Genomic DNA, 46,837 nt, shown 5'->3' on the forward strand with positions numbered 1-46,837 from the left:
GGTGGTTCGGATTGAAGCCGGCACCGGCGGAATTGCGGAACGCGCCGTTGAAGAGTTGCGCGCCGAACATCGTGGACGCGACTTTCACGCTCGACCGTCCCCCGGGCCGACCCAATACACCGGTATCCGGCTCGGAGGACATTGCCGGATCGATATAGGGTGCGGGCTGGGACGAAGCCCCGGGGTCACCGGATTCACCGGCGACGGGGTTAAGGAAGTTGAGCGTGTCCATCGCCGCGCTGGCGTTGCAGACGACGCACGCTGTCAGCAATGGGATCAGTAAGGTCTTCATATCAAACGTGTGCGGAACTCAGTCTTTGTGGTCGTGGACGATCTTCACCACGAGTTGCGTCGCGCCATAAAGCAGGCCCAGGCAAAGCGCCAATGACGCGAGGACGTACCAGGTTCTCGGATGGGTCGCGTCCTCGGCCAGTTGAGGCGACGCGACAACGACAAGGTTCTTGAGCTTGCGGGCGGCTTCGACACGCGTTTTTTCTGCGCTTGTGATCGCCAATTGGTAGAGCTTCGTGTGGAATTCGTAATCGCTTTTCAGCGCGAGGAATTCGGCGGCCTGCCGGTTGAGCTTGCTGCCGCCAAGCGAGGCAACCTTGTGCTTCTCAGCCACGATTTGCGCTTTCAGCGCCCGGATGGCGCTCGTGCCGGCCACGGCCTGCGGGGCTGTGGGATTGAGGAACGCCAGCAGGTTGGTCTGTTCCGCTTCGAGCACCGCGAGCTTGCCTTCGAGCTCGGCAATCAGGCGTGCAGTGGCCTCGGCGGACGCCACGGGATCGAGCATGCCGTGCGCGTTCTGATACGCCAGCAGCTTCTCCTCGCTCTCGCGCAGGCGGCGCTGCGCCTCGGTGATTTCGGTTTGTGCGTACCGCGTCTGCTCGCGCGCCACGCTGTGCGAGACCTCGTTGATGAACGATTCGGCGTTCGTCAGAATGGCCCGGCTCAGCGATAGGGCAAGCGCCGGCGTGAAACCTTCCGTGCGCACATTGAGCAGGCCGGAGCGCTCATCGAAGGCGGCATTGACGCGCGCGCGGTAGTACTCCAGAAACGTTTCACGCGATGCACCGGACGGCAGGCGATAGATGATATCGGCGCGAGGTGCTTCAAATGCGGCGCGCAGATCGAGTGCTTCGTCGAGCAAGTTCAGCATGTCGGCCGACAGGATGTATTCGCGCAGATACATGGCGTCTTCGCGCGACGAGGCATTCCCCACGCCGGTGAGAAGCGACAAGCCGAACTGCGCGCCGTCGGGTTCCGTCGAGCGCTTGATCGCGACGGAGGTGTCGCTCACGTATCGCGACGCAGCGAATACGCCGAGATACATGGCGGTGATGAGCAGCGGTAGCGTAAATAACGCCGGCAAGCGCCAATGACGCGGGAAGCGTCGTGCGTGCCGACATCCTTTAGCGAGTGTCGTGGCTGCGGTAGAGATGAATGGCTTCATCGATATCCTCAAATACTTTGGCGCCCTCGGGGGCAAGCCATAAACCAATGTCGCAGTACTTCTTGAGCGAGGTGACCTGATGCGAGACCATCAGAAAATTCGCGTTGGCGCGCTTGCGCTCGATGTGCTCGGCACACTTGTGCTGAAAGGCGGCGTCGCCCACGGCAGTCACTTCGTCGAGCAGGTAGTAGTCGAAGTCGAATGCCAGCGACAACCCGAACCCGAGGCGCGAACGCATGCCGGAGGAATAGGTGCCGATGGGCATGTCGAAATATTTGCCGATGCCCGCGAACTCCCTGACGAACTCGACTTTTTGTGCGATGTCGTCCGGGCGCGAATACAGGCGGCAAACGAACTTGACGTTGTCGCGCCCCGACAGTCGGTTCAGAAATCCGCCCGACAGTCCGACCGGCCATGAGATGCTTCCCTGTGTGCTGACGCGGCCCCGATCCGGACGATCGATCCCGCCGATGATGCGCAGAAGCGTTGATTTCCCCGCGCCATTGGGACCCAACACGCCGATGCTCTTGCCTGGCGGCAGCGTCAGAGACAGATCGCGGAAGACGTAATGACGTCCGGTGGGCGTCCGGTACGATTTGGTCAGCCCATCGAGTGCGATCACGACGTCAGCATGGCGCTCTCGCGCCCGCGATACAGCGCTAAGCCGAACGCACAGCTCGCCAGTGCCGCGAACGCGAGATACGCCAGACTGACGTCATCGGCCGGATAGTCGGGGAAGGCGGCATGCCGTGCCAGCTCGATCGCATGCAGCAGTGGATTCCACAGCAGGTATTGCCGATATTCGATGGGGACGACGTTGATTGAAAACATCACGCCGCTCGCGAAATACAGGGGCTTGAGCACCAGCGGCACAATCTTCTCCGCTTCGCCGAACGACGCACCAACGACCATGAGCATCAACCCGATTCCCGCGGAGAAGGCGGCGAGAAGCGCCCAGACCATGAGCAACGCGGGCACATGATCGATGCTGACTTGCTCTCCGAATACGGCCAGTCCGGCCAGAATCAGGCAGTAGACCGAACCGTAAATCAGGCATTCGAGTAGGGCACGCGCGAGCAGCGTGTCGATCGGCTTGACCGGACGGTAGTTGAACAGTCCTTTGTTCGCCTCCACGGCCGAGAGCGAGCGCAGCGCGATTCCGGAGAACAGGAACCACGGCAACACACCGTTCACGAGAAATGCCGGGAAGGAGATGTCAGGCATCGAGCGGTGCGAGATGACACCGAAGATCGCCATGAACAGCAGCACGTGTGCCACGGGCTCGATCGGCGCCCAGAAATAGAGCAGTCGGTACTTGCCGAATCGAGTGCGTAGTTCTCGGAGAAATAGGGCGGACACGCTGGCGCGCATCACTTCCAAACCGGTGCGCATGATCACGTGTCGAAAAGCGAGATGATGCCGACGGCGGCATTGCCGGCGTCGAGCGCGACCAGCGTCGAGATCTTGCGGGTGACCATGAGCGTTTCCGCTTCGGCGAACGGCGCGTTCGCACTGATGGTGACCGGATGTGCGGTCATCATGTCGCGGGCCGTGATTTCACGTACGTCGCTGCCATGGGAAATGGCGCGCCGAAGGTCGCCGTCGGTGACGATGCCGCAGAGTTCGCGTTCGTCGCCAAGCACCAATACGGCACCGGTGCGGCCTCGCGTAATCGCTTCGACCACGGAGAGAAATGGGGTGCTCATTTGTACGCTGACGGGCGCGCAGTGCATGAGATCGGACACGCGGCTGAGCAGGCGCCGGCCTAACGTCCCGCCGGGGTGGAAGGTGGCGAAATCGGTGGGCTTGAATCGCCGGCGTTCCATCAGGGCGACGGCCAGCGCGTCTCCCATCACGAGTGCCGCCGTCGTGGAGGTAGTTGGGGCGAGATTGTGCAGGCAGGCTTCGCGCTCGACCGTGACGGCCAGATGGACCCGGGTCTGCCCGGCGAGCGTCGATGTGGAGTCGCCGGTGATGGAGATCGTCGGCACGCCGACGTGGCGAATATACGGCAGCAGCTTCAGGACTTCGTCGGTTTCACCGCTATTGGAGATCAACAGGACGGAATCGTCGGCGCCGATCATGCCCAGATCGCCGTGAAAGGCTTCCGCCGGATGGACGAAGAAACTCGACGTGCCGGTCGACGCGAGGGTGGCGGCGATCTTGCGACCGATGATTCCCGACTTCCCCATGCCCGAGACGACGACTTTTCCGCGCGTATTCAGTAATAGCTCGACGGCGTCGCCGAAGGCGTCCGACAACATCTTGCCTTGTGCGGCGAGGGCACTCGCCTGCTGCGCAAACACCTGTGCACCGATGGCGACGGTGGCCTGAAGGCTTGCTGTATCCATAATGCCGGATCTCCAATGAAAACGGCCTCGCCACGTCGCGTGGCATCTTGCCGCCGACGATTGATGAGGCGTGAAGCTGTTTTGATCAGGCCCCCTAAGGCGGGGAGCGGGAGATGACGAGGGTCATCCCAAAAGACAGGGCGCGGCGGCACATGCGGACGCCATGGACTGTCAACGTTTCCTGCGTGACGATCTCTCGGGGGGCAACAGGTCGTCTACAAAAGATCTCGAGAGTCGAATCGCATCCGTTCCGGTATCGCCCATGGGGTGCCGATGGATGACTGAGGCGGTGCATCTGACCAGACCAGTCTGAAATCAGGCGTAATGAAGCGCCGGAAGTCTGCGGGTAACTACAGCGAACGAGCGAAATTCTGCTTTGCATTTCAGCGGAATTCACGCCATTTCACATTGACTTGGGAATTGACTTGCTGCAAATGCGAGGTTTGGGGAATTGCCCTGGCACCTATGTGTAAAGGGGCTTGGGGTCGAGTCCGCGAGTTGCGAGAGGGCTGGGTGAACCGGAGCGCATGTGAAAGAACGCCATCGTCCGATCCGACCCGGTCAGGGGGAGGTGGAGACGGCGTTTTTCGGTGGGACGTCGGTCGTTGTCCCTGGGATTTATGCTTGCGGCGAACTTGCCCGCAGCAGTTCGGCAAATCGGGCTTCGCACCAGCGCATGACATCGTTGGGCTCGCGCCCGAAGCGCCACAGCATGCGCACCGGCAACTGTGGCAAGCCAAGATCGTCGCAACGCAGTTCGTGAAGATCCTCGTACTCGGCGATATCGATGGGCAGCACTGCCCAGCCGAGTTTGTCGACGACCATGCTGGCGATCACGTACGAACTATCCGCGCGCCAGATGGACGGACTGAGTTGCAACGGCGTGAAATCGCCCATTTGCAGCAGGATCTGCCGGTATTTCGCGAGATCGCCTCGCGTGACTTGATCGCGGTACGCAAGCGGATGGTCACCCGCGACGAACACCCCTTGCACGGCCGAGCCGACGTATTTATGCCCCAGCGCCGATGAAATTGCGCCACGATCCACGTGAAAGCCGATATCCGCGCGCTGCTTCTCCACGTACTCGGCCACTTCGGTGGAGGTGCCGTTGAGCAGCGTGAGTTCCAGATAGGCGAACTGGTAGGCGAGGTCACGCACCAGTTCGCTGACGGCCTGATAGGGCAATGCCTCGTCCAGCGCCAGCGACAACTGAGGCTGCTCGCCGAACGCCAACGCGTTCGCGCGGTGGTTCAGCCCCTCCGCCTGACGCAGCAACTCCTTGGCTTCGAGCAGCATTACCTCGCCCTGATCGGTGAGACGCGCATTTCGGCGGCTACGGTCAAATAGTTCAAATCCCATGTCGGCTTCGAGCAACGAAATCGCCGTGCTCACCGCCGACTGAGCTTTCCCCAGACGACGGGCGGCAGCGGATATCGAGCCCTCTTCCGCGGCCGCCACAAAGTAGCGCAATTGTTCTATGGTCCAGTTCATTTATCCATTTTATAGATAGGTTCCAACTTTTTCTAACACGATTTTCACGGCAGAATCGCGCTTCTCCAATATGAAACGCCAGATTGAAACGCCAGCATAGGCGAGGCGGCAGACGACCGGATCCCCCGGTCCGGTGGTCTCAGGCATAGACCTCCTTCGCGCAACGCGCACCTGTCACCTGTGGCGCCCCTGGAGAGATGCGGGTCCTCCGGCCCCCCATCGCTGGTGCAGTCACTGCCAGCCCATCGCTCGACGCCGCGCACCGAACGCGGTCTCGACACCCTTGACCGGATGTCGCAAATCCAACGTTCTTACATGTCATCGAAAAACGATTACCGAACCCGCTTCGGAACGCTAACGGGCGTGTCCGCCAGCCTGATCGCCTGCGTCCTGTTACTCGCAGCCTGCTCGGACCGCAGCAAGAAAGACGAGGCGGACGCCACGCCCGAAGCGGTCGTGCGCACCGTCGAGCGTCGTGCCGAGCCCCTCGCCACCGAGCAGCCGGGACGCCTCGCGGCATTCCGCAGCGCCGACGTGCGTGCGCGTGCGGGTGGCGTCGTCATCGAGCGCAAATATCAGGAAGGCCAGAAGGTCGCCAAGGGCGACGTGCTGTTCCGCATCGATCCGCAGCCGCTGTCTGCCGCGCTGGACGCCGCGCGTGGTGCGCTCGCGAAGGCGCAGGCCGAACACGATTCCGCGCGCGATAAGATCGAGCGTTATCGTGGCCTGCTCGAAGAGCGTGCCATCAGCGCCCGTGAAGACGCCGAATCCCGTGCCGCAGAAGCCCGCGCGCGTGCCGAGGTGCTGGCCGCGCGTGCCGAAGTTCGCAAGGCGGAGCTCAATCTCGGCTACACCAGCGTCGTCTCGCCGATCGCGGGACGTGTGCGTCGTGCCGAAGTCACCGAGGGCGCGCTGGTCGGCCTTGACTCGGCCACGCTGCTCACGCGCGTGGAGCAGATCGACCCGATCTACGTGAACTTCTCGCAACCGGCCGCCGAGGTCTACGCCATGACGCGCGACTTGCGCACGGGCAAGCTGCAGCACGGCAACGAGGCGTCTGCACCGCAGGTGCATGTGACACTGCCCGACGGACGCGAGTACACGCTGCCCGGCAAGCTGCTCTTCACGGATCTTGCGGTCGATCCGGGGACGGACACCATCGCCATGCGCGCGCTGCTGCCCAACCCGGACGGCGTGCTGCTGCCCGGCGCGTTCGTGCAGGTGCGCATGCAAGGCGCCGTGAATCCGAACATCGTACGGGTGCCGCGCGAGTCGCTGACGCGTACTACCGACGGCGCCATCGTTCGCGTGGTCGACGCGCAGGGCAAGGTGCACGACACGAAAGTGCACGCCGAAGCGATCGACGGTCGCGACTGGCTGGTGACGGACGGCCTCAAGGGCGGCGAGAAGGTCATCGTGCAGAACGTCGCGCAGTTCTCCGACGGCATGCAAGTCAAGATCAAGGCCGATGCAACTGACGCTGCCGGCGCCGCCGCAAAGTCGGCCACAGTCGTCACAGCCGCTGACGCCAAGCCGCAAGACAACACCGCACCGGTAGCGCCCGCGCGCGCCGGTCCGGCCTCCAAAGCGGAGACGCAATAACCATGGCTCGTTTCTTTATCGATCGCCCGGTTTTTGCCTGGGTGATCTCCCTGATGATTACGCTCGTGGGCGTGCTCGCGATCCGGGCATTGCCCGTCGCGCAGTACCCCGACATCGCTCCGCCGATGGTCAGCGTGTGGAGCAGCTATCCGGGCGCGTCGGCGAAGGTCGTCGAAGACTCGGTGACCGCCATCATCGAGCGCCAGATGAACGGTGCGCCGGGGCTGATGTACACGTCCGCCACGAGCGGTAACGGCGAGTCGTCCGTCAACCTGACGTTCCGCCAGGGCACCAGCCTCGATCTGGCGGCCGTGGAAGTGCAGAACCGGCTCAAGACGGTCGAGTCGCGCTTGCCGGAAGTCGTGCGTCGTTACGGTGTGAAGGTCGAGCGCGCTGCCGATAACATCCAGATGGTCGTGACGCTGTCGTCGCGCAATCCCGCGATCAACCAGTTCGATCTGGGCGAGATCGCGGCGTCGCAGGTGGTGAACCAGCTCAAGCGCGTGCCCGGTGTCGGTCAAGTGCAGTTCTGGGGCACGGAGAAGGCCATTCGCATCTGGCCCGATCCGGCGAAACTCGTGGCGCTCGATCTCACGGCTTCGGACATCGTCTCGAAGGTGCGCGCCTATAACGCCCGGGTAACGATCGGCGATATCGGCTCGGGTGGGGCACCCACGTCGGCGCCGATCAATGCGAACATCGTGTCCGACAGCGCGTTGTCCACGCCTGAGGCGTTTGCGAACATTCCGCTGCGCGTGCGGGCGGACGGCTCGGCGATCAAGCTGAGCGACGTCGCGCGCGTGGAGCTGGGCGCATCGGACTACAACTACTCGGCGCGTGTCGACGGACTGCCGGCCACGGCCATGGGTATCAAGCTCGCGGCCGGATCGAATGCCGTTGAAGTCATGAAGGCCGTTCGTCAGGTGATGGACGAGGAGGCGAAGCTGTTCCCGGCGGGCGTTGAGTATCAGATGCCCTACGAGACGGCGTCGTTCGTGAAGGTGTCGATCCAGAAGGTCGTCAAGACGCTGCTCGAAGCTATCGTGCTCGTGTTCCTGGTGATGTATCTGTTCATGCAGAACTTGCGCGCCACGCTGATTCCGACGCTCGTCGTGCCGGTCGCGCTGCTGGGCACCTTCGGTGTGCTGCTGGGGCTCGGCTACTCGATCAATACGCTGACGATGTTCGGCATGGTGCTGGCCATCGGTATTCTGGTGGACGACGCCATCGTCGTGGTCGAGAACACCGAGCGGATCATGGTCGAGGAGGGGCTGTCGCCTTACGCGGCCACGGTTAAGGCGATGCAGCAGATCAGCGGCGCCATCGTGGGGATAACGGTGGTGCTCGTGACGGTGTTCGTGCCGATGGCGTTCTTCTCGGGCGCGGTAGGTAACATCTACCGGCAGTTCGCGGTCACGCTCGCCGTGTCGATCGGCTTCTCGGCGTTCCTCGCACTCTCGCTCACGCCCGCGCTGTGCGCCACGTTGTTGCGCCCGATTTCGAGCGATCACCACGACAAGCGCGGCTTCTTCGGCTGGTTCAACCGCACGTTTGCGATGGGCACGGAGCGTTACACGCGCAGTATCGACAAGTCGCTGCGCCGTCCGTGGCGCGCGATGCTCGTCTATGGTGTCGTGCTGATCGCGGTGCCGCTGGCGTTCATGCGTCTGCCTTCGGCTTTCATTCCCGACGAAGACACCGGCAGCTTCATGGTGATGGCGTCGGAGCCGCAGGGGGCAACGTTGTCCGAAGCGATGACTGCGCTCAAGCGCATCGAGAGCTATCTGATGAAGGAGGAGCCGATCAAGCACGTGTTCGTGCTGGGCGGCTGGAACGAGTTCGGCTCGGGGCCCGGCGGCGGCATGCTGTTCGTCACGCTCAAGGACTGGCACGAACGCACGTCGAAACACGACGGCGTGAATGCCATCGTCGATCGCGTCAACCAGAAGTTCGCCGGCCAGCCCGATCGCATGATGGTCGCGATGAACAGCCCGGCGTTGCCGGAACTGGGATCGTCGAACGGCTTCAATCTGCGCTTGCAGGATCGCGCCGGTGTGGGCCGTGACGTCTTCAACGCCGCGCGTGACGACCTGCTTCGCAAGGCCGCACAGGATCCGGTGCTCAAGAACGTGATCTTTGCCGGTCAGGGCGACGTGCCGCAGGTGGACGTGAGCATCGACCGTCGCAAGATGGAAGCGCTCAAGGTCAACATGGACGACGTGAGCACGACGCTCGCGACGATGTTCGGCTCGGACTACGTGGGCGACTTTATGCTGGGTGCGGAGAATCGCCGCGTGATCGTGCAGTCGGATGGACGCTGGCGTGTGTCGCCGGAAGACATCGGCAATCTGCGCGTGCGCAACGACAACGGCGAGATGGTGCCGCTCTCGGCATTCGTTACGCTCAAATGGAAGCTCGGCTCGCCGCAGCTCAAGCGCTACAACGGCTATCCGTCGTTCACGATTCAGGGCGAATCGGCGCCGGGCAAGAGCAGCGGCGAAGCGATGGCGCGCATGGAGCAGTTGATGGCCGAGATGCCCGCGGGCATTGGTCACGAGTGGAGCGGTCAGTCGCTCGAAGAGCGTGCCTCGGGCGCACAGGCGCCGATCCTGTTCGCGTTGTCGGTGCTGGTGGTGTTCCTCGCGCTCGCCGCGCTCTACGAGAGCTGGGCGATTCCGGCGGCGGTCATCATGGTGGTGCCGCTTGGGGTGATCGGTGCGCTCGGCGCGGTGAGTCTGCTGGGCATGCCCAACGACATCTACTTCAAGGTGGGGCTGATCGCGACCATCGGTCTGTCGGCGAAGAACGCCATTCTGATCGTGGAAGTTGCCAACGATCTGACGAAGCAGGGCGTGGCGTGGCTCGATGCCGCGGTGCAGGCGGCGCGTCTGCGTCTGCGTCCGATCGTGATGACGTCGCTGGCGTTCGGCTTCGGCGTGGTGCCGCTGGCGATTGCGTCGGGCCCGGCGTCGGGTGCGCAGCGCGCTATCGGGGTAGCGGTGCTCGGCGGGATCGTGACGGCCACCGTGCTGGCGATCTTCCTGGTGCCCTTGTTTTTCCTGTGGGTCGGCCGCTTCGTGCGCCGGCCGCATGCAGACGCTCAGGGCGCGCCGCGTGATGTGACACCGGCCGCGCCGTCCGTCGAGGGGAAGGTATGACGACGTTTCGACCCCGCTTGCGCGGGATATCCATGGCTGGGGTGTGCCTGTTTGCACTGCTTGGCGGATGCACGCTGGCGCCGACCTATGAGCGTCCCGCGGCACCGATGCCGACGACGTACGAGGTGGCACCGTCGAGCACCGACGCCCGCTTTGGGCTCGCCGAGCCGCTTGCGGCCGACGCCGATTGGGCTCAGGTCTTCACCGATCCGGGCTTGCAGGCGCTGATTCACAAGGCGTTGGCGCAGAATCGCGACCTGCGCCTGGCATCGCTACGCGTGCAGGAAGCGCGCGCGCTGTACGGCATCGAGGCCGCCAATCTTCTGCCGAGCGTGCGGGCGGGGGGCGAGTTCTCCCGTCAACGCTACTCGGGCTCGGCCGGACAGCCCGATGGCGGCAGCAGCATGCCCGGCGGCTATGTCGCGAACGATGTCCGGGCGACGCTCGGCGTGAGTGCGTTCGAGCTCGACTTCTTCGGACGCGTGCGCAGCCTGCGCGATGCCGCTTTGCAGGAGTACCTGTCGAGCGAGGAAGCGCAGCGCGCGGCACAGGTGAGTCTCGTCGCGGAAGTGGCCACGTCCTACATCGGACTGGTCGCCGCAAGCGAGCAGATTGCCTATGCGCGCGAGGTGCTCGCGGCGCGTGAAGAGGGCATTCGCGTGATTCGTCTGCGCGCCGAACGCGGGCTGGTCGACGACCTCGACCTGAACACGGAGACGACGCAGGTCGAAGTGGCGCGGGCGGCGCTGGCCGAGCGTGAGCGCCAGCGCAGCGAGATCGTGCACGCGTTGCAGGTGCTCACCGGCGACGTTGGCACGAAGCCGGTCGCGGGCGCCTCGCTCGACAGCGCGTTTGTCGTGCCGGTTGCGGCGGGACTGCCGTCGTCGCTGCTGATGCGTCGGCCCGACATTCGTCAGGCCGAGGCGCAACTGCGCGGCGCCAATGCGAACATCGGTGCGGCGCGTGCGGCGTTCTTCCCGTCGATCCGGCTCACGACGGACATCGGCACGGCCAGTTCGCGTTTTGCCGATCTGTTCGGCGCGGGCACCGGCGTGTGGTCGTTCATGCCGCAGATTACCGTGCCGATCTTCGATGGCGGGCGCAACATTCAGGGGTTGAATCTGGCGAACGTGCGCAAGGAGATGGCGATCGTCTCGTACGAGCGTGTCATTCAGACGGCCTTCGCGGAAGTCGACGATGCGCTCACGGCGCAGCAATGGCTGGCGCGTCAGTTTCAGGCGCAAAAGCGCGTGTCCGATGGCGAGCGCGAGCGGCTGCGGCTGGCCAAACGTCGCTATGTGAACGGCGTGGCGAGCTATCTTGAATTGCTCGACGCGCAGCGCAGCGAGTTTCAGGCCGCGCAGTTGTTGATCGACGTGAAGCAGCGCGTGCTCGTCAATCACGTGGCGCTGTATCGCGCGTTGGGCGGCGGCTGGGCACCCGATACCGGGGCTTCCTGACGCCCGGGCGCGCCCGACGCTAAACAAAACCCCGCCGGATCGCGAGACCCGGCGGGGTTTTTCTTACGTGGGCACAGTGCACGGCAACCGCGGCTTTCGCGCCCGAACGCCGCGCGTGTCAGACCACGTCAGAATGCGAAGCGGCCTTCCGAGGCGATCTTGGCCAGCGGCTCGCGCGGGCTCGGGACTTCGCGAGCGCGCAGGCCTTCCGGCAGCGAAGCGGGATCGCCGCCAGGACGTCCGATGGCGATGGCGGCTTCGATCTTGTACTTCGGCGACAGGTCGAGTTCGTTGCGGATCTTGTCGTGCTCGATCCCGGCCAGACCGTGCGTTGCCCAGCCCGCGAGCGAGGCTTGCAGCGCGAGGTAGCCCCATGCGGCACCGGCGTCGAAGGTATGTGTGGAGGCCGGCACTTCCTTGTCGCTGCCCGGGGGCGTCAGCGTCGACTTCGAGATCACGATGACGATGGCGGCAGCGTGCTTGGCCCAGCTCTGGTTGAATTCGTTGAGAAAGCCGACGAACTGATCCCAGTGCGGCGTGCCACGTCGCGCGTAGACGAAGCGCCACGGTTGCGCGTTGTACGCCGACGGCGCCCAACGGGCCGCTTCGAAGAACGACAGCAGGGTGCCTTCGGGCAGCGTTTCATCCTTGAACGCGCGCGGCGACCAGCGGGCGACGAATTGCGGGTCGATGGGATGGTCGGCTTGGCGGGAGGGGGTATCGGTCATACGGATATCTCGTCGGCAATAAAAAGCGGTCAGGAGAGTCTGATCGGGCCGCTAGGATACCGCGCGTGCCTGCCGATCCCAACCAATATCGCCGCACGTGCATATATCATCTCGTTTCATGAACACATTAAAGAGTATGCGGATTTTTGTGCGCGTGGCCGACGCGGCAAGTTTTGCCGGCGCGGCGCGTTCGCTCGACATGACCACGCCGCAAGTGTCGAAGGTCATCTCCGAGCTGGAAGCCCACCTTCGCACGCGCCTGCTGCATCGCACGACCCGCAAGCTTGCGCTCACTGACGCGGGCCTGCGCTACCTCGCTCGCTGCCGCGACATCATTGCGTTGGTCGACGTCTCGGAAGCCGAGGCGGGCGCGGCGAGCGCTGCGCCCAGCGGCACGCTGCGTCTGCACGCCCCGGCGAGCTTCGGGCAGGTGTTCGTCGTGCCGGCACTGGCGCGATTCCTTGAGCAGTACCCGGACGTCGAGGCCGATCTGCGGCTGTCCTCGCGCGTGCCCGATCTGCTGGAGGAGAACATCGACGTCTCGTTACGGCTGGCGATGTCTCAACTCCCCGATTCAGGCCTCGTGTCGACGCAGATCTGCCGCATGGCGTCGGTGTTGTGCGCGGCCCCGCAATACCTCGCCGCCCACGGCGCGCCGCGCTCGCTGGACGAACTGGCGCAGCACACCCGGGTGCGTCTTAACGCGCCGCATTACGCCGTCGAACATTGGCGCTTCGACGGCCCCGACGGCAGCGTGACGTTGCCGGTGCCCTTGGGCCGGCTGCGGGTGAACACGGCCGATTCGCTGGCGGCGGCGCTTATCAGCGGTTGCGGGGTCGGGCCGGTGCCGTTGCTCTCGGCGCTGCCTGCGTTGCGCAGCGGTTCGCTGGTGCGCGTGCTGCCCGAGTACGAGTTGCAGGGCACGAACGTCTACGCGGTCTATGCGTCGCGGCTGTACCTCGATGCGAAGGTCAGAACGTGGATCGACTTTCTTCGCACGTTTGTGGAGCAGGCGCTAGCGGCGCCAGACGCCGCAGCGATAGTGCCGCACCTGCGATCAGCAGGCCGATAACCAGCGAGACCCGGAGAATCGCGGTGTCGCCCCAGTGCTCGCGCGCCACCGAGTAGCCCCACGGGGCCACGGCCGACAGGGCGAACGCCGGTGTGAGCAAGACACCTAGCGCTCGCGCATAAGCGTCGTGTGAGAAGAGTTCGAGCGGCAGGCTGGCGCGCAGCAGGGTCGCCAGACCATTCAGCGCGCCGTAGACGAAGATGAACACGCCGGCCGCGAATACCGACGACATTCCGGCCAGCCCCAGCGCGAAGCACAGCGGCAAGCCGTAGCCGACCACGAGGTTGAGCTTGACGGCACTGGCCTGCCGCGGCTGAAGCCATTCCAGCGTTCGCGCACATACTTGCCCGAGCCCCCACAGGGCGGCGAGTCCGACCGGCAAGCCCCGAGCGCCCAACAGCGACGTGAGGTGAGCCGCCAATCCCGAGGACAGGATCGACACGAGCGCCATGATCGTGCCGTAGAGCAGGGCGGGCGGCAGTGGCAACGGCGCGCGGGCCTTGTGCGCCGCGCCGGTCGTGAGCGTGCGGACAGGCGTCGGCGGCAGGCTGCGCAGCAACGCCCATGCGATCAGGCCAAAGCCTCCGTAGACAAGCACGCCGGTGCGCCATCCCCAGGTATCCCCCAGCCAGTTCCCGAGCGGCCAGAAGACGGTCGTGGCCAGCCCGCCCATGAGCGTGATCTGCGTCATCGGACGGCGCGCGGCGCTGCCATAGAGAGCGGCGAGCGTGGCGAATGCCGCGTCGTAAAGCGAGAGGCGCATGCCGATGCCCAGCAGGCACCAGGCGGCATAGAACTGCACGAGCGTGGTGCTGGTGGCGAGCGTGAGGCAGCCGGCCGTGCAGACGAGTGTGCCGGCGCACATGACGCGGCGCCCGCCCATGTGCTCGAGCCAGCGACCGGACAGTGGGGAGACCGCCGCCATGACCAGCATCGCGAGCGACGGCCCCGCAAATACCCACGGCTGCGCCCACCCGGTGTCGCGGGCGATGCGCCACGCGAAGGCGCCCGGCAGATAGAAGCTCACGCCCCAATTGATGAGTTGCGCGAGGCCGAGCGTTAGGACGATAGGCATGTCGGGAAGCGGGACGGTAGTCGTGGACGGCGCAATAACGGCGGCGAGTGTGACAGGCCAGGGCGGACCGGGTGCCAGACACTGAGCGCATGGTGCGCTTGCCTCATCTCTTGGTAAAGTCTTGGCATCTTATCCGGTTCATAAGGAAAACTTTGAGATGCGACGCCTGAATCTGGATCAGCTTCATACGTTTTCCGAAGTGGTCGACGCCGGGAGTTTCTCGGCGGCGGCCGCTCGTCTCGAGCTGTCGCAACCCGCCGTGAGTCTCCAGGTTCGCCAGTTGGAACAGCGATTGAACGTCAGACTCATCGAACGTGTCGGCAAGCGGCTCAAGCCGACCTCCGCCGGCGCGACGCTGCTCGAACACGCGCGTCGCATCGATGCCGCCGTCGAAGATGCGATGCAGGCGCTGTCGAGCCATGCGCGAGGTGTCGCCGGAGAGGTGGCGATCGGGACCGGCGCGACAGCCTGCATTCACCTGCTGCCGCCGATGCTGCGGGCGATGCGCAAGCGTCACCCCATGCTCGATATCCGGGTGAGCACGGGCAATACCGACGATGTCCTCGCCGCGGTGACGGAGAACCGGCTCGACATCGGCCTCGTGACATTGCCTGCCGCCGGGCGCAGCCTGCATATCACCCCGGTGCTGCGCGACGCGTTCGTGGTTATCGCACCGACTGGCGATCACGAATGGGCGCAGGCGTCGACACCCCAAGCCCTGGCCGCTGCCCCGATGGTTGCCTTCGAGTCCGGGAGCAGTACCCGATTGCTGATCGACGAGTGGTTTCTGCAAGCAGGCATTCGCGTGCGCCCCGTGATGGCGCTCGGCAGTATCGAGGCCATCAAGGAAATAGTCTCGGCGGGATTGGGGTACAGCATCGTGCCGCGCATGTCGGTGAGCGCGGCGCACCACCGGCGCGGCTTGCGTGTTGCGCCACTCACGCCCGAACTCTCGAGAACGCTGGCCATTGTGGTGCGACAGGATAAACCGCTGACACCGGGCTTGCGAAAAGTGATTTCGGCGCTGGAGGCATTGGGCAGCGTGGCATAAATTTCAATGGGGAAATGATTCGCACTCCACGTCAAATAACATTCTTGTTTTAATGGTCAAAATTACTGCCCGCAAAATGCAAAGCTCGGACTACAATGCGCGAATATCGGCAATTCACTGGCCATTATTGAGAACGTGCAACTTGCAATGCATCACAATCTTTATCGATATGAGGGGCTGCTGGGTGCCCGTTCGGTCGAAGCGCTAGACGCCGAATTTCAGAAGCTGACGCAAACGCTGGAATACGATGCGTTGTTTTATGCACCGTTATTGCCGCGTCGCGAACGAGAGGCCGCGGCATTTCAGATAGACGATCAGTTCATTACCGCGCAGGGAATGCCGAGCCGCCATATCTTTACGACATTTCCGGTGGCGTGGCTCGAGCGATATCAAACGGCGGGATATGCGGAAGTCGATCCGGTACTCGTCGCCGCCAATTTGTCGCCGCTGCCGATTCTCTGGCGAACGTTTCTCGCCCACAAGCGGCCTCACCCGATCTTCGCTGACGCACGCGCCCACGGGCTGGCTTGCGGCGTGTCGATTCCGATCTACGGGGCGGCCGGCGAGCGGGCGATCTTCAGCGCAGCCACGGCGAAGTCGCCCGAAGAGTCGGCCGAGCTCGAAGCGCGCATGGTGGGCGAGATCTATCTGACGGCGGTGTACTTCCATCAGGCGATTCAGCAGCTCGACACGCAATGGGTGGCGAGCCGCAGTACCGGCAAGCTCAGCCCGCGCGAGATCGAAAGTCTGCTGTGGGCGGCGCGCGGCAAAACGGCCTGGGAAATCGGATTGATTCTGAAGATATCCGAGCACACCGTGACGTTTCATATCAATAACGCCAAGCGCAAACTCGGTGCCGTGAACCGGCATCAGGCGATTGCGGCCGCGATCAGCGCCGGTCTGATTTCTCCCTGACTTTTTCGCAATTCATCTATTTCTCGTGAGCGCCATTTCCGGTGCTCACGCTGCCGTTTCGGCGCATTTCCTTTGTCTGTATTTTTCTACAGACACTCCCCCGTTATTTTTCATTCGGCGAAATAGTGCGATTTTCGAGAGATCGCCGCGTTTTCCTCATTGGTATTCAGTCGATTTCGGGACATTTATTTGCCATTTTCGAGTCATTCGGACGTCGAATTCGACTGATTTCACACTTTTTCCGAAACAGTGTGTTGTCGCTTTGCGGCTGGCTCTATCGTAGGGGAAAACTATAATTTACTGAGGACGGAAACTAATTGGTTGACGGTTTTCGCGTCCTTGAGCGAGGTAAAACGATAAAAGGAGTTTTCCATGAAAAAGAGCCTGTTGAGCGCCGTTGCGCTGGTCAGCCTGGCCATGGCGGCCGGTTCGGCATTTGCTGCCGATCAGTCCAGCGGTGTGACCCGTGAGCATGTACGTGCCGAACTGCAAGCCGCTCGTGAGCTGGGGCTTTCGCCGGTGACGGAATTCAACTTCCCGTACACCTTCGAGCAGTCGGTGCAATTGCAAAAGCGTACGGCCGAAATTGAAGCTGCGCACGCTGCGATGCCGCAAGCGCCGGTTGCCAATTGAGATGTGACGAGACAGCCTGGACGGTTGTCGACGCAGTACTCGAGTCGTTCTTGAGCAGTACCTGAGCAGTACTTAAGCAGTTCCCGCATTCGCTGACGGCCCGCCCGATTCGCCATCGAGCTTTGCCCGTGCCGCGCGAATCGTTCCCAGGACGCCATGGCGCGTCATTTACCACAGCCCCGCCCGAGGATTCGTTCCCGACGGGGCTTGTGTGTTTTTAGCGCCATCCACCGCCCAGCGCCAGGAACAGATTGACCTGATCCATCGCGACCTGGGTCTCGGACGCCGCCAGTGCGGCTTCGGCGTTCGCGTGAGTGCGTTCGGCGTCGAGGCTCGTGAGATAGGGCGCGCGGCCCGCCTGATAAAGCCTGTGGTTCTGCTCGGCGGCGGCACGCGACTTGTCGCGGGCGTCGCGCAGCGCGTCGTCGCGTTGTAACTCGCGTGTGTAAGCGGAGAGCGACGTCTGCGTCTCCTGCAATGCCCCCAGCACCACGCCGTCGAAATGGGCGAGGGCGGCGTCGGCGCCGGCTTCCATGCCCTTGATGTGGGCTCGCACGCCATTGGTCGGCAGCGACCAGGTGATCATCGGTCCCACGGTCCATTGTTCCGTGCGGCCTTGTCCGAAGTGTTCGAGCACGCCATTCGCGCCGATCGACGCACCGAAGCGGATCGACGGATAGAGGTCAGCCGTCGCCACACCGATCTTGGCCGTTGCCGACGCCAGTTCGCGCTCGGCCTGACGCACATCGGGGCGGCGCCTGAGCAGCGCCGTGCCGTCGCCGACTGGCAGTGCCTGCGTGAGCTGCGGGATGCGACGACATTGCGTCACGCTCGCGTCCAGCGTGCCGGGCACTTTGCCGAGCATCACGGCCAGCCGATAGGTCGCCGCTTCGTTTTGCGCCTGGAAATGCGGCAGCGCGGCGCGCAACGTGTCGGCCTGCGCCTGTGCACGCAGCAGATCGGTCGGCTGATCGCGACCGGCGTCCACGAGCTTGCGGGTAATGGCGACGCTGCGCTCCTGCAAGCGCAGTTGTTCGTTGGCGATGTCGTATTCGTGGTTGGCCGCGCAGCCCTGCACGTAAGCGCGCACTGTCTCGGCCACCACACTCACGCGCGCTACGTCGAGCGCAGCCTGACTGGCTTCGGCGGCGGCGAGTGCGGCTTCGTCCGCACGGGCCAGCTTGCCGAAGAAGTCGATCTGGTACGAGACGCCAAGCGTGGCGACGGCGATATTCACTACCGGCAGCTTCTCTTCCTTGAGAAAACTCTCACCCGAGATCTGGGCGCGAGCCGCTTCGGCCTGCACACCGCCCTGCGGCAGATTCTCCGATTCGACTTCGTGATATGTCGCAACAGCACGCTGCACGTTCGCCACGGCCACACGAACGTTCGTGTTGGCGGCGAGCGCTGCCTTGACGAGCGCGTCGAGCTTGGGATCGTCGTAGAGTTGCCACCAGTCGTCGGGCACGGCCGCGATGGAGACCGCGCGTTGCGACGGGTTCGCGAGAGGGCCGTTCGCCTCGGGCGAGCGCATCACCGAATTCTCCGGCAGGCGATAGTCCGGGCCGACCGTCGTGCATCCGGCGACGAGTGCCGCGGCGGCGGCCACGGCGCTCATCAGAACGAAACGCGCATTCATTGCTGTCCCCGCTGTCCCCGCTTTCACTGGCGCGCTCCCATGCGGGCGCCGTTTTGGGGGACGGCAGCCAGCGAAGTGGCCGTGGTGCTATCGGGCTGCGCGGCCTGTTTCGGCTGACCTGACTTGTCCTGACCTTGCACGACCGTCACCGTGGCGGTGCGCCCGGCGACCAGTCGCATGTCCTTGGGCACGTCGTCGAGCGCAATGCGCACCGGAATGCGCTGGGCGAGACGCACCCAGTTGAACGTCGGGTTGATGTTCGGCAGCATCGACGCGCCACTGGTGCGGTCGCGATCCTCGATCCCGGCCACGATGCTTTGCACGTGACCGTGCAGCACATGGTGCTCGCCCATCAGACGAATCTCGACCTTGTCGCCGATATGGATGCCGCGCATCTTGGTTTCTTCGAAGTAGCCTTCCACGTGCAGCGAATTGGCGTCGACCATCGAGAGCACCGGGCGGCCCGTGCTCACGTAATCGCCCACGCGCGGCAGACGGTCGTTCAGATAGCCGTCGGCGGGCGCGAGCACGCGCGTGCGATCGAGATTGAGTTTCGCGAGCCGCACGGCGGCGTCGGCTTGCGCGACGGCCGCTTCACCGGCCTCGACCTTGGCCTGACCGGCTTCGACGACTTCTTTGGCGACGACTTCCGTCAACTGATGATTGCGCGCGTTCTCGCGGCGTGCCTGCGCGAGCGTGGCGCGTTGAGCGGCGGCGGTGGCTTCGGCCTGTTGCAAGGCGAGCGTGTAACGGTCGCGGTCGATCACGAACAGCAGATCGCCACGGTGCACCTGCTGGTTGTCTTTGACTTCGACGTCGGTGATGAGGCCCGAGACATCGGGGGCCACCTGCACGATGTCGGCGCGAATCCGGCCGTCACGCGTCCACGGGGCGACGGTGTAGTAGTCCCACAGATGCAGCAGCACGAAGATCGCGACGCAGGATACCGCGAGCGTCAGGACGACGGGGCCGAGAGAGCGAAGTTTCAGTTTCATGGTTGGCAGGCGCGCGCGATGGCGACAATGCCGCCCAGCGCGATGATGTACACAGCAAGGTTGAATAACGAACGGTGCCAGACGAGCTTGTAAAAGCCGATGCGTGCGAGCACGAAGCGCAGCGCGCCCGTCAGCACGAAGGCCACGACCATCAGGGCCAGCAGCATCGGCACGAACACGCCGTAGATATCGATCTCTGCGCTCATTGGGCACTCCCGGGTTTCGTGGCGGGGAACAGCGCGATATGGATGTCCATGAGCGAGGCGCGTGCGCTGCGCGAGGCCTGATCGCCATGGGCTACCAGCGAGCGCACGGCCCCCAGCAGTTTGTCTTGCAACGTGAGGTCGGGGCGGCTCACCAGGTCGTCGAGTCGCGCCTGATAGAAGCGCGCCACGTCGGTGAGCGCGGCCTCGACGGCATGGCGCTGCGTTGGATTCAGATGCGGCAACTCACGCTGCAAGGCGAGCGCCGAGAGCTCGATGCGCACTTCGGTGAAGCCGTCGCTCGATGTCTCGCTTTCGCTCGCCGCCAGCCGCGGCACGAGTTGCCCCAGCCGGTCGAGCAGGCGCGAGCGCAGGCGGTTGTGCTCGCTCACGGAGCGTCCGACTGCGTTTTTCGCGATATCGCGCCAGCTCGAATGAATCAGCCGGCGCATGGCCACGCGTGTGCCGAAGGGGCGCGTCTGCAAGGTCCAGAGCAAGGCGAACAGCACGCCCGCCAGACCCGCGATATTGCTATTGAAGAACGCCGGGAAGTCGGCGCTGTAGCCGCCCTGAATCCCGACGAAACTCGCCGTGTTCACGGCCACGAGCATGGCCACCATCGTGAAGCGCGGTTGCGCGATGAGCGTGCCGAGCAGCAGGTACGGAACGGCAAACATCGCCATGAGCAGCCCGAAGTCGTGCGCATTCGTCAGGATGAAGAACACGTACACGGCCGCGAACACCACGCACACGGCCGTCGCCCAGAAGAACGAGCGGATGAAGGGCGCCGGTTCGTCCATCGCCGCGAAGAAGCAACACGCGACGGCGCCGAGCGAGACACCGGCGGCGCCGTCGTTCCAGCCGGTGTAAATCCACGCCATGCCCATGAGGAACGTGCACAGCGCGGCGGAGACGGTCGAGAACAGCAGCAGGCCGTGATCGTAGTGACGTGCGCCACCCAGCTCCCAGTGCGGGAAGGCGGGGGTCCATTCGGGGGCGTCGTCATGCTGGCTGAAACGGCGCTGCAACGAGGCGCAGTCCTGCCAGAGCTGCACGAGCGAGCGCAGACGATCTTCCGTTGCCGCCACCAGAGCGCCGTACCAGTCCGACGCCTCACCAGCCGACTGTGGCGGCTTGAGCAAATGGGCGGGCGCGGGCGAGGGGGCGCCGCGTCGCAGCCAGGCCACGACTTCGGCCATCTTCGCTTCGAGTGCTTCGGGCGCACCGTTCGGATGCCGGCGCAACGCCTGCACGAGCGACGCCACCGTCGAGAGCACAGGCATCATCATCGTCATGCGGCCGCGCAATTCCTGCGCGTCGCGCACGCGCTCCGAGGTGTCGGCGTCGTAGGAAAGCTGGCTGATCAACTGGTCGAGCGCCAGAATGTCTGCCGCCATGCGGTGCCGGCTCATGTGGCGCGTCGCCCGGCCGTCAGGGTCGGCCGACAGCATGTCGGCGGTCCAGCGGGCGGCGTCGGTGAGCCAGCGCGTCGAGCGATCGTGCAGCACTTTCGCCACGCTGGTGGGCAGAATCACGGCGCCTACCACGCTCGCGCAAACGATGCCGAGAATGATCTCTTCGGAGCGCGCAATCGCGATATCGAAGATGCCGGACGGCGTATTCACGGCGGGCAGTGCAATAAGCGGCAGCGTGTACGACGCGAGCAAAAACACGTAGCTGCGCGGCGAGCGATGCAGCAGCGAGATATAGAGCAGCGTGCCGGTCCACAGCCCGATGGCCGCCATCAGTAACTCGGGGGTATCGACGAGCGCGGGGACGAAGGCGATGGACGCGGCCGCGCCCAGCAACGTGCCGAGCACGCGGTACAGCGCTTTGGAGCGCGTGGCGCCAGTGAGTGGGTGCGAGACGATATAGACCGAGGCCATCGCCCAGTACGGGCGCGGCAGACCGAGCGCGAGCGCGATGTAGAGCGCCAGCATCGAGGCGACGAACGCCTTGATCGAGAAAATCCAGTCGCGTGAGGATGGCCAGGTGAACACGGTTTACTTCTTGGGGGGCTCCATCGCGAGGATGGCACCGTTCGGGCCGGCCGCGCGGTTGAGCGTTTCGAACACACGCAACACCGCTTCGAAATCTTCTCGGGGGATGTCTGCGAACACCTTCGCGCGCAACTGGCTGAGTTCGATTTCGAGCTTTTCGGCGAGCGCTTCGCCAGCCTCCGTGAGCCGCAGCGCATTGGCGCGCCTGTCGCTGGCATCGACTTCGCGCAGCACGAGACCCGCGGCGCACAACTGATCGAGCAGTCGCACGAGAGACGCACCTTCGAGCCCGACGTATTCCGCGAGCTCGACCTGCCGCACCCCCTGTCCGAGGCGGCGGATGAACAGCAACGGGCCTGCGCTCGCCGCGGAAATACCGTATTCGACGATCGCGCCCTGCGATAACTGGCGCCACTGTTTGCCGGCCAGCAGCAGATGGCTGGTGAAGGCAAAGCGGAGCGATTCTAGGGAGGTCATGGCGATAGATTATATGTTAACTAATAATTAGGATGCTAGCTAATAGGGTGTTGCGCCAGACGAAGGAATCGTGGGAAGGCTCGCGGGAAATGACGGCGCAGCCACGCGTGGCGCGCCTCGCGGGGGCGTGCGCGGGTAAGATAGCCGCATTCGAATGAGACACGCGAAAGTGTTACGGCATATTTCAAAGGAAGGGCGATGACATCGAAAGGACTGGATAACGAATCGTTCGAGTTGCTGCTCGCGGCGGTGCAACGCTTCATCCGCGAGCGGCTGGTGCCCGCCGAGAACGAGGTGGAAGCGCACGATGAGGTGCCCGCGTCCATCGTCGACGAGATGAAGGCGATGGGCCTGTTCGGCCTGTCGATTCCCGAGGAATTCGGTGGCATCGGCTTGTCAATGGTGCAGGAAGTGCGCGTGGCCTACGAATTCGGGCAGACATCGCTGGCGTTTCGTTCAGTGTTCGGCACCAATGTGGGCATTGGCTCGCAAGGCATTCTGATGGACGGCACCGACGCGCAGAAGCGCGATCTGCTGCCGCGCGTGGCGCGCGGCGATCTGATCATGTCGTTCGCGCTTACCGAACCGGACGCGGGCTCGGACCCCGCCGCGCTCAAGACACGTGCCGTGCTCGACGGCGACACCTATGTGATCGATGGCGTGAAGCGCTTCATTACCAATGCGCCGCGCGCGGGCGCGTTCACGCTGATGGCGCGCACCGGCGGCGGCGGCGCGGGCGGCATCTCGGCGTTCATCGTGCCGGCCGATACGCCAGGGCTGTCGCTCGGCAAGCCCGACAAGAAGATGGGCCAGCGCGGCACCAAGACCTGCGACGTCGTGCTGCAAGGCGCACGTGTTCCGGCGGCGAACATCATCGGCGGCGAGGCGGGCAAGGGGTTCAAGACGGCCATGAAGGTGCTCGACCGGGGACGCCTGCACGTGGCGGCGCTCGCCTGCGGCATGGCGCAGCGCATTCTCGCCGAGTCCGTGGCCTATGCGCGCGAACGCAAGCAATTCGGTCAGCGTATCGGCGACTTCCAGCTCGTGCAGGCGATGCTCGCGGACAGTCAGGCCGAACGCTATGCGGGCTGGTCGATGGTGCAGGACTGCGCGGCGCGTTACGACGCGAAACCCGCGGGCAAGCGCGATGCCGATGTGAGCACCCTAGCGTCGTGCGCCAAGCTGTTCTGCACGGAGATGGTCGGACGCGTGGCCGATCGCGGCGTGCAGGTGCACGGCGGCGCAGGCTACATCAACGAGTACAAGGTCGAGCGCTTTTATCGCGACGTGCGACTGCTGCGTCTGTATGAAGGCACCACGCAGATTCAGCAACTGATCATCGGGCGCGCTCTGATGCAGGACGATTGAAGCTGAACGGCTGAACAGCCCGATCGCTGCGCCGCAACACAAGACTCAAGACTGGCGGCGCTCAATCTCCGGCAGCGGCGGCGCGGCGGTTGTAATACACTCGCTGGCGTTCGCTGCCCCCGAGAGCCGTCGTGTCCGAACCGTCCCCGTCGCATCAGTCGTCCCCTGCATCGCCCCAGCCCGCGCCGCCCGGTGCGACGACTGCGCTGACGGCGTCTCAGACTGCGTTGCCATTGCTCGTGGCGTCGACGTTCTTCATGGAGAACCTCGACGCGACCATCATCACCACCTCGATACCCGCGATGGCCGCAGACTTCGGCGTCGCGCCATCGCAGCTCTCGATCGGTTTATCGGCTTATCTGGTGGCGCTCGCCGCGTTCATTCCGGCGAGCGGCTGGCTGGCGGACCGGCTTGGCCCGCGCCGCGTTTTCCCCTCGGCGATTGCGCTGTTCACGCTGGCTTCGGTGCTGTGCGCGATGAGTACGAGTCTCGACATGTTCACCCTGTGCCGCGTGCTGCAAGGACTGGCGGGCGCGATGATGGTGCCCGTCGGCCGGCTGGTCGTGTTGCGCAATACGCCGAAGCCTACGCTGGTGCGCGCCATCGCCACGATCACCTGGCCGGGACTGGCCGCGCCGGTGCTCGGCCCGGCGCTCGGCGGCTTCATTTCGTCGACATGGAGCTGGCACTGGATCTTCCTCATCAACGTGCCGCTGGGCATTGCCGCGTTCGTGGCGGCGCTGTGGCTGGTCAAGCCGTCGCCGGGACAGCGCAAGCCGTTCGACCTGTCGGGGTTCATCGCCAGCGGCGTCGGAGCCAGTCTGCTGATGTTCGGCGTCGAGCTTGCCAGCCGCACACCTGCCGACTGGCCGATGGTGATCGCGTGTCTGGCCGTCGGACTGCTGGCGATGGCGTGGTCGATTCGCCACTTCGTGCGCACGCCCCATCCGCTCATCAATCTCGGTGCGCTGCGCGTGCAGACCTTTGCTGTGACGGTGTGGGGCGGTTCGCTCTTTCGCATCGCCATCGGCAGCGCACCGTTTCTGCTGCCGCTGATGTTCCAACTGGCGTTCGGCATGAGTGCGGTGACGTCCGGGTTGCTGATGCTCGCGCTCTTCGCGGGCAACCTCGGTATCAAGCCTGCGACCACGCCGATCCTGCGACGCTTCGGCTTTCGCGGCGTGCTGCTCGGCAACGGCGTGCTGGTGGCCGTGGGATTCGCCATGTGCGCGTTGCTCTCGCCAGCGACCCCGTTGTGGGTCATCGCGCTGGTGCTGCTCTTCGGCGGCATCTGCCGGTCGGTGCAATTCACCACGCTCGCGACGATGGGCTTTGCCGACGTACCGCCCAGCGACATGAGTGGCGCGAGCACCCTGTTTTCCGCGCTCCAGCAGATGACGACCGGGATGGGCATCGCCCTCGGCGCGCTCGTGCTCAAGATCACCGAAGTCGCTGGGGCGACGCCGTTCGGCACCGCCAGTTTCCGGTGGACGTTCGTCGTCATGGGCGCGATCGCACTGCTCGCGCTGATCGATGGCGTGCGTCTGCCTGCCGATGCGGGCGCGCAGGTGAGCGGGCACAAGCCGTCGATGCCGTCGACGTCGCGCTGATCGCCCCGGCGCGGCGCATCATCGTGGTGCATATGCGTCGGGCGGCGCACCGCGACGCACTGGTGCGGTGCAATAGATTCCGCCAGCTTTTCGGGCGTTTCCCATAGACAACCCGCCTTCTTCTCCTTATCCGGCAACGCTTTGCCGATGATGATGTCCGGCCTGGCACGCTTGTTGCGTTAGCTATAACGCCAGCGGCAAAGGCGTCGCCGGCAATGAATTCAGGGGCGACGTCAGGCGGGACAGCCGGCGAGAACCCCACAGGACAACGGCGTCCCTCTGTGCTCCGGCACGGATGGACGCCGTTTTGTTTTTCGGGCGCTCAAGGCGCTGCAACAGGAGAAGACCCCATGCGCAAACCTCGTCTGGTCGTCATCGGCAATGGCATGGCGGGCATTCGCACGCTCGAGGAGCTGCTGGAGATCGCCCCGCAGCAGTACGACATCACCGTGTTCGGGGCCGAGCCGCATCCGAACTACAACCGCATCCTGCTCTCTCCGGTGCTCGCAGGCGAACAGGCGTTCAAGGACATCGTGCTCAATTCGCTGGAGTGGTATGCCGAGAAGGGCATCACGCTGCATCTGGGCAAGGAAGTCACGCAGATCGACCGTCCGCGCCGCGTGGTGCGCTGTGCCGACGGCACCGAAGCGCCTTACGATCGGCTGCTCATCGCCACGGGCTCCAGCCCGTTCATCCTGCCGGTGCCGGGCAAGGATCTCGACGGCGTAATCAGCTACCGCGACATTCGCGACACCGAGATCATGATCGAGACGGCGCAGCTCAAGCGCCATGCGGTCGTGATCGGCGGCGGCCTGCTCGGGCTGGAAGCCGCCAACGGGCTCAAGCTGCGCGGCATGAACGTTACCGTGGTGCATCTGGCCGAGACGCTGCTCGAGCGTCAGCTCGACAGCACGGCGGGCAAGCTGCTGCAACAGTCGCTCGAAGCGCGCGGCCTCGCGTTCCGTTTGTCGCATCAGACGTCCGAAATTCTCGACGACGGCCACGGCAGCGTGCGCGCCGTGAAGTTCAGCAACGGTGACGAGATCGCCGCCGACCTCGTCGTGATGGCCGCGGGCATCCGCCCGAATACCACGCTGGCCGAAGCCGCGGGGCTGCATTGCTCGCGTGGCATCGTTGTGTCCGACACCCTGCAAACTTACGATCCGCGAATCTACGCCGTGGGCGAATGCGTGAGCCACCGTGGCGTGGCGTACGGTCTCGTCGCGCCGTTGTTCGAGCAGGCCAAAGTTTGTGCGAATCACCTCGCCCTCATGGGCATCGGCAGTTATCGCGGCTCGGTGCTCTCGACGAAGCTCAAGGTCACGGGCATCGATCTGTTCTCGGCAGGTGACTTTCTCGGTGGCGAAGGCACCGAAGAAATCGTGCTGTCGGACCCGGCAAGCGGCGTCTACAAGAAGCTCGTGATTCGCGACGACAAGCTCGTGGGCGCGTGTCTGTATGGCGACACGGCCGACGGTGCGTGGTACTTCAAGCTGCTGCGCGAAGGGCGCGCGCTGGGCGAGTTGCGCAGCAGCATCATGTTTGGCGAGTCGAGTGTGGGCGACGTGGGCACGCAAGGGCAGAGCCGAGCGGCTGCGATGGCCGACACCGACGAGGTCTGCGGCTGCAATGGCGTGTGCAAGGGCACCATCGTCAAGGCCATCACCGAGAAGGGCCTGTTCACGCTCGACGAGGTGAAGAAGCACACCAAGGCCGCCAGTTCGTGCGGCTCCTGCGCCGGGCTGTGCGAACAGATTCTGATGAGCACGCTGGGCTCGACGTACGACGCCGCCCCGAAGCAAAAGGCCGTGTGCGGTTGCACGGACCTCTCGCATGCCGACGTGCGCCGCGCCGTGCGCGAGCATCGTCTCACCACGCACCGCGCCGCCTTCGACTTCCTCGAATGGCGCACACCCAACGGATGCGCGACGTGCCGTCCCGCGCTGAACTACTACATGCTCAGCACGTGGCCGAAAGAGGCGGTGGACGATCCGCAAAGCCGCTTCGTCAACGAGCGCGTGCACGCCAACATCCAGAAGGACAACACGTTCTCCGTCATCCCGCAGATGAAGGGCGGTGTCACCAACGCGAGCGAGTTGCGCCGCATTGCCGACGTGGCGGACAAGTACCAGATTCCGATGGTCAAGGTCACGGGCGGTCAGCGCATCGACTTGCTGGGCGTGAAGAAGGACGATCTGGTGAATGTCTGGCGCGATCTGGGCATGCCGTCGGGGCACGCGTACGGCAAGTCGATCCGCACGGTGAAGACGTGCGTGGGCAGTGAATTCTGCCGCTTCGGCACGCAGAACAGCACGCAGATGGGCATCGATCTGGAGACGATGCTCGCGAACATGTGGTCTCCGCACAAAGTGAAGCTGGCCGTCTCGGGCTGCCCGCGCAATTGCGCCGAAGCCGGGATCAAGGACGTGGGCGTGATCGCCGTCGATTCGGGCTGGGAGCTTTATGTGGGCGGCAACGGCGGCATCAAGACCGAAGTCGCGCAGTTCCTCGTCAAGGTGAAGACGGCCGAGGAGGTCAAGGAGTACACCGGCGCGTTCCTTCAGTTGTATCGCGAGGAGGCTTACTACCTCGATCGCACGGTGCATTACATCGACCGTGTCGGTCTCGACTATGTGAAGCAGCGCGTAGTCGAGGACGCCGCCAACCGTCGCACCCTCTATGAGCGGCTGCTGTTCTCGCTCGACGGCCTGCCCGATCCGTGGCAAGCGCGCATCGACGGCGCGCAAGCCAGCGAGTACCGGCCGCTCACCCCGCTGGCCCCGCTGGCGGCGCCGGCGACCGAAGCGGCGACCGAAGCGGCGAATACCTAAGGAGATCACCATGACCCAATCCCAACCGATCTGGCTGCATGTGTGCGACGTCAACGCGATTCCGCGTCTGGGCACGCGGGTGTTGGCGCATCCGAGCGGCGATATCGCCCTCTTTCGTACCGAGAGCGATAACGTCTTCGCGTTGCGCGACAAGTGTCCGCACAAGGGCGGCGCGCTCTCGCAAGGCATCGTGCACGGCGAAAAGGTCACCTGTCCGCTGCACGCCTGGAACATCGATCTGACGACGGGTGAAGCCTGCGCGCCCGATGTGGGTTGCGCACAGCGGTTCCCCGTGCGGGTCGACGCGGGCGAGGTGTATCTGTCGTTTGACGAGACAGTGAGTGCCGACGCCGCCGAGACGGTCGCGGCCTGATCTCTCTGGACTTCCCGAGCGCCGGAGCCCCCCATGACAACCATCACGCAAACTACCTGCTGCTATTGCGGTGTCGGTTGCGGCATGCTCGTCGAGAGCGACGGCGAGCGCATCGTCGGTGTGCAGGGCGACCCCGCGCATCCGGCGAATTACGGGCGTCTGTGCAGCAAGGGCATGACGCTGCCACTCACCGCTCAGTCGCTCGCCGGGCGCGTGCTGATGCCTGAGTTGCGCAGCGCACGCGATGCCGCACGCGCACCCGCGACGTGGGACACCGCGCTGGAGACGGTGGCGTCGCGCTTTGCCGACGTCATCCGCCGCCACGGACCGGACGCCGTGGCGTTCTACGTCTCGGGCCAGTTGCTCACGGAAGACTATTACGTCTTCAACAAGCTCGCGAAAGGGCTGGTGCGCACCAACAACATCGATACGAACTCGCGGCTCTGCATGTCGAGTGCGGTGAGCGCCTACAAGATGGCGCTCGGCGCAGACGGCCCGCCCACCTGCTACGACGACCTCGAAGCCGCTCGCACGGTGATCTTTGCGGGCAGCAACATGGCGTATGCGCATCCGGTGCTGTTCCGGCGTTTGGAAGCGGCGAAGGCGGCCGATCCGTCGATTCGCTGGATCGTGGTCGATCCGCGCCGCACCGACACGGCGGCGATGGCCGATCTGCATCTGCCCATCGTGCCGGGCACCGACGTGGCGCTGTTTCACGGCATGCTGCATCACCTGATCTGGGAAGGACGCATCGACCGCCGCTACATCGACGCCCATACCGAGGGGTTCGACGCGCTCAAGCAAGTGCTGCGCGCTTATCCGCCGCAACTCGTCGCGGACATCTGCGGAATCGAGGCGTCGGCGTTGCGTCAGGCGGCCGACTGGTTCGGCGAAAGCCCGGCGGCGCTCTCGCTTTATTGCATGGGCCTGAATCAGTCGAGCCACGGCACCGAGAAGAATCTGGCGCTCATTCATCTGCACCTGGCCACCGGCCAGATCGGGCGCGCCGGGGCGGGACCGTTCTCGCTCACCGGTCAGCCCAACGCCATGGGCGGGCGCGAAGTCGGCGGCCTCGCCACCATGCTCGCGGCGCATCGCGATATCGGCAATGCGGTGCATCGCGCGGAAGTCGAGCAGTTGTGGGGCGTGCAAGGGCTGTCCGACCGGGCGGGGCTGCCCGCGGTGGAGATGTTCGACGCCGTGCGCGACGGCCGCATCAAGGCGGTCTGGATTGCCTGCACGAATCCCGTGCATTCGATGCCCGACAGTGCGCGCGTGCGCGAGGCGCTGGCAACGGCGGAGTTTGTTGTGGTGCAGGAGGCCTTTCATCAGACGGACACCGTGCCCTTCGCCGACGTGCTGCTGCCCGCCACCAGTTGGGGCGAGAAGGCGGGCACGGTCACGAACTCGGAGCGTCGCATCTCTCGTGTACGGGCCGCCGTGCCAGCACCCGGCGCAGCACGCGCCGACTGGTGGATCGCGAGCGAAGTGGCGCGACGTCTCGCACTGAGGCTCGACGTGCCGCCCGAGCCATTCGTCTTCGACTCGATTGAGCGCATCTTCGACGAGCATCGCTCGCTGACGGTCGGTCGCGACCTCGACATCGGCGGCATCGATTACGACCTGCTTGAGCGGCGCGGGCCGCAACAGTGGCCGTTCCCGGCAGGTGCGGTGCAGGGATTCGCGCGCCGTTACGAGGACGGCGTGTTCGCCACGGCCGACGGCCGCGCGCGATTTCACGCGTTCGAGTATCAACCGGTCGCCGAGCCGATCAACGCGCGTCACCCGCTGCGTCTGGTTACCGGACGGCTGCGCGATCAGTGGCACGGCATGAGCCGCACCGGGCGCGTAGGGCAGTTGTTCGAGCACGCGCCCGAGCCGGCGCTGACGATGCATCCGGCGGATGCCGCGCGTCGCGGTCTGCGTGCGGGTGATTTCGTGCGGCTCTCAAGCCGTCGCGGCCAACGCGTGCTGATGCTGACGGTGAGCGACGACGTCGCCTCGGGCACCGTTTTCGTGCCGATGCACTGGAGCGGCCAGTTTCTCGGCGGCGGTGGCGTGAACGACACGACCTGCGGCGCCGTCGACAAATATTCGAAGCAGCCGGAGCTTAAACACGCGGCAGTGCGTGTCGATCCGCTCACGCTGCCTTGGCGTGTGGCCGCGGTGCGTCGTGGCAACGCGCTGCAATTGCACGCCGCCGTGCAGCCGTTGCTCGCCGAGCGGCGTTTTGCGGCGGTGCGTCTGGAGGGCGAAGACCGCATCGTCGTGACGGCTGCCGACGATCAGCCCGACGCGGACTGGCTGGAGCGCTTGCATACGGCGCTGGCGCTGCCGCGCGACGTGTCGCTGCTGGAGTATCGCGACGCGCGTCGGGCCATGACCAAGCGTGTCGCCTGGCGCGAGACGCTGATCGACGGCGTGCTGGTCGCGGGCAGCGAGGCGGACGTTGCGGCATCGACGTCGTTGCTCGCACGGGTGCGCGAGATGTCGCCGTGGACGCGGGCGCGTCATGCCGTGTTCGTCGCGGACAGCGCTCCGGCCGCGCCACGCGACCGCACGGTGTGTCAGTGCAAGTCGGTGAGCGCGTCGAGCATCAATACGGCGATTGCCGCGGGGGCGGACGTCGCACAACTCAAGGCGAAGCTCGGCTGCGGCACGGTCTGCGGCTCGTGTGTGCCGGAGTTGCAGCGCATGTGTACGGCGGCCGGGGCAGCGCGGGCGGTGGCGACGAGCGCGGCATGAGTGGCATGAATGGCAGGCGTGGCAGGAGAGAAGGTTTTCGGCGTTTTGCGACCCACGTCCATGAGGGATGGCGGGACCGAATCGGGCGACATAGGCGATCGAAATACGCGATCGAAATACGCATGCGGCATACGTGAGCGACATACAGGACATCGACGAATTGAGGGAGAACGATCATGAGAAACGGCAAAGTCACCCTGCTCAGCGCAGGGCCCGGCGCGCTCGATCTGCTCACGTTGCGCGCGGCGCGCGTGCTCGGCGAGGCCGATGTGCTGCTCGTCGACGATCTGGCGAATCCGGAGATCGCCACGCTCGCGCCGCAGGCTCGCGTGATTGCCGTGGGCAAGCGCGGCGGGTGCCGCTCGACACCGCAGGCGTTCATCGAACGGATGATGTGCCGTTTCGCGAAACGCGGCGCGCATGTGGTGCGCGTGAAGGGTGGCGACGCGCTGATGTTCGGCCGTGCGGGAGAGGAGATGACCGCGTTGCGGCGTGCGGGCGTGCCCGTCGAGATCGTGAACGGCGTGTCGGCGGCCTTCGCGGCGGCGGCCGGCCTCGGTATCTCGCTCACGCATCGCGATCATTGCGCGGGGGTGACGTTCGTCACCGCGCACCGGCAGGACGGCAGTGCGCCCAACTGGGCGGCGCTTGCCGCGACGGGCACCACGCTGGCGATTTACATGGGGCTGCATCGGGTGGAGGAACTGAGCGAGACGCTGCTGACGCATCTCGATGCCGGCACGCCGGCGGGCGCGGTGCAGTGGGCGGGCACGCCGCAAGAGCGGCGGCTGGTGACATCGCTGGGGCGTCTGGCGGCCGACGTGCGCGCCGGGGGCTTCGCCAGCCCGGCCATTCTGCTCGTGGGCGGCGCGCTCAGTGAGGCGGCAGTGGTCCCGGCGGTCCATGGGGCCGATGGCGGCGACGTCATCGCCCGGGCAGCCTGAAACGTTGTATCGTCAGTGCCTATATTGGAGCGCTGGAACTTGCCGAAAACACCGGATGCTGGGGACATCGATCCGCCGGCCGACACCCCCCGCAATGCGGCGGCTTCCGCCCCGCGTGTCACTGCCACGCGCCCTGCGGCGGTGACGGGGGCGCAGGGCATGCTGCGCGTGCTGCTCGTGACGGACACCGACAAGCCGATTGGCGAGTTGCGGGCGGCGCTGGCATGTCTGGGGTGCGAGATGCTGGCCGAAGTCGCCAAGCCGCAGGCGTTGCCTCGCGTGGTGGAGAGCGAACGCCCCGACGTGGTCATCATCGACACCGAATCGCCCTCGCGCGACACGCTGGAGCAGTTGGCGGTGATGAATGCGGCGGCGCCGCGTCCGGTGCTCATGTTTTCGGCGGACGGCAATCAGTCACTGATTCGCGCTGCGGTGGACGCCGGTGTGACGGCGTACTCCGTCGAAGGGCTCGCCGCCGACCGGCTTGCCCCGATTCTCGAAGTGGCGCTGGCGCGCTTCGCCCATGAGGAAAAACTGCGCGCGCGTCTGGCAAAGGCCGAGAGCGAACTGGCCGACCGCAAGCTGATCGACCGTGCCAAGCGCCTGCTCATGGACCGGCGCAGGATTTCCGAGCAGGACGCCTACGCCATCCTGCGCAAACGGGCGATGGATCAGGGCGAGAAGCTCGTCGAAGTGGCGCGCCAGCTCGTCTCGATTGCCGAATTATTGGGATAGACACAGCTCATGTCGACGTCATCATGGTTGGCTTCTGACGCGCATTCGCCGGACGGTGCGCCTGAGAAGCGTCATTTGCGCGTGGGGTTCATCGCGCTGTCGGACGCCGCGCCGCTGGTCGTGGCGAAGCGCCTGGAACTGGGGCACGAGCACGGGATAACGCTGGAGTTGAGTCGCGAGTCGTCGTGGGCGGCCATTCGCGACAAGTTGTTCACTGGCGAACTGGATGCCGCGCATTCGCTGTACGGATTGGTGTACGGCGTGCAACTGGGGATCGGCGGCCCGCGAGAGGACATGGCCGTGCTCATGGTGCTCAACCGCAACGGGCAGGCCGTGACGGTGACGCCGTCGCTGGCCGAGGCGCTGGCGCAAACCGGCGACTTGCGTGAGGCGCTCGCGTCACTCGGGCGCAAGCCGGTGTTTGCACAGACGTTCCCGACCGGCACGCACGCGATGTTCCTCAATTACTGGTTTGCGGCGCAGGGCATCGACCCGCTCACGGACATATCGAGTATCGTGATTCCGCCGGCGCATATGGTGGCGGCGATGGAGGAGGGCGGGCTCGACGGTTTTTGCTGCGGCGAGCCGTGGCACGCGGTGGCGCAGGCGCGCGGACTGGGGCGGACGGTCGCGGTCTCCAGCGATATCTGGCCGAATCATCCCGAGAAGGTACTTGCCAGCCGGCGCGATTTCGTTACCCGTTACCCGAAGACGGCGCAGGCGCTGGTGCGCACGCTGCTGAGCGCCTGCCGCTGGCTCGATATGCCGGGGCATCGGGCGGAAGCGGCAGGATGGCTGGCCGAGCCGGCATGGGTCGGGGCGCCGCGCGATCTGATTGCGGCCCGTTTGCTCGGCGATTTCGGGCGTCTGTCGGGACGGCACGCCTTGTTGCCCGTGAGTTTCTTCGACGAGGGCGTGGTCAACTATCCGCATCCGTCGGACGGGATGTGGTTCATCTCACAGTATCGGCGCTGGGGGATGGTCGGTGACGACGCCCTCGCCCATGCCGCGCAGACGTCGGCGGCCGTGAATCAGACGGCGCTGTTCGAAGCGGCCGCGCGGGCCGAGGGCGTACCGGCGGTGTCGTCGCCCGCGGGTGAAGTGCTTTGCGACGGCAAGGTCTGGGATGCGGCGAGTGCCGCCGATCTGGGCGGTTACGTCGACGGGTTTGCCATCCGGGCGAAGTGAGCAGCCGGGCTACGGCGTTATTGCGCCGGGATTACGCCTGGGGGGCCTGCGGAATGTAGGCGTCGCAGTTGCCCCCGCGTGCACGGCAGGCGCGCAGCGCGCGTTCGTGATGCCGGTGATGCAGGTTCAGGTGGTACACGAGGGCGAGCAGCACGACCTGACGCGACACGTTGGCGAGCATGGGTTCGAGGCCGGCGGCGCGAGCCAGTGCGCGGCGCAGGACAGGGTGCAGACAGACGAGCGCGAGGATCGCGAAGGATCCGGGCACTGCGAGAAACGCCGCTAAAGCAATCTTCTTTTTCATGGCCGTCGAGTGTGGTGAGGTCGTCTGGGGCACGTACCTGCTGGAGACGGTTGAGGTCTTAACGGAAACCGGCGCACCCCTGCGCGCCGGTTTCGTCATTTTTGCGGGCGTCTCCTCCCGTCTCACTGCATGTGAGACAGTGTAGGGATCTGCCGCATTTCGATAAATGCGTGAAAATGAAAGCCTCTCTTGCGCAAAGTGAAGAGAATCGGCGGTGAGTCCGCTGTCACCCCTTATCCGAGGAGTCTTCTGATGCCGGATACTATTGGCGCGAACTGAGCGTTACACCTTCTTCACGAATTCCGACTTGAGGCTCATGGCGCCGAAACCGTCGATCTTGCAGTCGATATCGTGGTCGCTGTCCACGAGGCGGATGTTCTTCACCTTCGTGCCGATCTTGATCGTGCCGCCGCCGCCCTTGAGCTTCAGATCCTTGATGACGCTGACCGTGTCGCCGTTTTGCAGGATCGCGCCGGTGGCGTCGCGATACACGCGCGCCGTCGTTTCCGTGGCGGCCTCCGCCTGGGCCGACCATTCGTGAGCGCATTCCGGACAGATGCACACGCCCCCGTCTTCATAGGTGAATTCGGAGTTGCATTTCGGGCAAGGGGGCAGTGCGCTCATGATGTATTCCCTGAAGTGAAGCAATGGCATTAAGAGCGCGAGAGTATAACGTTGCCGGCCATGGCATCGTTTGCGCTAGCTCAATGGCTCAATGGCTGAGAGGGGCGGCGAATGTCGGACGGTGGCGTGGCGCGGGTCGCTCCTGCACGCCGGCGCTGAAATCCCTAATGGATCGGGGACGTCACACCGGCCATACTGGACTCACAGGCTCACGCCCGTCTCGTCAATCATTGCGCTGTCCTCGTTATGGCCCCGCAGACCCAGATTCCCCTTCGCACGGAGTGCCCGCCCGGTGCCTGCACCTGTGAGCGGGAAAGCCTGATGCAAGACCCGCAGGGCGATCGTCGCATCCTGATGCTGACGCAAGCCGAGGAAAAGCGGCTGATTGCGCGGATCGAAGCCATTGAGAGCTACGACGAGTTGAAGCGCATTGCCGCGCGGATACATGCGCAATTGGGTATTCGCTTGCAGATTGGTCCCGGACCGAACGAAGTGCGCACGGTAAGCGGCTTCGATATCCATCTCGAAGCGCATCCGGGGCTCTGCCGAAAAACCAAAGCGACCATTCCCGCTGCCGTTCGCCGGTGTCTGAAGGAGCGTCCGGAAATTGCTTTCGCCATTCTGGACGCTCACGATCTGTTCGGAGACTGATCGCAGGCAGATCCGCCGCGTTGTTACCGTGCGCTCAGGCGGCGCGCTCTCTCGCCGTCACGGGAATGACGCTAGCGTCCTGCGTGCCGTGTGCCGTCTGAGACGCCTCCTGCGCCGCCAGCGCCGCATCCACCGAACGCGCTTCCCCCGTCCACGGCAGCAATGCGCCTTCCCACTTGGCGGTGACGGCCGTCGCTACCGCGTTGCCAACGACGTTCGTCACGGTACGCCCCATGTCGGCAAACTGATCGATGGCCAGCAACAGCACCATGCCCTCGACCGGCAGCCCGAACAGCGGCAGCGTCGCCGCGATCACCACCATTGCCGCTCGCGGCACGCCCGCGATGCCCTTGCTGGTCAGCATCATCACGAGCAACATCGAGAATTGCTGCTCCCACGTCAGCGGAATGTTGAACACCTGCGCGATGAAGATCGACGCGAACGCTTGAAACATCATCGAGCCGTCGAGATTGAACGAGTACGCCAGCGGCAGCACGAAGGCGCTGATGCGCGGACTCACGCCGAACGGGTCAGTTGCTCGATGGCCTTCGCGTACGCGGCCTCGGCGCTTGCCTCGCTTTCCATGACCGCCGCGTCAAAACGAACCGGTGCCCTTGCTCGCCTATGCGAACGAGTCGTTTCTCGGCAAGGTCACGGCGATCGTGCATGCCGAACGGGAAGCGGATTTTCCGCTGGTGCTCCGTTACGAAAGCGCGCTGGTCGAAGCGCTGAAAATGGAGGCCTTGCTGGGGGAAGGTGTCGCGTGGCTGCCCGTGGGCATGATCGATGCCGAATTAAAGGCCGGTACGCTGGGTATCGTCGGCGACGCCGCGAATGTGGCGCAACTCGATATCTGGTTGTTCGCGTCGAATACGTTCGCACTCAGTGGCGCTGGCGCCGGGTTTGCCTTCCTTCAGCACCTTCGCCGTTCCGACGCGCAGCCGGACTGACCCGATGGGGGCAGGGGAGGTTTCGGGATAAAAGCGCGTGTTTTAAACGATGAGCACGTGCCAAAAAACCGCAATAAAGGTCAGTGAAAACCCTTGGATTCACGCTGCACCCTGGGAATGAGACGAACATCGCTTGACGCCTCTTTCTCGGTTCTTTTACCCTTCGCAACGCATTCACACGACATCGTTCAGTACTAAAAAGTATTCGTAGATAGTGACTGATGCGTGAAGCAAGCGAGTGAAGCGCTTGTCCGCCGATATCGATGTGACGGGAAAAAAGAACAATGGATGCCCCGCCGGCCGACGGCGAAGGGATTCGGGGGTGAATATGAAGAGACGATTTTCACGCAGTGAGATGACATCGGCGATGCGGCCGCGTGGCCGCGTATTCATCCATCCCCCCGATGCTTTGTCGCGCCGGTCCGGCGTCGATATCTCCTAGCCTTTTCCGATTCATCGACGGCTTCGCAATACCGTGACATGCCGACACGGTATGTGCTGAATCGCACAGTCGATGGTGTGCCTTCATGCCCCCACGCGCGACGCTCCCCTGCGGGTTTGCGCCTGTTTCCGTATCAACTCGCCATGTCGCCCTGTACCCTCCCTTCACGCCGGGTGTCCGGTAATCGTGCCCGACAGCCTGCCATTTGGCTTCACACGCTACGTGTCCTGATCGCGTTGCTGATGTGGTTTTGCTTCGCCTCGTCGGCGCTGGCGCAGGGAGTACCGACGGTCACGTCGGTCTTGCCGGCAAGCGGCCCCACGGCCGGCGGCACCGCGGTGACTATCACGGGCACTCACTTCACTGGGGCGACAACCGTCCAATTCGGCGGGCTAAGCGCCACCAGCATGACGGTCGTCAGCGACACGCAGATCACGGCCGTTTCGCCGGGTGGCGCCGGTGCGGTGAACATTACCGTGATGTCGCCCGGCGGTACGAGCCTGCCCAGTGGGAATAGCCAATTTACGTATTTGAGCCCACCGACAGGCGTGTCGAGTGCGATCACGGTCGCGTTTGACAGTGCGGCTGTGCCGATCGACCTCGCCGCGTTGAATAACGTGCCCGATTTGACTAGCGTCGCGGTGGCCTCGGCACCGTCGCACGGCACCGCGACGGTCGCCAGCCGTTCGACGCTGACTTATGCGCCCGCGACCGGGTATTCGGGGAGCGATTCGTTTACGTACATCATGACGAATGCGGCCGGTACGTCGGCGCCCGCGACAATTACCGTCACCGTAGCGGCGCCAACGATTACGTTGAGCCCGTTGACACAGACATATACAGCCTCTGGTGCCGCATACCGCCAGACGGTCGTGGCAACGGGCGGCAGCGCACCCTACACCTACTCGATCTCGTCGGGCAGTTTGCCAACGGGGCTGACCCTGAACAGCGCGACGGGGACCATCGCCGGCACTGCGACGCGGGTGGGTGTCTTTTCCTTCACGTTGAAGGCTACGGACGCTTCTCAGTCTTCGGCAACCGTAGGGTTGTCCATTCAGGTCACCGTGCCGATATTGTCGCTCACGCCCGCAACGTTGGCTGACGCGTCGCTGGATGTGGCGTATTCGCAGAGCCTTTCCGGGAGTGGTGGCGTGGCGCCTTACACTTTCTCGGCGTCGGGCTTGCCGAGTGGGCTGAGCCTCGTCGGCAGCACGATCAGCGGCAGGCCGACGCAGGCGGGGGCGTTCTCCGTGACAGTGAGGATGACGGACAGCTCAACGGGAGTGGGGGCGCCGTATACCCTGGACAAGTTGATGTCGCTTACGGTGAATGCCGCACCGATGACGATCTCGCCGACAATGCTCCCCGCGCCGGTGGCCGGTCAGCACTACAGTCAGACGATAGTGGCGTCGGGCGGTATGGCGCCCTACCGTTACGCCGTGACGAGCGGCGCGCTGCCGAACGGACTCTCGCTCGATGCATCGTCCGGCGTGTTGAGCGGCACGCCCACGGCGATGGGCATGAGCAATTTCACGATCACCGCGTTTGACAGCTCCGGGCCGGGAACATCGATCAGTATTTCGCAGTCCTTTTCGTTCAATATCGCAAACCAGGTTGCCTCGGCGCCCCCAGTGCAAACGCAGACGATGTCGAATGCCCCCGTCACGATTCGGGCCACGGCCAATGCGGTGGGCGGGCCATTCACGAGCGTGGCACTCTCCAGCCCGCCGACGAGCGGCACCGCTGTCGTGCAGGGCGAGAACATCATCTACACACCGACGCCGACCACGAGCGGTGACGTGACCTTCACCTACACGCTCACCAATGCGGTCGGAACGTCCGCGCCGATCAGGGTGACGGTGACGGTGAGCGCGGTGCCCGTGACGGCTGCGCCGCTGGAGATGTCCGTGGCGGCAAACGGCACGGCGGACTTCGATATCACCGCCGGTGCGACGGGCGGACCGTTCACGGGGGCGAATGTCGTGTCGGTGTCGCCTGCCAATGCCGGTACGGTTACGCTCGTCAGTACCCCTGCGTCCGCAGCCGCAGCGGGGGGCTCGCGATTCGTGCGGGCGGCCGCCGCACCGGGCAACACATACACTTTGCGCTTCGTGCCGGCGGCGGCGTTCGCGGGCGCCGCTGTGATTGCTTACACGCTGTCCAATGCCTCTGCGACGTCGGCGCCGGGCACGGCGAGAGTCACCGTGGCGCCGCGCAAAGACCCGACGACCGACCCGGATGTGACCGGCCTTATCGGGGCGCAGGTCGAGGCCGCACGCCGCTTCGCCACCACGCAGGTCAGCAACTACAACCAGCGTCTCGAGGCGTTGCATGGCACCGGACGTGCCCCGTCGAGCAACGGTTTGAACGTGGTGCTTCCGTCCGCCGATCGCGGTAACCGCCGCGATCTGTCACGTTGTCAGGACGTCGTCGGTATCACGGATCGCGACGCTTGCCTTCGCGGCGAAGTCAGCCCGACTGCGCTGAGCAACGCCAAGCGCCTCGATGTCCGCGATAAGACCGCGGGGGGCACGGGGGGCGTGGACGGTCCCGACTTGCCGGGCGCCGGAGCGGGGGACGACAAGCGCTTCGCCTACTGGACGGCTGGCTCGGTGGACTTCGGTTTCGCCAATACGGCAGCCCAGCGCGCGGGCTTCACGTTCACGACGGGCGGCGTGACGATGGGTGCGGACTATCGCTTCTCGGATCAGTTCTCGCTGGGCGCAGGCGTGGGCTACGGCCACGACTCGACCGATGTCGGCAGTTCCGGCACGCGTAGCACGGGGGACAGCTACAGCGGCGCGTTGTACGCGAGCTTCCGGCCGATCCCGACGCTCTTCGTCGACGCCGTCGCGGGCTTTGGCACGCTGAGCTTCGACTCGCGGCGCTGGGTCGTCGATGCGAGCGACTTCGCGAGTGGCACGCGCCGCGGCCAGCAGTTCTTCGCCTCGCTCTCGGCCGGTTACGAATACCGCAGCGACGACTGGCTGTTCTCGCCGTATGGACGTCTGACGGCGTCGCGCTCCACGCTCGATCAGTACAGCGAGTCGGGCGCGGGGCTGAACGCGCTCACATATTTCAAGCAGAACGTCAACACGCTGTCGGGGACGCTGGGCGTGCGCGCGGGCTTCGCCAAGGCGACGCGCATCGGCACGTTCTCGCCCTACATCCGCGTGGAGTTGCAGCACGACTTCAACGCACAGAGTCTGGCCGGGCTGGCCTACGCGGACCTGGCTTCGGGCGGCCCGGCATACTTCGTTCCCGGCAGTCCCTACGGCAGCGATCGCGTGCAAGTCGGCGCAGGGACGAAGCTGCGCACGGGCGTGCTCGTCTTCGGGCTGGATTACAGCGTGACGACCGGCATGGGCGGGTTGCAGCAGGGCGTGAGACTGACGTTTGCCGCACCGTTCTGAGCCGAGGACGGTAGCGCGAGACGGTGCGGCCGCGATGCATCGCCCGCGCTTCGGCTCGGCGTGAGCTCGATGGCGTTTGCGCAGGGGGGGCCGGTGCTGGCGGCGGTCCGTGAGGTGATGGCGTGCCTGCCGGTCTGAAGTCCTGGCGCGTCGGCCGAGCCTCGTCGGGATGGGGGCTGATTTTGGGGTACGTCCCATGCCTCGCGACAGTGGCCGCGAGTAGACTACCGCAATGCGTTGACTTCAATCGCACAGCCAAAATCGCGGTGCCCGAAGCGCATCGTCCATCAGATTCAATCGTGCGTAGCGGCGCGTTAGTCAATCCAGTGTGCCTGGGAAAGCGCAGCACTGAAGCGTGCAGAAAATCGATCAGATCGGCAAGCAAGACGTCTCTTATTTTTTTAAGGAGAGCGCTCTGATGCAAGTCTCGAAAGATGCCGAGTATCTCCTGTCGCCGAACCTGGGTGCGCAGGCGCTACTATCGCGCGTAAAACAAGTCGACACGCGGGCGTTGGTGAAATCCCTGTGGCATGACGTTCGTCATGAAATATTCAGCCTGAACGGTGCAGCCCGTGGCGCCCGGGTACTCGCGCGGGTGCATCTTCACAGTCAGACCCTGAATCTCTATTCCAATGAATACGGTTCCATCAGTGTTTCCAGATTGCACCCGGAAACGGATGATGAACTGGTGTACGCGCCGTTTGGAAAGACCGTCTTGTTTGCAACGGGAGATGATTCTCCCTCCATTGCAAAGTTCGATATCGACGACAACGTTCTCGTCAATGAAAGACGTCTGACGATTGCCTGTGGTGTCCCCGTCAGTGTTGACCACGACCATGAGGCGTACTGCCATACGTGGGGGCCGGAAGACCGCGTTGGCCTGGTGGGCGGTGTGCATTTGAGTGGTGACCCAAGCGACATCAAGGTTTTCGATCGCCGCTCCGGAGAGAATGTGGCGTGGTTTCCGGGCGACGAGCGCGTGACGAAGTGTCTGGTTGCGCTGGAGGCATTGGCGTCCATCAACGATCCGGGAGCGCAAGAGATTTGCCGGGAGTTGATTTATCACTACCATCCGGCCGTTTGCTTTGAGGCGTTCAGGCAGCTGTATCGGTTGGCCCCGAAGGATGCCGAAAGCTTTATTCCGCTGTTGAAGTCGAGGGGAGACGAAAAGTTGTTCGCCGCAGTTCGCGATTGCATCGGGGCGGGCGATGGATCTTGACGAGTTCCTATCGAAAATCATGGCGACTGACCTGAGCGACGAATCATCCATTGAGACGTGGCTGGTAGCGCTTTCTCGAAATAAATCGCTGCTGAGCACGCATCTGAAAGGTGAAATAGAACGAAGCGGATTCAGTTTTGATGCGGCCCTTCACAACGAGTATGCGTTCGATTTGTACAGGGACGACGACATCACCGTCCGTCTGATCGTTTGGGGCGAAATTTCGAGTCACGCCGAAGCTGGCAATTTCATCTACGGCCTGCGTCATTCCCACGATTTCGAACTGCATGCGGTCGGATATAGCGGCGACGGCTATCGGACGATCAAAACAGAAATCCTCGATCCGTCACCGATCGCGCAGGGTTGCGCCCCGCATTTGGGGCGGGAAGACGAGGTGAAGCTGGGGGAGGGGAGTTATTTCCATATGCGCCCCTTTCTCGATATTCACCAGCAATTTCCGCCCGAGCGATTGTCGTCGTCCCTCAGCTTGCTCATTCACCCGAGAAACCGGTCTGAAGATTCGCGAGCCTGGTGCTTCGACGAGCGCTTCACGCCCGTCTGCTCGGAGATCGGGGGCATGGAGATGGAAGTATTTCGGGAAATCGCGTCCCTTATCGAGGGACGCGATGGGCAGTGTTCTTTCAAATCAGGAGACACGTATGAAAATCAATCCAGTCAATTGGGATCGTCTTGATCTCTTTCGCGCCAGCAAGGATGTGTTACCCGTGCATCTGGCCCGCCAACTGAAAGGGGGGATGTGCCGCGGATGCCTTCTCAGATACAACGTGGGCGACATCTACGAAATCAAGCAATTCTGGACGTCATTGTCTTCTCGGTCCCGATGAGGTCGCCGGTTATTCGGTTAGCGCGTCGCTGCTCACGCTATGCGAGTAACTGCAATGCGTCGGCGAGCGACAGCACCGTCGTTCGTGAGTCGAATGCCGTTGAGAATAAATGGTCGTGCACGATCTGATCCGGGTCGTAGCAGCAGTCCTTGACGGTGAAAAGACGGTAGTCGGCGTCGCTCGCATAGGCGACCGATGACAGCATCACGCCAGTCGACGCGATACCTGCCATGATCAGCGTATCGACGCCCCGTGCGGACAGTCGTGCCTGCAAGTCGGTGTCGAAGAACGCGCTGGCGCGATGCGCGACGATGAGCGGCTCATCTGCCTGCTGCCCGAGTTCGGGAGAAATGCTGTCGTTGACGAACAATCCCAACCGTTTCACGCCTTGCCCGTTCCGATTCATCGGGCTGACTTCCGGATAGCCGGGGCTGAAGTGAAACTTTACGAAGTAGACGGCGATCCCCGTGGCACGCGCCGCATCGCACAGCGCTCGGGTCTTGGCCAGCAGCGTGGGCGCGACCGATGGAAACAACCCAAGGATGTCGGTCTGGTAATGCATCACGATCAGTGCGGTTTTCGACGGGATGATCGCGTCGGTGAGCGCGTCGGGATGTGCTGCCGAATCGACGGATCTACGTTCAATGGGAGACGACATAGGGCTTCTCGATAGAGCGCGATGGCGCGACTCTATCATGGGCGTGGCGAGGCGCTCGTCTGCGAAGGCGGGAGGCGCGATGTATTTTCGATGGGCGTATCGCGCGGCGGAGGCTATCGAGAATGCGACGGCTGATGCCGGCGTGCTACGCGATAGCGACTAGCGACGTGAATCGCGTGATGTCAGCGCCTGGGCTTCTCGATGAACGGCGGAACGTAGTGGGACGTCGATTACGTCAGCCCTTGGCCATACCACCGGCGACGCCAGAATGACAAAAGCCCGTCGATCTTGCGATCGACGGGCTTTCGAATTTGGTTGCGGGGACAGGATTTGAACCTGTGACCTTCGGGTTATGAGCCCGACGAGCTGCCAGACTGCTCCACCCCGCGTCTGAGAAGAAGAATAATACGGGCATTCTGTGCATTGTGTCAAGCATTTATGACACTTAATTTAACGAGTACCTAAATTCCATGCGCGGCGTGTGCATTTTTTAAGCATCTTGCGCGCACGTTGACGCGTTGCGAATGCCGGCTATCCCAGCGGTGGCGGGCGTTGCACTGCGCGTTCGATCGTCGTCCGTATTGTGATTCGTCTCGTGGGGAAGTGTGGATTCGGGCGGCGCTCACCAACGGATCGTAACGCCCGCCTGCACCGAATGAGAGATCGACGCGGGATTCAGGCCGCGCTTGTAGCCGACGTCCAGATCGAGATCCTTCGTCGGACTATAGATCGCACCGACCAATGCGTAGCCGGGCTTCGTCTGCGTCGTGCGGTCGGGGTTCGTCGCGAGGCCGATGTCGGCCGCCAGGCGCCATTCTTCCGTCACGCTGAACAGTACGGCCGTCGATGCATTCCACAGACTTTGCCGGTTACCGATGGCGTTGTTGTTCCACGTATAGCCGAGGTTCGCGAGAAACGTCCAGCGATCGAGGTTGTACTGCATTAGCAGATTGGCACCGGTCGTGGCACGTCCGTTACCCAGGCCGCGGTCCTGGCTGGCGGTGGGGAGCGAGATGAACGGCTTGAGGCCGAGGCTCCATTGCTCGCCTTCGAGAAAGCGCCATTTGGCCTGCAATTGAAGATCGGTGAAGCCGCTGGTCCAGCCGTCGCCATCGGGGCGCGTGCGCTGGTATGGGGCCTGGATGGCGACGTCGAGGTTCGTCAGCACGCCATACGTCAACGTGTTGTTCCATTGCTGCTGGCGCGAGGTCGGCTGCGTCACCCATTCGCTATTGAGCTCGAGCTGCCAGTTGCCGGTGTCCTGCGTGCCGGTGTCGTCCGTCACGAGCGGGTTCGTGGCGTGTGAGGCAAGCGGTGCGAGCGTTGCGGCGAGCATCAGAAACTTCTTCATCGAAAACTCCTGCGGGGCCGTGTTCTTTCGACCTGGGTTCGTCTTGGCGCGAATGTCTGCATTCAGTCGGGCGGATCGTAAAGTCGGTATGTGACACCGTCAATCGAATCGCAGAGAAATTGCGTCGAGCGTGTCGTATTTGTTGACGATGGCGGGGCGGCGTTGCGCTTTTGCTTTCGATGTGGTGACGCGCGACTCCTGTGCCTGCGCCGTGGTCGATGCGCGGTGGTAGACTTCGGCCCCCTTTGCGTGCGGATGGGCGTGGTGCTCTCATGCGCTTTCGCCGGTTCCCGCACGCTTTCGCACATTGGCACTCGTCTCTCATGCAAGCCAGAAGTCATCTCATATTCGGTATCGGCGCCACGTGGCTGATGCATCGCACGGGGTGGGCGGCCAGCGTCCACGCGTGGCCGCTTACGCTCGTTGGTGCGCTGCTGCCCGATATCGATCATCCGAAAAGTATGCTGGGACGGCGCGTTGCGCCGCTGTCGCTCGTGATCTCCGGATTGTTCGGGCATCGCGGTATGACGCACTCGTTATTGCTACCGGTGCTCGCGATCGTCTCGTGTATTTATGGATGGGGGTATGTGCCGCCCTGGATGCTCGCGTTGTGTGCGGGGTATCTGTCGCATCTGATCGCCGATTGGCTCACGCCGTCCGGTGTGCCACTTTGCTGGCCGCTTCGCACGCGATTCCGGTCGCCGCTGTATGTCACGACGGGATCGACCGCAGAATGGTGCGTGGCTGCGGCGCTCGCATTCGCCATGTGGCGGTGGTGGTGAGGGCGAGCGCTGGGGGATTCAATGGATCTCGGTTTCACCGGATGTCCGGCTATCCGGTCTGCCGATTCGGTTTGACGGTTAGCGCCAGGTGAGCGCGGGTTCATCCATCAGCGCCACTTGCTCGCGGAGTTCGAGAATGCGGTCCTGCCAATAACGCTGTGTGTTGAACCACGGGAAAGCGGCGGGGAACGCGGGGTCGTCCCAACGGCGCGCGAGCCAGGCGCTGTAGTGAAGTAGCCGCAGCGTTCGTAGCGCTTCTGTCAGATGCAGTTCGCGTGGGTTGAAATCGGCGAAATCTTCGTAGCCGGAAAGGACTTCGTCGAGTTGGAGGGTCATCTCCTGGCGCGTGCCGGAGAGCAGCATCCATAGATCCTGCATCGCCGGGGCCATGCAGGTGTCGTCGAAATCGACGAAGTGCGGGCCGGCGTCGGTCCATAAGACGTTGCCGCTATGGCAGTCACCATGCACGCGCAATCGCTTGACGTCTCCCGCGCGCTCGTAAGCGCGGGCGATCCCGGCAAGGGACAGATCGACGATGCTGCGCCAGGCGTCGCGCAAGTCGGACGGGATGAAGTCGCTCGCCCATAGATAGTCGACGGGGGCGCGGCCGTAGGTGTCGATGTCCAGCGTGAGGCGGTGGCGGAACGGCTGGGTGGCGCCTTGTGCGTGGATGCGTCCGAGGAAGCGGCCGAGCCAGTTGAGCGTGTCGGGATCCTGAAGCTCGGGCGCGCGGCCGCCGCGCCGGGGGAAGAGGGCGAAGCGGAAGCCGTCGAAGTGATGCAGGGTCTTGCCTTGAATCTCCAGCGGGGCAACGACCGGGATCTCGCTTTGGGCGAGGGATTGCGTAAAAGCGTGCTCTTCCAGAATGGCTTCGTCGGTCCAGCGCTGCGGGCGGTAGAACTTTGCGATCAGCGGCGGTCCGTCTTCCATCCCTATCTGATAGACGCGGTTCTCGTAGCTGTTGAGCGCGAGCAGCCGCCCGTCGCTGTAACTGCCTAGCTGCTCGATGGCGCTGATGACGGTGTCGGGCAGCAGGGCGGCGAAGGGATGGGCGTGCCCGGGAGTGTCTTGGGGGAGATCGGTGTTCATGCGCACTATTGTGCCAAAGGCGGTGGCGCTGGCGTGGGCGACATCGAACTTCTTCTATATATAGGGAAGGGACGTGACGGAAGTGGTCGGCACCGTAGGAAAATGCACCATCTTCAAAATAGTTTCACAAAGTACTTGCGCAGTTCGGAGAAGGTGACTAATATCTCGTCTCTCGCAACGACAGCGACGCAGCGCAAGCGGCGACGGAGTTGGGGCGACGGGCTGGAAAGCCCGGTGGTTAGTGGTTTTCGAGCAGGTGAGTCGCTAAGGCGGCGAACGAAAAAAGCGAAAAAAACTGTTGACGACGACGAGAAGCTGCGACATAATCTCACTTCTCTGCTGCTGATGCAGCGACGCAGAAAACGAAGCGACGGCGCGGTAAGTGTGCGACGAAGCGAAGTCAGATGCG

Annotated in this window: 40 protein-coding genes and 1 tRNA gene (1 of these 41 cut by a window edge); 21 read left to right on the forward strand and 20 right to left on the reverse strand. The window is 63.9% G+C overall.

Annotated elements, in window-relative coordinates; all coding sequences use genetic code 11:
* From ACIPHM_RS12305 to ACIPHM_RS12330, 6 genes are all read right to left on the reverse strand, one after another.
* On the reverse strand, positions 1–292 hold the 5' end (the start) of the coding sequence (locus tag ACIPHM_RS12305) for a polysaccharide biosynthesis/export family protein (protein ID WP_400328156.1). Its footprint begins 1,403 nt before the window's first position; the window shows 292 of its 1,695 coding nt (coding positions 1–292); the start codon lies at positions 290–292; its stop codon lies beyond the left edge, outside the window.
* Positions 293–310: 18 nt separating this feature from the next.
* Positions 311–1,456 (reverse strand): hypothetical protein, encoded by a 1,146-nt coding sequence (locus ACIPHM_RS12310; RefSeq protein WP_400328157.1) that lies wholly within the window; start codon positions 1,454–1,456, stop codon positions 311–313.
* On the reverse strand, positions 1,416–2,078 hold the full coding sequence (locus tag ACIPHM_RS12315; protein WP_400328158.1) for an ABC transporter ATP-binding protein: 663 nt from the start codon (positions 2,076–2,078) through the stop codon (positions 1,416–1,418). The genes ACIPHM_RS12310 and ACIPHM_RS12315 overlap by 41 nt, the downstream gene beginning before the upstream one ends.
* Positions 2,075–2,848 (reverse strand): ABC transporter permease, encoded by a 774-nt coding sequence (locus ACIPHM_RS12320; protein ID WP_400328160.1) that lies wholly within the window; start codon positions 2,846–2,848, stop codon positions 2,075–2,077. Before ACIPHM_RS12320 ends, ACIPHM_RS12315 begins: the two co-directional genes overlap by 4 nt.
* A gap of 2 nt (positions 2,849–2,850) precedes the next feature.
* Positions 2,851–3,807 (reverse strand): SIS domain-containing protein, encoded by a 957-nt coding sequence (locus tag ACIPHM_RS12325; protein ID WP_400328162.1) that lies wholly within the window; start codon positions 3,805–3,807, stop codon positions 2,851–2,853.
* A gap of 618 nt (positions 3,808–4,425) precedes the next feature.
* Positions 4,426–5,298, reverse strand: a complete 873-nt coding sequence (locus ACIPHM_RS12330) for a LysR family transcriptional regulator (protein ID WP_400328164.1) — start codon at positions 5,296–5,298, stop codon at positions 4,426–4,428.
* A 315-nt stretch (positions 5,299–5,613) separates the two neighbouring features.
* Here ACIPHM_RS12330 and ACIPHM_RS12335 point away from each other — a divergent pair, with 315 nt between their 5' ends.
* Genes ACIPHM_RS12335 through ACIPHM_RS12345 form a run of 3 tightly spaced genes read left to right on the forward strand, consistent with a single transcriptional unit; the run spans position 5,614 to position 11,518 of the window.
* Positions 5,614–6,900 (forward strand): efflux RND transporter periplasmic adaptor subunit, encoded by a 1,287-nt coding sequence (locus ACIPHM_RS12335; protein WP_400328166.1) that lies wholly within the window; start codon positions 5,614–5,616, stop codon positions 6,898–6,900.
* A gap of 2 nt (positions 6,901–6,902) precedes the next feature.
* Positions 6,903–10,058: a multidrug efflux RND transporter permease subunit gene (locus tag ACIPHM_RS12340; protein ID WP_400328168.1), complete on the forward strand. Its 3,156-nt coding sequence runs from the start codon at positions 6,903–6,905 to the stop codon at positions 10,056–10,058.
* A gap of 32 nt (positions 10,059–10,090) precedes the next feature.
* Positions 10,091–11,518 carry an efflux transporter outer membrane subunit gene (locus ACIPHM_RS12345; protein ID WP_400328169.1) on the forward strand — a complete coding sequence of 476 codons (1,428 nt, stop codon included), beginning with the start codon at positions 10,091–10,093 and terminating at the stop codon, positions 11,516–11,518.
* Positions 11,519–11,646: 128 nt separating this feature from the next.
* On the opposite strand, the gene ACIPHM_RS12350 is transcribed toward ACIPHM_RS12345, so the two are convergent.
* Positions 11,647–12,246 (reverse strand): nitroreductase family protein, encoded by a 600-nt coding sequence (locus ACIPHM_RS12350; protein ID WP_400328171.1) that lies wholly within the window; start codon positions 12,244–12,246, stop codon positions 11,647–11,649.
* A gap of 136 nt (positions 12,247–12,382) precedes the next feature.
* On the opposite strand from ACIPHM_RS12350, the gene ACIPHM_RS12355 reads away from it, so the two are divergent.
* On the forward strand, positions 12,383–13,318 hold the full coding sequence (locus tag ACIPHM_RS12355) for a LysR family transcriptional regulator (RefSeq protein WP_400328173.1): 936 nt from the start codon (positions 12,383–12,385) through the stop codon (positions 13,316–13,318).
* Here the strand turns inward: ACIPHM_RS12355 and ACIPHM_RS12360 are convergent.
* Entirely contained in the window at positions 13,218–14,393 is a 1,176-nt protein-coding gene (locus tag ACIPHM_RS12360) for an MFS transporter (RefSeq protein WP_400328174.1), read from the reverse strand. The genes ACIPHM_RS12355 and ACIPHM_RS12360 overlap by 101 nt on opposite strands.
* Before the next feature lie 157 nt (positions 14,394–14,550).
* Between ACIPHM_RS12360 and ACIPHM_RS12365 the strand changes: the two genes are divergently transcribed.
* The 3 genes from ACIPHM_RS12365 (at position 14,551) to ACIPHM_RS12375 (ending at position 16,992) form a co-directional block, all read left to right on the forward strand.
* Positions 14,551–15,444 (forward strand): LysR family transcriptional regulator, encoded by an 894-nt coding sequence (locus ACIPHM_RS12365; protein WP_400328176.1) that lies wholly within the window; start codon positions 14,551–14,553, stop codon positions 15,442–15,444.
* A gap of 147 nt (positions 15,445–15,591) precedes the next feature.
* Complete coding sequence (locus ACIPHM_RS12370; protein WP_400328177.1) at positions 15,592–16,359, forward strand: autoinducer binding domain-containing protein; 768 nt, start codon at positions 15,592–15,594, stop codon at positions 16,357–16,359.
* A gap of 372 nt (positions 16,360–16,731) precedes the next feature.
* Positions 16,732–16,992 carry a DUF4148 domain-containing protein gene (locus ACIPHM_RS12375; protein ID WP_400328179.1) on the forward strand — a complete coding sequence of 87 codons (261 nt, stop codon included), beginning with the start codon at positions 16,732–16,734 and terminating at the stop codon, positions 16,990–16,992.
* Between the two features lie 217 nt (positions 16,993–17,209).
* Here the strand turns inward: ACIPHM_RS12375 and ACIPHM_RS12380 are convergent, their stop codons facing one another.
* From ACIPHM_RS12380 to ACIPHM_RS12400, 5 genes are read right to left on the reverse strand one after another with little or no spacing between them, the layout of a single operon-like run.
* Positions 17,210–18,631: an efflux transporter outer membrane subunit gene (locus tag ACIPHM_RS12380; protein ID WP_400328181.1), complete on the reverse strand. Its 1,422-nt coding sequence runs from the start codon at positions 18,629–18,631 to the stop codon at positions 17,210–17,212.
* A gap of 23 nt (positions 18,632–18,654) precedes the next feature.
* Positions 18,655–19,626, reverse strand: coding sequence for an efflux RND transporter periplasmic adaptor subunit (locus ACIPHM_RS12385; RefSeq protein ID WP_400328183.1), 972 nt, complete (start codon positions 19,624–19,626; stop codon positions 18,655–18,657).
* On the reverse strand, positions 19,623–19,832 hold the full coding sequence (locus tag ACIPHM_RS12390; protein WP_400328185.1) for a DUF1656 domain-containing protein: 210 nt from the start codon (positions 19,830–19,832) through the stop codon (positions 19,623–19,625). Before ACIPHM_RS12390 ends, ACIPHM_RS12385 begins: the two co-directional genes overlap by 4 nt.
* Entirely contained in the window at positions 19,829–21,829 is a 2,001-nt protein-coding gene (locus tag ACIPHM_RS12395) for an FUSC family protein (protein ID WP_400328187.1), read from the reverse strand. The genes ACIPHM_RS12390 and ACIPHM_RS12395 overlap by 4 nt, the downstream gene beginning before the upstream one ends.
* Positions 21,830–21,832: 3 nt before the next feature.
* The gene (locus tag ACIPHM_RS12400; protein WP_400328189.1) at positions 21,833–22,306 is read right to left on the reverse strand and encodes a MarR family winged helix-turn-helix transcriptional regulator; all 474 of its coding nucleotides are present in this window, start codon (positions 22,304–22,306) and stop codon (positions 21,833–21,835) included.
* A 198-nt stretch (positions 22,307–22,504) separates the two neighbouring features.
* Between ACIPHM_RS12400 and ACIPHM_RS12405 the strand changes: the two genes are divergently transcribed.
* The 8 genes from ACIPHM_RS12405 to ACIPHM_RS12440 all read left to right on the forward strand — a co-directional run bounded on the left by ACIPHM_RS12405 (position 22,505) and on the right by ACIPHM_RS12440 (position 34,100).
* On the forward strand, positions 22,505–23,674 hold the full coding sequence (locus ACIPHM_RS12405) for an acyl-CoA dehydrogenase family protein (protein ID WP_400328190.1): 1,170 nt from the start codon (positions 22,505–22,507) through the stop codon (positions 23,672–23,674).
* 131 nt (positions 23,675–23,805) lie between these two features.
* Entirely contained in the window at positions 23,806–25,284 is a 1,479-nt protein-coding gene (locus tag ACIPHM_RS12410) for an MFS transporter (RefSeq protein WP_400328192.1), read from the forward strand.
* A 350-nt stretch (positions 25,285–25,634) separates the two neighbouring features.
* The gene (gene nirB, locus ACIPHM_RS12415; protein ID WP_400328194.1) at positions 25,635–28,115 is read left to right on the forward strand and encodes a nitrite reductase large subunit NirB; all 2,481 of its coding nucleotides are present in this window, start codon (positions 25,635–25,637) and stop codon (positions 28,113–28,115) included.
* Between the two features lie 10 nt (positions 28,116–28,125).
* Positions 28,126–28,488, forward strand: a complete 363-nt coding sequence (nirD, locus tag ACIPHM_RS12420; RefSeq protein ID WP_400328197.1) for a nitrite reductase small subunit NirD — start codon at positions 28,126–28,128, stop codon at positions 28,486–28,488.
* A gap of 33 nt (positions 28,489–28,521) precedes the next feature.
* Entirely contained in the window at positions 28,522–31,233 is a 2,712-nt protein-coding gene (locus tag ACIPHM_RS12425; RefSeq protein ID WP_400328199.1) for a molybdopterin-dependent oxidoreductase, read from the forward strand.
* Positions 31,234–31,409: 176 nt separating this feature from the next.
* Positions 31,410–32,177: a uroporphyrinogen-III C-methyltransferase gene (cobA, locus tag ACIPHM_RS12430; protein ID WP_400328201.1), complete on the forward strand. Its 768-nt coding sequence runs from the start codon at positions 31,410–31,412 to the stop codon at positions 32,175–32,177.
* A 159-nt stretch (positions 32,178–32,336) separates the two neighbouring features.
* On the forward strand, positions 32,337–32,912 hold the full coding sequence (locus tag ACIPHM_RS12435; protein ID WP_400328267.1) for an ANTAR domain-containing response regulator: 576 nt from the start codon (positions 32,337–32,339) through the stop codon (positions 32,910–32,912).
* A 9-nt stretch (positions 32,913–32,921) separates the two neighbouring features.
* Positions 32,922–34,100, forward strand: a complete 1,179-nt coding sequence (locus ACIPHM_RS12440; protein WP_400328202.1) for a CmpA/NrtA family ABC transporter substrate-binding protein — start codon at positions 32,922–32,924, stop codon at positions 34,098–34,100.
* A gap of 31 nt (positions 34,101–34,131) precedes the next feature.
* On the opposite strand, the gene ACIPHM_RS12445 is transcribed toward ACIPHM_RS12440, so the two are convergent.
* Positions 34,132–34,404 (reverse strand): hypothetical protein, encoded by a 273-nt coding sequence (locus tag ACIPHM_RS12445; RefSeq protein WP_400328204.1) that lies wholly within the window; start codon positions 34,402–34,404, stop codon positions 34,132–34,134.
* A gap of 282 nt (positions 34,405–34,686) precedes the next feature.
* A complete protein-coding gene (locus tag ACIPHM_RS12450) occupies positions 34,687–35,028 on the reverse strand; it encodes a zinc ribbon domain-containing protein YjdM (protein WP_400328206.1) in 342 nt (113 codons plus the stop codon).
* A gap of 321 nt (positions 35,029–35,349) precedes the next feature.
* On the opposite strand from ACIPHM_RS12450, the gene ACIPHM_RS12455 reads away from it, so the two are divergent.
* Positions 35,350–35,679: a hypothetical protein gene (locus ACIPHM_RS12455; RefSeq protein WP_400328207.1), complete on the forward strand. Its 330-nt coding sequence runs from the start codon at positions 35,350–35,352 to the stop codon at positions 35,677–35,679.
* A gap of 34 nt (positions 35,680–35,713) precedes the next feature.
* Here ACIPHM_RS12455 and ACIPHM_RS12460 read toward each other — a convergent pair whose 3' ends face one another.
* A complete protein-coding gene (locus ACIPHM_RS12460; protein ID WP_400328209.1) occupies positions 35,714–36,199 on the reverse strand; it encodes a dicarboxylate/amino acid:cation symporter in 486 nt (161 codons plus the stop codon).
* 94 nt (positions 36,200–36,293) lie between these two features.
* Between ACIPHM_RS12460 and ACIPHM_RS12465 the strand changes: the two genes are divergently transcribed.
* The 4 genes from ACIPHM_RS12465 (at position 36,294) to ACIPHM_RS12480 (ending at position 42,397) form a co-directional block, all read left to right on the forward strand.
* Complete coding sequence (locus tag ACIPHM_RS12465) at positions 36,294–36,629, forward strand: hypothetical protein (RefSeq protein WP_400328211.1); 336 nt, start codon at positions 36,294–36,296, stop codon at positions 36,627–36,629.
* 684 nt (positions 36,630–37,313) lie between these two features.
* Complete coding sequence (locus tag ACIPHM_RS12470) at positions 37,314–40,484, forward strand: autotransporter domain-containing protein (protein ID WP_400328213.1); 3,171 nt, start codon at positions 37,314–37,316, stop codon at positions 40,482–40,484.
* A gap of 355 nt (positions 40,485–40,839) precedes the next feature.
* Positions 40,840–41,703 (forward strand): HEAT repeat domain-containing protein, encoded by an 864-nt coding sequence (locus ACIPHM_RS12475; RefSeq protein WP_400328215.1) that lies wholly within the window; start codon positions 40,840–40,842, stop codon positions 41,701–41,703.
* Between the two features lie 19 nt (positions 41,704–41,722).
* Complete coding sequence (locus tag ACIPHM_RS12480; protein ID WP_400328216.1) at positions 41,723–42,397, forward strand: hypothetical protein; 675 nt, start codon at positions 41,723–41,725, stop codon at positions 42,395–42,397.
* Between the two features lie 188 nt (positions 42,398–42,585).
* Here ACIPHM_RS12480 and ACIPHM_RS12485 read toward each other — a convergent pair whose 3' ends face one another.
* The 3 genes from ACIPHM_RS12485 to ACIPHM_RS12495 form a co-directional block, all read right to left on the reverse strand.
* Entirely contained in the window at positions 42,586–43,206 is a 621-nt protein-coding gene (locus ACIPHM_RS12485; RefSeq protein ID WP_400328218.1) for an isochorismatase family cysteine hydrolase, read from the reverse strand.
* A 312-nt stretch (positions 43,207–43,518) separates the two neighbouring features.
* Positions 43,519–43,595: transfer RNA gene (locus ACIPHM_RS12490), tRNA-Met, on the reverse strand.
* A gap of 233 nt (positions 43,596–43,828) precedes the next feature.
* Positions 43,829–44,557 (reverse strand): transporter, encoded by a 729-nt coding sequence (locus tag ACIPHM_RS12495; protein WP_400328219.1) that lies wholly within the window; start codon positions 44,555–44,557, stop codon positions 43,829–43,831.
* Positions 44,558–44,880: 323 nt separating this feature from the next.
* On the opposite strand from ACIPHM_RS12495, the gene ACIPHM_RS12500 reads away from it, so the two are divergent.
* A complete protein-coding gene (locus ACIPHM_RS12500; protein ID WP_400328220.1) occupies positions 44,881–45,339 on the forward strand; it encodes a metal-dependent hydrolase in 459 nt (152 codons plus the stop codon).
* 78 nt (positions 45,340–45,417) lie between these two features.
* Here the strand turns inward: ACIPHM_RS12500 and ACIPHM_RS12505 are convergent, their stop codons facing one another.
* Complete coding sequence (locus tag ACIPHM_RS12505) at positions 45,418–46,428, reverse strand: serine/threonine protein kinase (protein ID WP_400328222.1); 1,011 nt, start codon at positions 46,426–46,428, stop codon at positions 45,418–45,420.
* Positions 46,429–46,837 lie beyond the last annotated feature (409 nt).

Origin of the sequence: Pandoraea sp. NPDC087047 (genome assembly GCF_044745225.1) — a bacterium.
Taxonomy (GTDB): domain Bacteria; phylum Pseudomonadota; class Gammaproteobacteria; order Burkholderiales; family Burkholderiaceae; genus Pandoraea.

Coding starts and splice junctions, on each gene's coding strand:
- ACIPHM_RS12310 (WP_400328157.1), bottom strand. CDS start 1,456: ATGAAGCCATTCATCTCTACCGCAGCCACGACACTCGCTAAAGGATGT.
- ACIPHM_RS12320 (WP_400328160.1), bottom strand. CDS start 2,848: ATGCGCACCGGTTTGGAAGTGATGCGCGCCAGCGTGTCCGCCCTATTT.
- ACIPHM_RS12325 (WP_400328162.1), bottom strand. CDS start 3,807: ATGGATACAGCAAGCCTTCAGGCCACCGTCGCCATCGGTGCACAGGTG.
- ACIPHM_RS12330 (WP_400328164.1), bottom strand. CDS start 5,298: ATGAACTGGACCATAGAACAATTGCGCTACTTTGTGGCGGCCGCGGAA.
- ACIPHM_RS12335 (WP_400328166.1), top strand. CDS start 5,614: ATGTCATCGAAAAACGATTACCGAACCCGCTTCGGAACGCTAACGGGC.
- ACIPHM_RS12340 (WP_400328168.1), top strand. CDS start 6,903: ATGGCTCGTTTCTTTATCGATCGCCCGGTTTTTGCCTGGGTGATCTCC.
- ACIPHM_RS12345 (WP_400328169.1), top strand. CDS start 10,091: ATGGCTGGGGTGTGCCTGTTTGCACTGCTTGGCGGATGCACGCTGGCG.
- ACIPHM_RS12350 (WP_400328171.1), bottom strand. CDS start 12,246: ATGACCGATACCCCCTCCCGCCAAGCCGACCATCCCATCGACCCGCAA.
- ACIPHM_RS12355 (WP_400328173.1), top strand. CDS start 12,383: ATGCGGATTTTTGTGCGCGTGGCCGACGCGGCAAGTTTTGCCGGCGCG.
- ACIPHM_RS12360 (WP_400328174.1), bottom strand. CDS start 14,393: ATGCCTATCGTCCTAACGCTCGGCCTCGCGCAACTCATCAATTGGGGC.
- ACIPHM_RS12365 (WP_400328176.1), top strand. CDS start 14,551: ATGCGACGCCTGAATCTGGATCAGCTTCATACGTTTTCCGAAGTGGTC.
- ACIPHM_RS12370 (WP_400328177.1), top strand. CDS start 15,592: ATGCATCACAATCTTTATCGATATGAGGGGCTGCTGGGTGCCCGTTCG.
- ACIPHM_RS12375 (WP_400328179.1), top strand. CDS start 16,732: ATGAAAAAGAGCCTGTTGAGCGCCGTTGCGCTGGTCAGCCTGGCCATG.
- ACIPHM_RS12380 (WP_400328181.1), bottom strand. CDS start 18,631: ATGAATGCGCGTTTCGTTCTGATGAGCGCCGTGGCCGCCGCCGCGGCA.
- ACIPHM_RS12385 (WP_400328183.1), bottom strand. CDS start 19,626: ATGAAACTGAAACTTCGCTCTCTCGGCCCCGTCGTCCTGACGCTCGCG.
- ACIPHM_RS12390 (WP_400328185.1), bottom strand. CDS start 19,832: ATGAGCGCAGAGATCGATATCTACGGCGTGTTCGTGCCGATGCTGCTG.
- ACIPHM_RS12400 (WP_400328189.1), bottom strand. CDS start 22,306: ATGACCTCCCTAGAATCGCTCCGCTTTGCCTTCACCAGCCATCTGCTG.
- ACIPHM_RS12405 (WP_400328190.1), top strand. CDS start 22,505: ATGACATCGAAAGGACTGGATAACGAATCGTTCGAGTTGCTGCTCGCG.
- nirB (WP_400328194.1), top strand. CDS start 25,635: ATGCGCAAACCTCGTCTGGTCGTCATCGGCAATGGCATGGCGGGCATT.
- nirD (WP_400328197.1), top strand. CDS start 28,126: ATGACCCAATCCCAACCGATCTGGCTGCATGTGTGCGACGTCAACGCG.
- ACIPHM_RS12425 (WP_400328199.1), top strand. CDS start 28,522: ATGACAACCATCACGCAAACTACCTGCTGCTATTGCGGTGTCGGTTGC.
- cobA (WP_400328201.1), top strand. CDS start 31,410: ATGAGAAACGGCAAAGTCACCCTGCTCAGCGCAGGGCCCGGCGCGCTC.
- ACIPHM_RS12435 (WP_400328267.1), top strand. CDS start 32,337: ATGCTGCGCGTGCTGCTCGTGACGGACACCGACAAGCCGATTGGCGAG.
- ACIPHM_RS12440 (WP_400328202.1), top strand. CDS start 32,922: ATGTCGACGTCATCATGGTTGGCTTCTGACGCGCATTCGCCGGACGGT.
- ACIPHM_RS12445 (WP_400328204.1), bottom strand. CDS start 34,404: ATGAAAAAGAAGATTGCTTTAGCGGCGTTTCTCGCAGTGCCCGGATCC.
- ACIPHM_RS12450 (WP_400328206.1), bottom strand. CDS start 35,028: ATGAGCGCACTGCCCCCTTGCCCGAAATGCAACTCCGAATTCACCTAT.
- ACIPHM_RS12455 (WP_400328207.1), top strand. CDS start 35,350: ATGCAAGACCCGCAGGGCGATCGTCGCATCCTGATGCTGACGCAAGCC.
- ACIPHM_RS12470 (WP_400328213.1), top strand. CDS start 37,314: ATGTGGTTTTGCTTCGCCTCGTCGGCGCTGGCGCAGGGAGTACCGACG.
- ACIPHM_RS12480 (WP_400328216.1), top strand. CDS start 41,723: ATGGCGACTGACCTGAGCGACGAATCATCCATTGAGACGTGGCTGGTA.
- ACIPHM_RS12485 (WP_400328218.1), bottom strand. CDS start 43,206: ATGTCGTCTCCCATTGAACGTAGATCCGTCGATTCGGCAGCACATCCC.
- ACIPHM_RS12495 (WP_400328219.1), bottom strand. CDS start 44,557: ATGAAGAAGTTTCTGATGCTCGCCGCAACGCTCGCACCGCTTGCCTCA.
- ACIPHM_RS12500 (WP_400328220.1), top strand. CDS start 44,881: ATGCAAGCCAGAAGTCATCTCATATTCGGTATCGGCGCCACGTGGCTG.
- ACIPHM_RS12505 (WP_400328222.1), bottom strand. CDS start 46,428: ATGAACACCGATCTCCCCCAAGACACTCCCGGGCACGCCCATCCCTTC.